Genomic DNA, 55,117 nt, shown 5'->3' with positions numbered 1-55,117 from the left:
TGGCCGGCGCCAGCGGCATCGATATCGCCCTGCTGGTGGTGGCGGTCGACGATGGCGTGATGCCGCAGACGCTGGAACATCTGGCGATCCTGGACCTGCTGCAGATCCGCCGCGGCGTGATCGCGCTGACCAAGGTCGACCTGGCGCCACCGGGAAGGCTGGCCGAAATAGGCGCGCAGATTCGCGCCGCCACCGCGGGCACGGCGCTCGGCGATGCCGACATGTTCCCGGTTTCTTCCGCCACCGGCCTTGGCATCGACGCGCTGCGCGAGCGCCTGGCCACCGAAGCGCGGACGCTGGGCGAACGCGCCGCCGACGGCCGCTTCCGCCTGGCGGTCGACCGCGTATTCACCCTGCCCGGCATCGGCCTGACGGTGACCGGCACGGTGCTGTCCGGCACGGTGCGCGTGAAAGACCGGGTGCTGCTCAGCCCTTCCGGCTTAAGCGCGCGCGTGCGCTCGCTGCACGCACAGAACCGTGCGGTGGAACTCGGGCGCGCCGGCGACCGCTGCGCGCTCAACCTCAGCGGCGAGGACATCGCCAAGGATGCGATCCGCCGCGGCGACATGGTGGTCGATCCGTTCCTGCATGCGCCGGTCGAACGCATCGACGCGCGCCTGCGCCTGCTGCCCGGCGAACCCAAGCCGATGAGCCAGTGGTTTCCCGCGCGCCTGCACCACGGCGCCAGCGAGGTGGGCGTGCGCGTGGTGCTGGTCGAAGGCGAGCAGCTGGCGCCCGGGGAGGCGGCCGACGTGCAACTGGTGCTGAGCCGTCCGATCGCTGCCGCCGCGCTGGACCGCTTCGTGCTGCGCGACGTCTCCGCACAGCGCACCATCGGCGGCGGCCAGTTCCTGGATCTGCGCGGGCCGCCGCGCCAGCGCCGCACCGCCGAGCGCCAGGCGCAGCGCGCCGCGCTGCTGATGAGCGATCCGCTGCAGGCGTTCGCGGCACTGCTCGATGCGCCGCCGTTCGCCTGGGACCTGGCGGCATTCGCAAGAGATCGCGCCTTATCTGCTGCCCGCGCGGACGATATTGCCGCCGCGCTGGCGCCCGTCATCTTCGCCGATGGCGGCGAACGCATCGCCATCGGCCAAGTGCATTGGCAACATTTCGTGGCGCGGCTGCTCGAGTTTCTCGGGGCCTTCCATACGGCCAATCCGGACCTGCAAGGCATCGGCCGCGAACGCCTGCGCCTGGCCCTGCAGCCGCGCCTGCCCGCGTCCGCCTTCGCGCAGGCGCTGCAGCATCCGGATCTGGCCGGGCGCATCGTCCGCGACGGCGCCTTCGTGCGCCTGCCCGGCCATACCCTGCGGCTGAGCCCCGAACGCGAAGCGCTGTGGCAGGCCATCGCCCCGCTGCTGGACGGCGAGGCCCGCTTCCGCCCGCCGCGGGTGCGCGACCTGGCCTGGGCGCTGGGGCGGCAGGAGCCTGAAGTGCGGCAGCTGCTGCGCTTCGCCGCGCGGCTGGGCCGGGTCGACGAGGTGGCGCACGATCATTTCTTCCTGCGCGCGACCATGCACGAGATGGCCCTGATCGCCGCCGCGCTCGCAGCCGAAGGCACGGACGGCCGCTTTACCGCCGCGCAGTTCCGCGACCGGCTGGACAATGGTCGTAAAGTGGCGATCCAGATCCTAGAATTCTTCGACCGGCAAGGCGTGACGCTCAATCGCGGCACCTTGCGCCGGGTGCAGGCGCGGTATCTGGACCTGTTCGCGCCGGCGGCAAGCGCAGCGCATGGAAGAGAATCGTCTCCGGTGGGGCGTCCGGACTTCAAATCCGGGTGAGGCAGATCAGACTGTCTCGGGTGGGTTCGACTCCCACTCTCTTCCGCCATCGTCGTTCGGCGTGGCGGTATCGCCAGCGTTGAATTGGCTCGTCATCCCGGCGCAGGCCGGGATCCAGTGGCGGCAATGCCCCGCCACTGCCGATACGCAACCCGGTGATGGGCTCTACGCAAAAACCTGGCCGCATCGTTACTGGATCCCGGCCTGCGCCGGGATGACGAGCATGGGACGACGGCGCACATACCAGCCGCCTCAAACCACGTCGATACCAGGCAGCCCTTTTTCCACTGTTCCGATGATGCTCGCCCGCGGATATCCCGCCGCCTCGATCGTTGCGCGTATTTCCTCGGCCCTGTCGGCCTTGCAAGCCACCAGCAAACCACCGGAAGTCTGTGGATCGGTCAGCAGCGCACGCCGCCATTCCGGTACATCGGCAGGCAGCACCACACCGTCGCCATAGCTGCTCCAGTTGCGTTTCGATGCACCCGTTACGTAACCCGCTTCGGCCAGGGCTTCCGCGCGCGCGAACAGCGGCAGGCTTGCCAGCTCGATGCGGATCCGCGCACCGCTGCCGCGCGCCATCTCCAGCGCATGCCCGAGCAGGCCGAAGCCGGTGACATCGGTGAGCGCGTGCACGTCCTCGTCCTGCGCCAGCTCGTGGCCCACGCGATTGAGCAAGGTGGTGGAAGCGAGCATCTCGTCATACGCATCCATCGGCAGCATCTGCTTCTTGAATGCCGCCGAATAAATGCCGACGCCGATGCCCTTGGTGAGAATCAGCGCATCGCCCGGCCGCGCCCCCGCGTTGCGGCGCACCTGCGCCGGCGTGCACAGGCCGATCGCCGCCAGGCCATAGATCGGCTCGGCCGAATCGATGGAATGGCCACCCGCCACCGGGATGCCGGCCTGCGCGCAGATCGACTCGCCGCCGGCGAGAATGGCGCACACCGTGTCCACCTCCAGCTTGCCCAGCGGCATGCCCAGGATGGCCAGGGCCATGATCGGCTTGCCGCCCATGGCGTACACGTCGGACAGCGCATTGGCCGCGGCGATGCGGCCGAAATCGTAAGGGTCGTCCACCACCGGCATGAAGAAATCAGTGGTGGCGATCACGCAGGTGCGTTCGTCCACCTGCCATACCGCCGCGTCGTCGCTGGATTCGGTGCCCACCAGCAGTTGCGCGAACGGCTGCAGCGCAGGCTTGCCGGCCAGCAATTCCTGCAGCACCGCGGGCGCCAGCTTGCAGCCGCAACCGCCACCGTGGGCCAGATCGGTCAAACGTTCAGAGGCCATGCCGGATCCCTTGAAGAGCCGCTGGCCCGAGGCCGGGCCGCGGCCAGCATAACGGAACGATTACCCACTTTCCGTCACACGGCGGGGCTATAGTCGGACGTCCATTCCACCAAGCGCTTACGTCCATGCCGAACTTTTCCCGCCTCGCCTTCGCCCTGGCCCTCGCCGCCTCCGCCCTGTCCGCCTCCGCGGCGGAGCTGAAAGTGATGAGCTTCAATGTCCGCACCCTCGCCGCCCAGGACGGACCCAATGCCTGGGACAAGCGCCGCGAACTGTTCGCCGAAACCATCCGCCAGGTGCATCCGGACGTGATCGGCACGCAGGAACTGTTCAAGCAGCAGGGCGACGACACCGTGCAGCGCCTGCCGGAATACACCTGGTTCGGCCGCGACCGCTTCGGCAAGCATGCCGAGGAGCACATGGGCATCTTCTATCGCAAGGATCGGCTGAAGCTGGTGAAGTCCGGCGACTTCTGGCTGTCGGACACGCCCGACAAGGTGGCCAGCATCACCTGGGGCAATGTCTTTCCGCGCATGGTCAACTGGGCGCTGTTCGAACGCCTGGACGACCACAAGCGCTTCTATCTGCTCGACACCCATTTCCCCTACCGCGACCAGGACGAGGACGCCCGCACCAAGGGCGCGCGCGAAATGGCCGCCTGGATTGCCAAGCTGCCGGCCGACGTGCCGGTGATCGTCACCGGCGACTTCAATACCGAGCCGAGCAGTGAAGCGCACAAGGTGCTGACCGCGGAACTGAAAGACGCCTGGGACACCGCGCCCAAGCGCGAAGGCCCGGCCAAGACCTTCCACGACTTCACCGGCCAGCCGACCGTGCAGATCGACTGGATCCTCTATCGCGGCGTGAAGGCCAACGCGGTACGCGTGCTGACCACCTCGAAGGACGGACGCTATCCGTCGGACCACTTCCCGATCGCGGCCGATTTCACCTTGTAAGCCGCGCATCGCAACCATTCGCCGCCGCGGGGCGACTCAGTAGTGATCCAGGGCATCCGGCCCTGGCGAGCGACCGTCGCCCCGCCCATGAACGCACCGCAGCTTCGTCCCGCCGCCGGCCCGGGCCTCCTGGGCGATACCGTCGCCCGCGATTACTCGCACAAGCTGCGGCTGTTCAATGCCTACGCCGAACCGGAACTGCGCCAGGCCATCGCCGCCCTGGACCTGCAGCCGGGCATGCGCGTGCTGGATGCGGGCTGCGGCACCGGCGAAGCGCTGGGCTGGCTGGCCGCCAGGGTCGGCCACGCGGGCATGGTGGTGGGACTGGACCTGGCCTCGGCGCATACCTCGGCGGCGCGCACCTGTGCGCCGCGCGATGCCTGGATCATGCAGGCCAACCTGCTGATGGCGCCGCTGGCGCGCGAGACCTTCGACCTGGTGTGGTCGGTCAATACGGTCAACCACCTGCGCGATCCCGAACAAGGCGTACGCGCCCTCGCCGCCCTGCTGCGCCCGGGCGGCCGCATCGCGCTGGGCCAGAGTTCGCTGCTGCCGGACATGTATTTCGCCTGGGACTCGCGCCTCGAGCGCGTGACCAACGAAGCCGTGCGCCAGTACTACCGCGACCGCTACGGCCTGCACGAGCGCGATCTCGCCGCGGTGCGCTCGCTGGTCGGACTGCTGCGCCACAGCGGCCTACGCAACGTGGCCGTGCGCACCTGCCTGATCGAGCGGGTGGCGCCGGTGAGCGCGGCGGACGAGGCGTATCTGGTCGAAGCGATCTTTCGCGGCAGCTGGGGTGAGCGGCTGCGGCCTTATCTGTCGGATGGGGATTACGCCGCCCTGGTGCGGCTGTGCGACCCCGAACATCCGGACTTCGCCCTGCGCCGTCCGGATTTCCATTTCCTGCAGAGCTTCACCCTCGCCGTCGGCGCGATCTGATCGACAGAATCGGCGGCGGCACCCCATGCCGCCCGCAGGCCATGTGTTAAGGTCGGCCGCCTAACGGGTACAGGACATTTATATGGCTATCAATCTGAAGTCGCTTTCCGCCGACCAGCTGGCAACCCTTATCTCCAATGCCCGCTCGCAACTGGAACAGTCGCGCAGCCAGCAGATCGGCGAAGTGCGCGGCAAGATCGAAGCGCTGCTGAAGTCCTCCGGACTGACCCTGGCCGAGGTGTTTCCGCGCCAGGTCGGCAAGGGCAAGGCCAAGGGCACGGTGGCGGCCAAGTACCGCAACCCGGAAGACCCGAGCCAGACCTGGTCGGGCCGCGGCAAGCGCCCGCTGTGGCTGGTGGCCCAGCTGAAGAAGCGCGGCGTCACGCTGGACAGCCTGCTGATCGACGGCACGGCCGCACCGGCCCGCAAGAACGTCGCCGCCAAGCGGGTGGCCAAGAAGGCCGCCGGCAAGAAGACCGGCAAGCGCGCACCGGCGCGTGCCGCGAAGAAGGCCACGAAGAAGACCGTGCGCCGCGCCCGCAAGGGCTGAGATCCTGCCGCATGGCGTGGCGCTTGCCGCGCCGTGCACTGCCGCTCGATGGCTTTCCCTGCTGATTCGGCATGAATCCCCCTTCGACCGGACGGCGCCCCCGCACCGCACCCGATCTCAGCGCACGAGATCACCGGTTTCCGTGACATAACCCGCAGTGGCCGCAACCACGCAGGTTCCGTAACGCAAAGTGCCCCGCAAAGGCGGGGCACTGGATGCTGCATCGAAGCCGCCGGTGGCGCTTACTGGTGCACCTGCACCGGATTGCAGCTGGGCGAGCTCAGGGTCGGCGGCGAGGCCAGCAGGCCCGGGGTCTGCACCGACGAGCAGTTGAACACGCGACCCTTGGTGGTGGTGGCGGTGTAGGTCAGCTGCTGGGCGCCGAGCTTGTCCGGCTCGCCCGCCTTGACGTTGGAGATGGTCAGCTCGTCCGACGAGGCCAGGCCGATCATCTTCGCCGTCTCGGTCTGCAGCGGCACGATCGCCTCATTGACGCTCATGGTGGAGCAGCCGGCGAGCGCCAGCATGGACAACAGGCTCAAAGTCTTCCTCATGATTCCCTTTCCTTTTCCATGGTCGGTGTGGTCCCGCCGCCGTCGCGGACAAACGGAGGAACGCCAGAAGCGCGTGGGGTGGATGGTCTTGCCGGTATCCCCTGAGCAGCGTGGAATCTCCCTTTCGACGCCGTAGCGCTTCGCGGCAAGATCCCTTTTCCGCCGACCGAGACACCGGCAATGCGACCGATCCGACAGGGTGTTCCTGGATCGGACGCATGACCGGCGCGCCTCGCCGCCGAGGATAGCACGCAGGTATTTGCGCACCAGACGCGGATCTCGGCCAGCGGAAATCCGTCACGTAATGCGCCCGTACCGGCAATGCAGGACAGTGGCGCATGCACCGGCACGGAGCACCATCGGCGCATCGGTCACGTCACGCAAAGCCGATGACGCGGCACCGCCACGCTCGCCGCGGCAACAACACCCTAGGTATCGAGAGCGTCTTCCTCGCGCCGGCTTGCCGTCGCCGCGACCAGCGACTCCAGCTCGTAGCGAGCCATCCCCGTATCGCCCTGCTCCAGATAACCGAGCGCCTTCTGCAGGCGCTCGCGCAGCACCTGTGCCTGCGCTTCGCGGCGGGCACGGAAACGCGCCTGGCGCTGGGCACCGGTGAGCGGACTTTCCTTGCGCGGACGACCGCGGCTGCGCTTGAACGCCAAGGGCAGCTGCAGGGTGCCGGGATCGCGTGCATCGACCATGTTCGTGCTCCTGGTGAGATGGCGGGTATTTTAAGTTACGTAACTATAAATAGCAAGCGAAAATCCGTCATTTCTGGAAGAAATTTCCAGATAAATAAGTTCTTTAAGAAATTTTCTTAGAGTGATTTGTCTTGCCGTGGCGCGGTCTTTTGACCAGCCGAGGACACCGGGCAGGCGTCACGTAACGTCGCCTCGCATCGCCAGGAAAAAGGAGCACCCGCCCTTCGGGCAGCCCGCATCAGGCCGGCCCGTCTGATTTTGCAAACGCCGGTCGCGGATACCGTAAGCGCGACTTTGTTATACAAACTCCCCCGATCACCTCCAGGCAAAGGATCCGGCATGCACCGTCACCTCCTGCAGTTTTTCCTGGCCGGCGCACTGTGCGCCCTGCTCGCCCCGGCCGTCGCCGCCCCCGCAAAAGACGCGCATTGGGTGGCCGCCTGGAGTGCATCCATGGATTCGCCGGGGCCGCGGCTGTCGGACCAGACCGTGCGGCAGATCGCCCGCGTCAGCATCGGCGGCAGCGCGGTGCGCGTGCGGCTATCCAATCTCTATGGCGACGGGCCAGTGACGCTGGGGCCGGTGCATGTCGCCGTGCGCGCCGAGGGTTCTTCAACCGTGGCCGGTTCCGATCGCGAACTTCGCTTCGGCGGCAAATCCACCGTCACCATTGCAAAGGGCGGCAGCGCCCTGAGCGACGCCGTAACGATGGAAGTGAAGCCGCTGCAGGAACTGGCGGTAAGCCTCCATGTTCCCGCCGGCGCCGCGCCGGGCCCGTCGACGTTACATAACGCCGGCCTCGCCACCGCGTATCTGACCGAGCACGGCGACGCCACCGCAGCCACCTCATATCCCGGCACCGAAGTGCACGGCAGCCGCTTCTTTCTCAGCGACATCCAGGTCGCCGGCCCTGCCGAACGCCACGCCGTAGTGGCCTTCGGCGACTCCATCACCGACGGCGTCGGCGGCCAGCAGAACACCTACGAGCGCTGGCCCGACCAGCTCGCCGCACGCCTGCGCGCCGACCCGGCGCTGGCCACGGTGGCGGTGGCGAATGCCGGCATCGGCGGCAATCGTGTCTTGAACGACAACTTCGGCCCCAGCGCGCAGAAGCGCTTCGACCGCGACGCGCTGGACCAGCCCGGCGTGCGCTGGATCGTGCTGCTGGAGGGCATCAACGACATCGGCGGCTCCGGCCAGCCGGCCACGCCGAAGGACGACGTCACCGCCGAGCAGATCATCGAAGGCATGAAGGCATTGATCGCCCGCGCGCACGCCAGGGGCGTGAAGATCTACGGCGCCACGCTCACCCCGTTCGGCGGCGCGGGCTGGCCGTATCACTCGTCACGTAACGAGCAGAAACGGCAGGCGGTGAATGCGTGGATCCGCAGCGGCGGCGCCTTCGATGGCGTGGCGGATTTCGACCAGGCCACCCAGGACCCGGCCCACCCCGACCGCATGCTGCCGGCCTACGACAGCGGTGATCACCTGCATCCGAACGGGGCGGGGTTCGAGGCGATGGCGAAGGCGGTCGACCTGAAGTGGTTTGCGCACTGATCTGACATCCATCCGATAGCCACCTCTCCATCAAACGTCATCCCGGCGCAGGCCGGGATGACGTAGCGGGCCCTGGTCGATTTCCGGAAACTCCATTCGTCGTTCCCGTACAAGCCGGATGCACCGGCCCGACCTGGAGACCCGATCATGCGACGCCTTATCCTGAAAATGTCCATCTCGCTCGACGGCTTCGTCGCCGGCCCCAACGGCGAAGGCGACTGGATGGTGCCCAGCCGCGACGAAGGCGGCCGCGAGTGGGTCGGGGAGACGCTCGCGCAGGCCGGCCTGCATCTGATGGGGCGCAAGTCGTTTTTCAGCATGGCCGCTTACTGGCCGACCGCCGGCGATGCCCTCGCCGTGCCTATGAATGAGATTCCCAAGGCGGTCTTTACCCGGCAGGAGGCGCTGGATGTGAGCTCGGCCGGCTCGGGCAACTGGCCACAGGCCGAAGTGATCCGCGGCGACCTGGTGGCCGAGGTCAACCGGCTCAAGCAGCAGCCGGGCAAATACATCCTGGCCCAGGGCGGCGTCGAATTCGCGCAGCACCTGGCGGCGGCCGGGCTGATCGACGAATACCGGCTGGTGGTGCACCCGGTGGCGCTGGGCTCGGGCCAGGCGCTGTTCGCCCGGTTGCCCAAGCCGCTGCATCTGCAGCTGCGCTCGTCGACGGTGTTCCGCTCCGGCGCCATGGCGCAGGTTTTCCGGCCCGCCTGATGCCGCTCAGCCGGGCGGCGCGAGCTTCCCGGCGGCCGCTTCCAGCGCAAGGCACAGCTCCGCGGCGGCCTGGGTGGTGCTCAAGCCGGATGCTGTTTCCCGCACCCCATGCAACGCCGGTAGCGCCCCCAGCGCCCTTCGCCCACGCCGCCGAGCAGGCAGCCGCAGACATAGCAGACCGCGCCGCGCCCGCGCCGCCAGCGCAGCAGCCGCCCGGCCTGCACCGCATACAAGGCCACGCTCGCCGCGCCGCCGGCGACGATCAGATACGAAGGAAGATCCAGCGCCGACACGCCATGCGCCACGCGCGGAAGGCCGAGCAGGCTTTCCGTGCCCCATGCGAACAGTGCGCCGCACAGGGCCGGCAACAGGCAGGGCGCCATCAGGCGCAGGCACATCCGGTCGACGTACGACATGGCGGGCTTTCCGGGGACGAGTCGGAAAGCGTCGCCCAGGCACATCTCAGGGATTGAGACCGGCCGGCCGGGCGGCCCGGCCAGGCGGTCGGCTAGACGGCATGAATCAGCGGCCGCCCCTCGCCATCGCGCGCGCAGGCGAGGGCCACGCCATAGATCTTCGACAACACCTGCGCATCCAGCACCTGATCGCGGCCGCCATGGCGCACCAGCCGCCCCTGCGCCAGCAGGGCGACATCGTCGGCGTAGCGCGCGGCAAGATTGAGCTCGTGCAGCACGGCGATCACGCCGAAGCCCTGCCCCGCCAGCTGCCGCGCGTGTCCAAGCAAGTCGTGCTGGTGGGCGATATCCAGCCCGGCCTCCGGCTCGTCCAGCAACAGCCAGCCCGGCGCCTCGCGGCAATCCCAGATCTGCGCCAGCACGCGCGCCAGCTGCACGCGCTGCTGCTCGCCGCCGGACAGCTCCAGGTAATTGCGCTGGCGCAGCTCCCAGGTACCGGTGGCCCGCAACGCCGCCTCGACGATGCGGCGATCGGATGCCTGCGGCGACGCGGCGCCATGCGGACTGCGCCCCAGCATCGCCACTTCCTCCGCGCGAAAACCGAAACCCAGCTGCACGCGCTGCGACAGCATGGCGCGCCGCCGGGCCAGTTCCGGTGCCGGCCAGCGCGCCAGCGACACGCCATCCAGCATGGCCACACCCAGCGAAGGCCGCAGCAGGCCGGCCAGCACCCCGAGCAGGCTGCTCTTGCCGGCGCCGTTCGGGCCGATCAGCGCCAGCACACGCCCCGGTTGCGCACGCAGGTTGACCGCTTGCAGCACGCGGCGCGAGCCATAGTGCAGATGCACGTCGCGCGCTTCGAGCACGCGTTCGTCCGCGCCGGATGCGGCGCGCCAATCCACCGCGAGGTTCATCCCGCCTCTCCCGCGCGCAGCCGCGACAGCAGCCATAAGAAGAACGGCCCGCCCAGCAGCGCGGTGATCACGCCCACCGGCAATTCCGCCGGCGCCACCGCGACACGCGCCACTGCATCCGCGCCAATCATCAGACCGGCCCCGGCCAGCGCCGAACCCGGCAGCAGCAGGCGATGGTCCGGCCCCCACACCAGCCGCAACACATGCGGCACCAGCAGGCCGACGAAGCCGATCACGCCGCACATCGCCACCGCCGCACCCGTCGCCAAGGCCACTACCGTTACCAGCCGGCGGCGCAGCTTTCGCGGTTCGAAACCGAGCAGGCTGGCCTCGCGCTCGCCGAGCAGCAGCGCGTTTAGTGCGCGCGCCTGGGTCGGCAACCACAGCAGCGGCAGCAGCATCAGCGGCGCGACCGCGCCGAGCCGCGCCCAGCTGCTGCCGCCGAGGCTGCCCAGGGTCCAGAAAGTGAGATCGCGCAGCTGGTGCTCGTTCGCCAGATAAGTAAGCACACCCACCCCAGCCATCGCGATCGCATTGATCGCCACACCGGCGAGCAGCAAGGTGGCGACGCCTGGACGGCGACTGCCGAACCGATAGACCAGGAAGGTCGCCAGCAAGCCGCCACCGAACGCGGCACCGGCGATGGCGAACGAACCGAACAAGGGCGACAGCGCCGCGGTCACCGCACCGCCGAGCACGATCATCCCGATCGCACCCAGCGCCGCGCCAGCCGACACGCCCACCAGTCCCGGTTCCACCAGCGGATTGCGGAACAGGCCCTGCATGGTGGCGCCGCTGCACGCCAGGGCTGCGCCGACCAGGCTGGCCATCAGCACGCGCGGCAGGCGCAGCGTCAGCACCACCGCGTCCTGGCCCTGCATCGGCAGGCCATCCAGCCAGCGCAGCAAGGCGCCGAGCACTTGCGTGGCCGACAACGGCATCGCACCGACCGCCATGCCGCCGATCGCCGCAACCGCCAGCAGCGCCGACAGTCCGCCCAGCGCCCAGCCGCGAGCGTTCAGGGCATGGCGGCGAGGCAAGGCAATGCTGTTCACGGCTGCGCGCCGGCGAAGACGCGCTGCAGCTCCAGTTCGTGTTCGGCGTTGCGCGGGCCGAAACCGAGCAAGGCCTGGCCGTCGACGAAGACGATGCGGCGCGCCTTGCCGGCGGGCGTCAATGCCACGCCGGGGAGTTGCAATACGCCACTCACGCCGCCCACCTCATCCGCGCGCTCGCGCATCAGCAGGATCACGTCCGGCGCCAGATCGACGAGCGCTTCGGCGGAGACCGGCTTGTAGCCGGTGAAGCCGTCCGCGATCTGCGTGCCGCCGGCCAGCACGATGGCGCTGGCGGCGGCGGTCTCGCGGCCGCCGGCCTTGGGACTGCCTTCGGTGACCATCAGGAACAGCACGCGCGGGTGGCTTTTCATGCCGGCGACGGCTTTCGACAGTTCGGCGTATTGCGTTTCGATCCGGTGCGCGATGGCGTCGGCTGCCGCCTCGCGCCCCAGCGCGCGGCCGATCGCCCGTACTTTCGCCACCACACCTTCGGGCGTGCGAGTGGTCGGCATCAGCTCGATGCGCACGCCCGCCTCGCGCAACTGCGCCATCACCGGCGGCGGACCCGCATCGTGCGTGGCGAGAATCAGGTTCGGCCGCAAGGCCAGCACGCCCTCGGCAGCCAGTTGCCGCACATACCCCACGTTCGGCAACTCGCGCATCGCCGCCGGCCACAGGCTGGTGCTGTCGACGCCGACCAGGCTCTGTTGCGCGTCCAGCGCATACACGGTTTCGGTGATGTCGCCACCGAGTGCAACCACGCGCGGCGCGTCAGCAGCCGCCACCTGCGTGCACAACGCGAGCGCCACCGCGCCCAACCAGCAACGGCTGCGCTCAAACATGCGGCACCTCCGCATCGGCCAGGCCTTCGGCCAGTTCGCGCCAGGCCGCCAGTTCCGGCGTACCGGGCTTGCGCTTGCCGAAGAACTGCACGATCTGGCCACCGCCGCCGTCGTACAGCTCCAGCGAAGTGACCTGCCCTTCCGGGCTGGGCTTGCGCACCATCCAGCTCTCGGCGATGCGGTCCTCGCGCAGATGCAAGTTGAAATCCTCGTCCAGCACGTTGAGCCAGGGTCCGACGGTTTTGATGTTACGTACCGGACCGGTGTGGATCTGCACGACACCGGGCGAACCGACGAACACCATGACCGGCAGGCCGCTGGCCGCGGCACTGTCCAGCACCGTGCGCACCGCGCCGCCATCGACGCGCCGCGCGAATTCGGCACCGGCCAGGCGCAAGGCCTGGGTGCGCGTCACCTCGTGCTTCTTCAGCAGCGCGAAGAAATCGTGCGGATCGCGCATGCGGCGCCATTGTTCGCGCAGCGAGGCGACGTCCACCGCCTCGTCGTCGCGGCGCAGCGGCAGCGGGTCTTCCACCGCCGCCAGCTCCAGCAAGGGCGACTGCACCGGCGCCGCGAAACGCGCCACCAGGCCGGACCAGGCATCCTGCAGGCTCTGTTCGGTGAGATACACCTTGTGCACCGCGCGCCCGTCGCCATCGAAGAACTGCAGGCTGCGCAGCCAGCGCCCGCGCGATTCCTCGCGCACCGCAAAGCCGAACACCCAGTGGCGCAGGAACAGGCGCAGGTCGATCGCCTCATCCAGCACCACGCCCATGCTGCCGCCGATCTCGATGTTGGCGAACGCGCCCTTCTTCTCGTGCACGCAATGCTCGTTGCGGGTCAGCACCATCACCGGGCCCAGTTCCGGCAAGGCGCGTATCAGTCCGGCCCACGGACCTTGCAGGCGGGTGACGCCGTCGCCGCAGCGGCTGGCGACCAGCTCGGCCTCGCTCACGCCCAGCCGTTCGGCCAGGTCGCGGGCGCGCAGTTGCGGTTGTTCCTCGCGCAGGCGGCGCCAGGCCTCGAGCAGCTCCGGCAGCGAGGGCGCGGCGGAAGCGGAAGTGATTTCGTTCAACATGTGCGGCACTCCTTTCAGAACGCGATACGCGCGGCCACGCTGAAGCTGCGGCCAGGCATGGAGAGGCGGTCGGCCGGGATGCCGCCGGTGCCGGCGTCGTTGATCCCGTTGCCGGTGACGAGGTTGCCGAGCGCGCCGCTGTTCAAGCTGCCCCAGTCCCAGTACTTGCGGTCGGCCAGGTTGCTGATGCCGGCATACAACTCGACGTTGGCGAGCGGCGAGTAATGCGCGTACAGATCCAGCGTGGCGTAGCCGCCGGGGCGGAAGGCCCCGGGATCGCCCAGCCGGCTGTGCCTGCGCACGCCGGTGCCGATCAGTTCCGCGCCCCACCGGTTGGCGTCGTAGGCGATGCCCAGCACCAGCTTGGCCGGGTCCACCGTATTGAGCGGGCTGTAGCCGCTCGCACCGGGTTCGATCAGGCGCCCGCTGGCCACCGCCGCGCTGCCGCGCACGGACCAGCCCTGCAAGGCTTCGTTGAAATAAGCCAGCCGCAGCGCGCCGCTGGCTTCGGCACCCTTGATATAGGCCTTGCGCGCATTCACCGCCTGATAGAACAGGTTCATGCCGGGGTTGACCTGCACCCAGTCCGGCACCTGGCTGACCTTGAGCTGGTAGCCCGACCAGATGAAATCGCGATAGCGGTTGTAGTAAGCGGCGACGTTGAACCAGCCCGCCTCGCCCTTGCCGCGCAGGCCCAGCTCCAGCCCGTGGCTGGTCTCGGCCTTGAGCTTTTCGTTCGGCAGGAAGGCGATATTGAAGCCGGGGAACGGCTGCTCGTTCCAGGCGCCGGCGATCTCGCTGTACAGCGGTGGGCGAAAGCCCTGCGCGTAGTTGGCATACGCACTGAGCACGCCGTTGAAATGCCACAGCACGCCCAGCTTGGGTGAGGCGTGGGTCTTGCTGTAGTCCTGCCGCACGTAGCCGGGGTTGTAGGCGGCGTAGAGCGCGTCGTCCTGCGGCTTGTACGAGTAGCGGTCCACGCGCACGGCCGGCGTGAGTTCCAGCCTGCCGCCGAGCAGGCCGATCTCGTCCTGCGCGAAGGCGGAGTAGCGATCGGTTTCGCTGTCCGGAATCAGATGCAAGGGATAGTTGCCCGGCATGAACGGCTTGCCGCTGCCGCTCGCGCCGGTGCGCTTGTTGACGCCATAGCCGCCGGCGTACGACTGCGCATCGGTGCGCGACAGCTCCACGCCATAGCTGATCGCCTGCGTGACCGGCCCGCCCTCGCCCAGCTGCTTCACCGCCACCAGCTTGCCGCCGAACACCTTCTCCTGCAGCGGCAGGCTCTGGTAGTAGCGCGTAAGCGTGGCGGTTTCGGTCTGCGTGCTGGTGCGGGTGCGGCTCTTCTGCCAGTAAACGTTCCAGTCCAGCGTGTCGGCCAGCGCGCTGCCCAGTTGGGGGAACCATTGGCCGGCGGTGGCGCGCACGCGCATGTTCTCGTCCTGCGAGCGGTAATAGCCGGCGGCCGGCGTCACGTTCGAGAGCGAATTGGTGCGCGTGCGCGTCTGCGAGCCATCCACGCCGATGCGGTCGGCGCGGCCGCTGTCGGCGGTGTGCACGTATTTGCCGAGGAAACTGTCCAGGCTGTAGCTGCGCGGATCCGGCCGCGTGCGCGCGGCGCCGGTACCGCCGGCCTCGCCCTGGTTGGCAAGCTCGCTGCCCTCGCGGTGGTTGCCGACAAACAGGATGCCGTTGCGCTTGTCGCCACCGGCCAAGGTCACCGTGGAGGTGAGGCTGCGGTCGCTGCTGTCGTACAGCTCTTTCAGCGAGACATAGGTATCGCGCCCGTCGCGCAGATAGTCCGCCGGATCCTTGGTGCGCAGGCTGACCACGCCGCCCAAGGCGTCGGAGGGATACAGCACCGAGGCCGGGCCGCGCACGATCTCCACGGATTTCAGCTGATCCAGGTCGACGAAGTTGCGTCCCGCGCGGAAACTGCCGCCGGCCACGTCGGCGCCGAACGATGCCGGCATCGATACACCGTCGATCTCGATGCGCGTGCGGTTGCCGGACAGGCCGCGGATATTGAAGCTGTCCAGCCCGAAGCGGCCGCCGCTGCCGATCGCCGACACGCCGGGCTCGTAGCGCACCAGGTCGCGGATGGACACATTCAGATGCCGGTCCATCTGCGCGCGGTCGATGGTCGACACCGTGCCGGGCACATTGAGCTGGATCGACGGCGCCAGCGCGGTGACCTGCACGCGCGGCAGATCGGTGGCGTCGGCGGGCGCGGCCGACTCGGCGGCCACGGCGGGAACAGCAAGCAGCGCGCCGATCACGGCGGCCAATGGGGCGATGCGAAGCATGGGCGAACCAGTCCTTTGCCTGAGCGTGGAATCACGCGGCGGGCTGGCAAAGGAAACGGAACTGCGGTCCCTGAGGCTGGCGGCCGATCGATGGAAAGCGGCGGGGCGCTGAGGCCGCCGCCAACAAATGAGAATCTATCTCATTTGGAAAACGGATGTCCAGATGAGTCCGCTGGAACGCGGCGAATGGGGACGCCGTGGCTGCAATCTGCCGCCCAACGTCACCTGGAACGAGACAAATGCCATGCCGTTTTCCGCTGACGAGGCATCCGATAAGCCACGAATGCCGGCCCATGGAGGATGCGCATCTCCATACAAACGCGTTTCGACGCAGCCATCAGGCCACTGCAGTTACCCGGAAGAGCGAAATTCACACCGCAACCACATCGCTGAATTTGCCGAGCCAGAAAAACGTGATGCAACTCACACGTGATCTGCGCATCTGGCCCAGCCCCTGCTTACCTGCCATCGAGGCCAGAAGCCTCGGCTTTGCAGGGGAAATCAATATGGAACAGATCGTCGAATGCCTGATCGCCGGAGGTCCGCAGCATGGACTGGTGCGCCGGCAACTGTGGGATCCGGACTACCCGGTAGCGCCGGTGCTGGCCTCCGCCGACGGCGAACTCTGCACCGCCGCGGCACGCCGCCCCGCCGGCCCGTGCAGCAACCGCTATCTGCTGCTGCATCCGCGCGCGACCGGTTCGGAAATCCTGTCCATGATGGCGGTGCTCGCCGGGCAGGCCGACAGCGCCTATATCTGCATCAAGCACTGAGCCGGCGATGCAGCGGCCTCAGGCCAGCATCTGCATCAGCACGGCCTTGTCGATCGCCTGCATCAGTTCGGCGCGGCCATACGGCTTGGCCAGGCGCACCACGTTTCCAGGCAGATCCTTCGGCGTTTCCGAATAGCCCGACGCCAGGATCGCCGGCAGCTGCGGCCACTGCGCACGCACCTGCAGCAGCAATTGATGGCCCTGCACGCCCGGCATCATCTGGTCGGTGATCAAAAGGTCCAGCTCCACGCCGCCGAACAGCGCTTCCAATGCTTCGTTCGCCGAGGACTTCTCATAGGTGAGATGGCCCATGTCCTCCAGCACCGCCGCGGTGGTGGCGAGAATCAGCGGGTCGTCGTCCACCAGCATCACGCGCAGCTGGCCGTTGCGCGAAGGCTCGTCCATCGGCGAGGGCGGCGTCTCCATCTGCGTCTCCGTCGGCGCCACCGGCAGCCACACTTCCGCGCGCGTACCCTGCTCCGCTTCGCTGTGCAGCACCAGCCGGCCGCCGGACTGCTCGGCCAGGCCATGCACCATCGACAAGCCCAGTCCGGTGCCCTTGCCCACACCCTTGGTGGTGAAGAACGGCTCGGTGGCACGTTCCAGCGTGGCCGCATCCATGCCCTGCCCCTCGTCGGTCACCGACAGGCAGACATAGCGGCCGGGCGCCAGGCCCACCGCATGGCCTTCGTCCACCTGCACCGACTGCGCGCCCAGCGTGATGCGTCCGCCTTCCGGCATCGCATCGCGCGCATTCATCACCAGGTTGAGAATGGCCAGCTCCAGCTGGTTGGCGTCCACCAGCACGCGTTCCAGCGAGATCGGAAACGCCAGGTCGACGCCGATGCGCGGCCCCAGCGAACGCTCCATCAGCCCGACCAGGTTGCGCGCCAGCGGACGCAGGTCCAGCGCCGCGGGTTTCAGCTCCTGCCGCCGCGCGAAAGCCAGCATGCGCTTGGTCAGCGTGGCGCCGCGCTCGGCGCCGGACAACGCGTTGTTGAGCAGGGCGAGGCTGGAAGGATCGTGCTGCAGGCGGCGGGTCAGCAGTTCCAGATTGCCGATGATCGCCATCAGCAGATTGTTGAAATCGTGTGCGACGCCGCCGGTAAGCTGGCCCACGGCTTCCATCTTCTGCGCGTGGAACAGCGCCTCGCGCGTGTTCGCCAGCTCCTGCTCGGCCTCGCGCCGGGCGGTGATGTCGCGGGTGATCTTGGCGTAGCCCACGTGCCGTCCGTGGTCGTCCAGGATGCGGTCGATCACGATATGCGCCCAGAAGCGGCTGCCGTCCTTGCGCACGCGCCAGCCTTCGTTCTCGAAGCGGCCGATCCGCGCGGCGGTGGCCAGGCCCTTGGCCGGCAGCCCGCGTTCGCGGTCCTCGTCGGTATAGAAAGTGGAGAAATGCTTGCCGATGATTTCGCGCGGCGCATAGCCCTTGATGCGCTGCGCGCCGGCATTCCAGCTGGACACCTTGCCTTCCGGGTCCAGCAGATAGATGGCGTAGTCGGTCACGCCCTGCACCAGGATGCGGAACTGCTCCTCGCTGCGCCGCAGGGTTTCCTGCGCCTGCTTCGCGGCGGTGAGGTCGCGCGCCAGGATGGCGTAGCCGGCCTGCTCGCCGTCGTCGCCGCAGGCCGGATCCACCGTTACCTGCGCCCAGAAGCGGCTGCCGTCCTTGCGCAGCTGCCAGCATTCCAGGTCGTGGCGTCCTTGTTCCCGCGCCTTGGCGAGAATCTCCGCGGGCAAGCCCAGCGCGCGGTCTTCGGGCACGAAGAAGGTCTCGAAGGGCGCGCCGAGGATCTCCTGCGCACCGTAGCCTTCGCAGCGTTCCGCCCCCCGGTTCCAGCTGCGCACCGCTCCGTCGGTGTCCAGCATGTAGATGGCGTGATCGATGGTGGCGTCCACTAGCAGTCTGTACTTGTTCTCTTCGGTGAGGGGCATAGATCGGCCTCTGTCGCATCGGCAGCGCACCGCGGCAGCACCGCGGCGTCGCATGCCAGAGGTTGGCATCGGACCGATAGTGAAACCTTTGACCGCCCCTTCGCAAGCTTTCGCAAAGCTCGCCCCTGCAATCTGCATGGAACGCGTCAGGCGATTTCGCGCGGCAGCGTAGACAGCGCGAAGTGATGGGGGCGTGACCCGGATTCGCTGCTTGCACTCACTCCTGCGCGGCATCGTCAACGATCTGGTCCATGCGTGTTTCACGGCATGCGTGGCGTGCGCCTGCCGATACTGCGAAGACGAGCCCGACAGCGCGCGATGCACTGCGCGGCACGCGATCGCAGCGCCACGGAGAGTCCATGAGCAGCACTCGTCTTCACGCCATGCAGGGTCGCGCTATACGCGTGCTTGATCGAGGCATGCATAGCCTGTGCCTGCCGGATGCTCCCTCATCCGCGCTCCCCGACCGGCTTCTGCCGCTGCCTGGCCGCACGCATCCCGCGGCCGCGGTGTCCTACGCGAGATAAGTGCCCATGCCCTTCCAGCACAAGGATCCCCTGCCTTCCCACCGCCACGGCGAATCGCTGGCCCGCCGCGTGCTGACGGACCGCCATCGCCATGCGCGCCCCACGCGCATCGCGCCGACGCCGCCCTCGCGCGTACTGTTCATCACCACCGAGATGACCGACTTCGTCAAGACCGGCGGCCTCGGCGACGTCGCCGCCGCGCTGCCGCGCGCGCTGCGCTCGATGCTCGACGTCCGCGTGCTGCTGCCGGCTTACCCGAGCGTGCTCGACAAGGCGCGCTCGGTGGTATGGGAAGGACGCACGCAAGCGCGCGCGGGCCTGCCCGCCTGCGAGATCGGCCGCATGCAGACCGAAGACGGCCTCACCATCTACGTGCTGAAGCAGCCGGAACTGTTCGAGCGTCCCGGCTCGCCGTACGTCAGCCCCGTCGGCGCCGACTGGAGCGACAACGCGCTGCGCTTCGCCACGCTGTCCATGGCCGCGGCGCAGATCGCCGCGGGCCGGGCGCACCTGCCCTGGCAGCCGGAACTGCTGCATCTCAACGACTGGCCCACCGCGATGGCCGCCGCCTATGCGCGCTGGGACGGCTGCCGGATACCCACGGTGCTCACCCTGCACAACCTCGCCTATCAAGGCTATTTCCCGCTGGCGCTGCGCAGCCTGCTGGACATTCCGCCGCATGCGGCGGAGGCGGAAGCGCACGGCCAGCTGTGCTTCCTGCGCGCCGGCATGGCGCATGCGGACCACCTCACCACGGTCAGCCCCAGCTACGCCCGCGAGATCACCGAAGGCGCGCACGGCATGGGCCTGCACCAGCTGCTGCGGAAGAAGGCCGCGCTGGGGCAGCTGGCCGGCATTCTCAACGGCATCGACGACAGCTGGGACCCGGCGGTCGATCCGGCCCTGCCGGCGCCGTTCACCGCCCATCGCAGCGAGGCCCGCGCGGAAACCGCCCAGCGCGTGCGGGTGGAACTGGGCCTGCGCGACAGCCGCGGGCCGCTGTTTGCGATGGTCGCGCGGCTGGTGCACCAGAAAGGCATCGACATGGTGTGCGAGGCCGCGCCGCAGATCGTTGCCGCGGGCGGCCAGCTGGCACTGATCGGCTGCGGCGATCCGGGCATGGAGCGCGAAGTCGCGCGGCTGGCGCGGCGCTTTCCCGGCCAGGTGGCCGCGCATGTCGGCTTCCGCGAAGCGCTGGCGCGGCGCATGTTCGCCGGTTCCGATTTCCTGCTGATGCCCTCGCGCTTCGAACCCTGCGGCCTCAGCCAGATGTACGCGCAGGCCTATGGCAGCCTGCCGATCGCCTATGCCACCGGCGGCCTGCTCGACACCGTGGAAGACGGCGTCACCGGCCTGCTGTTCCGCGAGCCGAGCGTGGCCGGCCTGCGCCGCGCGCTGCAGCGCGCGTTCCGCATCCACGAGGAACCGCGCCTGCTGGCCGCGATGCGCCGCGCGGCGATGCTGCAGCGGCACGACTGGAGCCGCTCGGCGCACGCCTATGCCGCGCTGTACGCGTCGCTGCTGCCGCGCCGCTCCGCGGCGGCCTGAACCGATGGAACACCGGCGCTCCAGCACCGCCGCGCCCGCGCAGGAGGAACACACCCGGAGCGAGCCGCGCGAACACGCGCACGCCAGCGGCCTGCTGGCGGCAGGCCGCCACCACGATCCGTTCGCCTGGCTGGGCCCGCATCGCGACGGCGCGGACGACGTGGTGCGCATCTGCGCCCCCGGCGCACTCGGCGTGGACGTGCTGCATGCGGACGGCCGGATCTGGGCCGCTGCGCAGCCGGCCGATGCACACGGCATCTTCGCCGCGCGCGGCCGTTCCCTGCCGCCCGGCTACCTGCTGCGCCTGCGCTGGCCCGGCAGCGTCGAGGTGGTGGCCGACGCCTATGCGTTCGGCCCCTTGCTGGACGAATCGGCGCTCGATCAGTTCCACCGCGGCAAGCTGCTGCGTCCGGGCGAGGTGTTCGGCGCGCATCCGGTCACGCTGAACGGCGTCGGCGGCGTGCGCTTCGCGGTGTGGGCGCCGAATGCGCGGCGCGTGTCGGTGGTGGGCGACTTCAATGGCTGGGACGGCCGCCGCCACCCCATGCGCTGCCGCCACGCCGCCGGCGTGTGGGAAATCTTCCTGCCCGGCGTCGTGCCCGGCGCGCGCTACAAGTACGAACTGCTGGACCGCCATGGCCGCCTGCTGCCGCTGAAGGCCGATCCGTATGCGCGCCAGATGGAACACCCGCCCGCCTCCGCCTCGGTGGTGGCCGCGCCGCTGCAGGTCAAATGGCACGACGCGCACTGGATGGAACGCCGCACGCGGCATGCGCGGCGCGACGCGCCGCTGTCGATCTACGAAGTGCACGCCGGCTCCTGGCGCCGCGCCGAGGACGGCTCCGGCTACGACTGGCCGCGCCTGGCGCGCGAACTGATTCCCTACGTGCAGGAGCTGGGCTTCACCCACATCGAGCTGCTGCCGGTGAGCGAGCATCCGTTCGGCGGCTCCTGGGGCTATCAGCCGGTGGGCCTGTATGCGCCCACCGCGCGCCTGGGCAGTCCGGACGACTTCGCGCGCTTCGTCGACTCCTGCCACGTCGCCGGCATCGGCGTGATCGTGGACTGGGTCGCCGCGCACTTCCCCGACGACGCCCACGGCCTGCAGCGCTTCGACGGCACCGCGCTGTACGAGCATGCCGATCCGCGCGAAGGCTTCCATCACGACTGGCACACGCTGATCTACAACTACGGCCGCCGCGAGGTCAGCCAGTTCCTGCTCGGCAATGCGCTGGAATGGCTGGAGCGTTTCCACGTCGACGGCCTGCGCGTGGATGCGGTGGCCAGCATGCTCTACCGCGACTACAGCCGCCGCGAGGGCGAATGGATTCCCAATCATCAAGGCGGCCGCGAAAACCTGGAAGCGATCGGCTTCCTGCGCCATCTCAACCGGCGCGTGGCCGAGCACTGCCCCGGCGCGATGCTGATCGCGGAAGAGTCCACCGCCTGGCCCGGCGTGACCGGCAGCGCCAGCGACGGCGGCCTGGGCTTCGCCTACAAATGGAACATGGGCTGGATGCACGACACGCTCGGCTACATGAAGCGCGATCCGATCCATCGCCGGCATCACCATCACGAGCTCACCTTCGGCATGACCTACGCGTTCGCCGAGCGCTTCATCCTGGCCCTCTCGCACGACGAAGTGGTGCATGGCAAAGGCTCGCTGCTGCAGCGCATGCCCGGCGACGAATGGCAGCGCTTCGCCAACCTGCGCGCGTATTACGGCTTCATGTGGGCGCATCCCGGCAAGAAACTGCTGTTCATGGGCGGCGAATTCGCCAGCCCCTGGGAATGGAGCCACGATGGCGCGCTCGACTGGAGCCTGCTGCGGTATCCGCTGCACGAAGGCGTGCGCCGCCTGCTCGCCGACCTCAACCGCCTGCTGGTGGTGGAACCGGCGCTGCACGAGAACGACGATCATCCGCGCGGCTTCTCGTGGGTGGTTGCCGACGATACGGCGCAGTCGGTCTACGCCTTCCTGCGCTTCGGCCAGCACCAGGCGCCGCCGCTGCTGGCGGTATGCAACTTCACCCCGGTGCCGCGCCACGGCTACCGCGTCGGCGTGCCGCATGCCGGCACCTGGCGCGAGCTGTGTAATACCGACAGCGCCGCCTATGGCGGCAGCAACCTGGGCAACGGCGGCATGCTGGCGAGCGAGCCGGTGCCCAGCCACGGCCACGCCCATTCGCTGTCGCTGCTGCTGCCGCCGCTGGCCACGGTGATCCTGCGCGCCGAAGGCGAGTGAGATGGCGGCGCAGGCCTGCCGCTACGGCGCCATCCTCACCGGGCGCGGCGTGCGCTTTCGCCTGTGGGCGCCGGCGGCGCGGCACGTGGAGCTGATAATCGGGGCGCAAGCGCACGCGATGCGCGCAAAGCCGCATGGCGAGTTCGAACTGCTGCTCGACGTGCCCGCGGGTACCGCGTACCGCTATCGCATCGATGGCGCCAGCGAAGTGCCGGATCCGGCTTCGCGCCGCCAGCAAGGCGATGTGGACGGCTATAGCGTGGTGGTCGATCCGCACTATCCATGGCGCCATCCCGATTGGGCCGGCCGGCCGTGGAAAGAAGCCGTCATCTGCGAACTGCACGTGGGCTGCCTCGGCGGCTACGACGGCGTGCGCGAGCGCCTGGCGTCGATCCGCGCCGCCGGCTATACCGCGATCGAACTGATGCCGGTGGGCGAATTTCCCGGCCAGCGCAACTGGGGCTACGACGGCGTGCTGCCGTATGCGCCGGAGTCCTCGTACGGCACGCCGGACGCGCTCAAGGCCCTGGTCGACGCCGCGCACGGACTGGGCCTGATGGTGCTGCTCGACGTGGTCTACAACCACTTCGGCCCGCACGGCAACTATCTGCACGCCTATGCACCCGCATTCTTCCGCGGCGACCAGGCCACGCCCTGGGGCGCGGCCATCGATTTCCGCCGCGCACAGGTGCGCCGCTTCTTTATCGACAACGCGCTGATGTGGCTGGAGGAGTTCCGCCTGGACGGCTTGCGCCTGGATGCGGTGCATGCGATCGCCTCGCCCACCTTCGTGCCGCGGCTGGCACAGGCCGTGCGCGAGCGCCTGCCGCGCGGCCGCCACGTGCATCTCGTGCTGGAAAACGAGCGCAACGACGCCGGCCTGCTGCGCGGCGCGGCCCGCGCGCAATGGAACGACGACGGCCACAACGCGCTGCACGTGCTGCTGACCGGCGAACACGAGGGCTACTACGCCGACTACGCACGCGATCCGCTGGGCCGGCTCGCCCGGGTGCTGTCCGAAGGCTTCGCCTTCCAGGGCCAGCGCGACCGCCACGGCCGCCGCCGCGGCCAGCCCAGCGGTGACCTGGCGCCGACGTCGTTCGTGCTGTTCCTGCAGAACCACGACCAGATCGGCAACCGCGCGCTGGGCGAACGGCTGAGCGCGCTGGTGCCGCCGGCGCGCTGGCGGGTGGCGATGGCGCTGGTGGCGCTGAGCCCGATGGTGCCGCTGTTCTTCATGGGCGACGAATGGGGCTGCGCCACGCCGTTCCTGTACTTCACCAGCCATCCGGCGGAGCTGGGCGCGAAAGTGCGCGAGGGCCGGCGCGCGGAGTTCGCCGCGTTCAGCGCGTATGCGTCGGCGCAGCAGCGGGCGCGGATTCCCGACCCGAATGCGCGGGCGACGTTCGAGGCTTCGGTGCCGCGCGTGGACGATGCCGGTGCTGCGGCGGCCGCGCGTGCATGGTTCCGCGGCCTGCTGGAGCTGCGCCTGCGCGTACTGGTGCCACGGCTGGAACCTTGCCGCGCGCTCGGCTGCGAACGCCTGGGCGAAGCCGCGTTGGCGGCACGCTGGGAGCTCGCCGATGGTTCGCTGTGGACGCTGGCGTTCAATCTCGGCGAGCGCGCGGTCGCTTTCGCCGCGCCCGATGGCAGCCGCCGCGTGCATGGGGAAGACGCGCATGGCGCCGCATCCGGCGATGGCCTGCCGCCCGGCAGTTTCGGTGCCTGGCATGGACCCGGCCATGCCGCGTGATGGCCTGCAGGCACGGGCGGCGGCGGCCGGCATCCGGGTGCGCTGGACCGATGCGCAGGGCAAGCCATGCCGTCTCTCCGACCGCACGCTGGAAGGACTGCTGCATGCACTGCCTCCGATCGACGCGCATGAAGAGCCTTGTCTCGTGCTTCCCATCGGCGGCGAACTGCCTGGCGGCGGCGCGCGGCATGCCGTGGACGAAACAGGCCGCCGCATGGCATTGAAGAACGGCCGCGCACCGTCGACGCCCGGCTATTACAGCTGGCGGCACGGTGCCCGCACGCTGACGCTCGCGGTGGCGCCGCCGCGCTGCTTCGGCCCGGCCGATCTCGCCAGCACCTCGCCGCGCCTGTGGGGTCTGGCGTCGCAGGTGTACAGCCTGCGGCGCAGCGGCGATGGCGGCCTGGGCGACAGCCGCGCCGTCGGCGAACTGGGCACCCGGGTCGGCGCGGCCGGCGGCGATGCGCTGGCTTTGAGTCCGCTGCACGCGGCCGCTCCGGTGACCGGGCTGCACAGTCCTTATGCGCCGTCGCATCGCGCGTGGCTGGACTGGCTGCAGATCGATCCGGCCACCGTCTTCGGCGAAAGCGCCTTGCACGATGCCATCCGGCACGCCGGCGCCGCCGAAGCCTGGACGCGCGCCGAACGGGCGCGCCTTATCGACTGGCCCGCGCAGTACGCGCTGCGCCATCGCGTGTGGTGGCAGTTGTTCGAACGCCATGGCGAACGCGAACCGGCGCTGGCCGGGCTGCGCCGGTTCGTGCGCCAGGGCGGCGCCGCGCTGCGCGCCTACGCCGGCTTCGCCGCCTATCAACGCTGGCAGCTCGAACGGGACGGCACCCCCGATGGGCGCAGCGGGCGCGACCCGCGCGGCCTCGATGCCGCCGTGCGGGCCTTCGCCCGCGCGCATCCGCCGCGCATCGCCTTCGAGTGCTTCCTGCAATGGCTGGCCGCCACCTGCTGGGCGCATGCACACGCGCAGGCGCGGCAGGCGGGGCAGCGCCTGGGGCTGGTGTGGGATATCGCGGCAGGTTTCCAGCCGGGCGGCGGCGAAGCCTGGCAATCCCGCGACCTGCTGATGCAAGGCGCGCAACTCGGCGCGCCACCGGACGCCTTCAATGCGCAGGGCCAGGCCTGGGGCCTCGCCGCCTACGCGCCGCAAGGCCTGCGCGCCAGCGGCTACCGCCCGCTGATCGACCTGCTGCGCGCGGCGATGTCGCGCGGCGGCGGCGTGCGCATCGACCATATCCTCGGCTGGTCGCGCGCCTGGCTCATTCCTGCCGGCCTCGACGCGAACGAAGGCGGCTACGTGCGCTATCCGCTGCGCGAGCTGCTCGGCCTGCTGGCGCTGGAATCGTGGCGCCACCGCTGCGTGGTGATCGGCGAAGACCTCGGCACCGTGCCCGCCGGCCTGCGCGCCACGCTGGCCCGGCACGGCGTGCTGGGCCTGGACGTGCTGCTGTTCACCCGCGATGCGCGCGGCCGCTTTATCGACCCCGCGCAATGGCGCCGCGGCGCGGTGGCGATGAGCACCACCCACGACTTGCCGCCGCTGGCCGGCTGGCGCGACGGCGTGGATCTCGACGTGCTGGCGCGTGCACAGCAATGGCCCGCCGGCGCGCAGCGCCGTGCCCACGCCGCGCGGCGGCGCGAGGCCGCCGCGCTCGATCGCGCCGCCGCGCGGCGCGGCCTTTCACCGGCGCGCGCGGCCATCGCCATGACGCTGCGTGCGGCCTCGCCCCTGGCGCTGATTCCCCTCGAAGACCTGCTCGAACGCCGTGAGCAGGTCAACGTGCCGGGCACCGTGGCCGAACACCCCAACTGGCGCCGCCGCCTGCGCTGGCAAGGCGTGCGCCTGCGCGAGGCGCTGGACTGGCTGTCGCGCGAACGGAGTCCCGCATGAAACCCTGGACCGCCACCGCGCGCCTGCAGCTGCGCCCGGAATTCGACCTGCGCGCCGCCGCCGCGCAGGTGCCCTACTACGCGGCGCTGGGCATCAGCCATCTGTATCTGTCGCCGATCGCGCAGGCCCGCACCGGTTCCACGCACGGCTACGACGCGGTCGATCCCACCCGCGTCAGCGCGGCGCTCGGCGGGGAGGAGGCCCTGGCCGCGCTGGTCGAGGCGCTGCATGCGCACGGCATGGGCCTGCTGCTGGACATCGTGCCGAACCATATGGCCGCGTCCGTCGAGAACCCCTGGTGGCGCGACGTGCTGCAGCACGGACGTGAAAGCCGCTACGCCGGATGGTTCGACATCGACTGGAGCTCGCCCGAAGCCGAGGGGCGCGTATGGCTGCCGGTGCTGGCCAAGCCGCTGGCCGAGGTGCTGGACGAAGGCGGCCTCACGCTCACGCACGCGGGCGAAGCGGACAGCGAGCTGGCCTATGGCGAACTGCGCCTGCCGCTGGCGCAGGGTTCGTTCGAACATCTGCGCAGCCTGGGCCTGCCGCTGGACCTGCCCCTGCCGCCCGCGGCGATGCGCCGCCTGCTGGAGCTGCAGCACTACCGTCCGGCGTGGTGGCGCAGCGGACCGGACGTGATCAATTACCGGCGCTTCTTCGATATCGACGCGCTGGTGGCGCTGGACATGGACCACGGCGAGGCCTTCGACGCCGTGCATGCGCTGCCGCTGGCGCTGATCGCGCGCGGCTGGGTCGATGGCCTGCGCGTGGATCACGTGGACGGCATCGCCTGCCCGCGCCTGTATCTGCGGCGCCTGCGCACCGCGATGGACGAGGCCGCCGCACAGTCCGGCCGTCCGGCGCAGGCGGTGCGCCTGTATGTGGAAAAGATCCTCGCCCCCGGCGAAACATTGCCGCGCGACTGGCCGGTGGAAGGCAGCACCGGCTACGACGCGATGGACCTGATCGGCGCCGTGCAGCACGATCCGCGCGGCCACGCCGCGCTCGCACGCCTGTGGCAGGCCTGCACCGGCCACGCGCCGGACTTCCGCCGCGAGGAACGCCGCGCGCGCCGGCTATGGTTGCGCTACGGCCTGCGCAGCGATTTCATCCGCTGCCTGCGCCAGTGGGAAACCTATCTGGCCACCCAGCCGGAAGACGGCGACCTCAGCGCCGCCGCGCTGGCGCGCGCCTTGTACGGCGTGCTCGCGCGCCTGCCGGTCTACCGCAGCTATCTCGGCCCCGCGATCGCCACCGCGGCGGACAGCGAGGCGCTGGTCATCGCCTTCGAACGCGCCGCGCGCGACGGCCGCAGCGACGATCGCCCCGCCCGCGAATGGCTGCGCCGGCAGCTGCTGGAACGCGTGCCGTCGGCGATGCCCGGCCTGGCCGGCGTGGCGCTGAAGCGCGCGCGGCAGCGCTTCGAGCAGCTGGCTGCGCCGCTGTGCGCCAAGGCGGTGGAAGACACCGCGGGCTATCGCTATGGCGTGCTGCTTTCGCGCAACGAAGTGGGCAGCGATCCGGCCATCTTCGCGCTGGCGCCGGAGGCTTTCCATGCGGCCATGCAGCGCCGCGCCGGGCAATGGCCGCACAGCCTCAACGCCACCGCCACGCACGACCACAAGCGCGGCGAGGACACCCGCGCGCGGCTGGCCGTGCTGAGCGAGCTGGCCGGCGACTGGAGCGTGCGCGCCGATGCGTGGATACGTGCGCTGCAGGCGCGTTGCAGCATCGATGCCGGCGATCTGTCGATGCTGCTGCAGACCATCGTCGCCGCCTGGCCGCTGGAGCTGCAGCCGCGGCAAGCCGCGGCGCTGGCCGCCTATCGCGAGCGCATCCATGCCTGGTGGATGAAAGCCTTGCGCGAAGCGCGCCTGCGCACCAGCTGGACCGCGCCGGACGAAGCCTGCGAAGGCGCGGCGCAGGCGCTGCTGCAGGAGCTGTTCGTACCCGACGGCAGGTTGCTGCACGAGATCGCCGCCGCGGCCCATGAGCTGGACGTGCCGGGCGCGGCGAAAGGTCTGGCGACGGTGGTCCTGCGCAACACCCTGCCCGGCCTGCCGGATCTCTACCAGGGCACCGACTACTGGGATCAGTCGCTGGTCGATCCCGACAACCGGCGCGCGGTCGACTACGCGGCGCGCAGCGCCACGGCGGTCGCGGAAACACCGGTGGCCGAACTGCTCGAACGCTTCCGCGATGGCGCGATCAAGCAATGGCTGCTCGCGCGCCTGCTGCATCTGCGCCGCCGCGTGCCCGTCGTGTTCGATGCCGGCGGCTATCGCCCCGTACCGGTGGAAGGCGCCGCGCGCGAACGCGTGCTGGCCTTCGAGCGGCGCTGCCATGGCCATCGCCTCGTCGTCGCCGTGCCGCATCTGTGCGCGGACTGGCTGCGCGGCGCGTGCACGCCGCGCATACCGCAAGAACACTGGGGCGACGGCAGACTGCGCCTGGAAGACCCGCCGCCCGGCGGCTTCATCGACGCGCTGGACGGGCGTCGCGCGATGCCCGGCGGCGCGGCGGCAGGATTCTGTTCCGCCCTGTTCGCGCAGCTGCCGCTGGCGGTGCTGTACGCGCAGGATCAGGAGGCCACATGAGCGACACAGCGAGCGGCGACGAGGAGCGCGAGCAGCGCATCCGCGAACTCGCCCACCATATCTGGGAAGCGGAAGGCTGTCCGGCCGGACAGGAGCTGCGCCACTGGTACGCGGCCACGCGGCTGGTGGAAGCGGAGGAAAGCAGCGGTGGCGACGACGATGCCCCCTGAAGAGCGCCGCGCCAAGCCGGTGGATCCGCACGACGCCGCGCCGCACCCGGCGCGCCGCCAGTCGCGCGTGCGCGAAGGCCTGCCCTACCCGCTGGGCGCGACCTGGGACGGGCTGGGCGTCAACTTCGCCTTGTTCTCCGCGTATGCCACGCGCGTCGAGCTGTGCATGTTCGATCGGGACGGCAAGGAAACCGAACGCATCGTGCTGCCCGAGTACACCGACGAGGTATGGCACGGCTATCTGCCCGATGCGCGCCCCGGCCAGATCTACGGCTACCGCGTGCACGGCCCCTACGAACCGGACGAAGGCCATCGCTTCAATCCGAACAAGCTGCTGCTGGACCCTTATGCCAAGCACATCGTCGGCGAACTGCAATGGCACGACGCCGTGTTCGGCTACACGCTGGGCCATCGCGACCGCGACCTGTCGTTCGACACACGCGACAGCGCGCCCTACGTACCCAAGGCCCGCGTGATCGACCCGGCCTTTACCTGGGGCCGCCACCGCGCGCCGCGGGTGGCGTGGGAAAACACGGTGATCTACGAGGCCCACGTGCGCGGCTACACCATGCGCCACCCCGGCATCGCGCCGGAACTGCGCGGCAGCTTCGCCGGCATGGCGGCGCAGGAGGTCACCGACTACATCCGCTCGCTCGGCGTCACCTCGGTGGAGCTGCTGCCGGTGCATGCCTTCGTCGACGACAAGCACCTGCTGGAGAAGGGCCTGCGCAATTACTGGGGCTACAACACGCTGGCGTTCTTCGCGCCGCACCCCGGCTATATGAGCGTGCACAGCATCGACGAGTTCAAGTCGATGGTCTCGCATTTCCACGACGCCGGACTGGAGGTGCTGCTGGACGTGGTCTACAACCACACCGCCGAAGGCAACGAACTCGGACCCACACTGTCGCTGCGCGGCATCGACAACCGCAGCTACTACCGGCTGGCCGACGATCCGCGCCGCTACATCAACGACACCGGCACCGGCAACACGCTCAATCTCAGCCATCCGCGCACCCTGCAGCTGGTGACCGATTCGCTGCGCTACTGGGCGCGCGACATGCGCGTGGACGGCTTCCGCTTCGACCTGGCCACCATCCTTGGGCGCGAATCGCACGGCTTCGACCAGGACGGCGGCTTTTTCGACACCTGTGGGCAGGATCCCATCCTCAGCCGCGTGAAACTGATCGCCGAGCCCTGGGACCTGGGCCCCGGCGGCTACCAGAGCGGCGGCTTCCCGCCCGGCTGGGCCGAATGGAACGACCGCTTCCGCGATACCTTGCGCGCGTTCTGGCGCGGCGACGAAGGCATGATCGGCGAACTGGCCACGCGCCTTACCGGTTCGGCCGACCTGTTCGACCGGCGCGGGCGCCGGCCGTATGCCTCGGTCAACCTGGTCACCGCGCACGACGGCTTCACCCTGGCCGACCTGGTCAGCTACGAGCAGAAGCACAACGAAGCCAACGGCGAAGACAACCGCGACGGCAACGACCACAACCTCAGCTGCAACTACGGCGTGGAAGGTCCGAGCGGCGACGAAGCGATCGAGAGCGTGCGCCGCAAGCAATGCCGCAACCTGCTCGCCTCCCTGCTGCTGGCGCGCGGCACGCCCATGCTGGTGGCGGGCGATGAATTCGCGCGCACCCAGCAGGGCAACAACAATGCTTATTGCCAGGATAACGAACTGGCCTGGCTGGACTGGCGCGGACCGCGCGCCAACGAGGAGCTGGTGCGCTTCGTGCGCAAGCTCACCTCATTGCGCAAGCGCCACACGCTGCTGCGCCGCAACCGCTTCCTGACCGGCGAGCCGGACGACGTGTTCGGCGTGCGCGATGTCACCTGGCTCACCGCCGCCGGCACACCCATGCAGGAGGCCGACTGGCACGAAGCTTCCAGCCGCAGCCTGGGCATGCTGCTCGACGGCCGCGCCAGCCCCACCGGCATCCGCCGCATGGGCGAGGACCTCAGCCTGCTGCTGATCGTCCATGCCGGCGAAGAGCCGCTGCGCTTCCAGCTGCCGGCGGTGGAAGACGTGCAGGAATGGCGGCTGCTGCTGTCGACCGACGCCTCGCTGCAGGAAAACAACCGCTACGACAGCCCGGGGATGCTGACGGTGCCGGGGCGCACCCTGTGCCTGCTCAGGGCGCGCAGCCGGCGCGACGCATAAGAAGGGTTTCCCTCTCGCGGCGTTCGGCGCGAACATAGCCCGATTCCCGGAGCCCACCATGCCCATCGCCACCCTGGTCCACGCCCCCCAGATCGCCTTCGACCTGGGCGAACTCGACGCCCTGCTCACCGGCCTGCCCGGCGATTTCCCGCCTCCGCTCTACCGCACCCTCGAGGAACTGCACACCCGCCTCAGCGACTACCACCGCCTGGCCGGCACCATCGTCCCGCGCGACGAACTGGCCGCCCTGTACGAAGCCATCGTGGCCCCGCTGGACGAAGTGGAAGCGCAGTCGCGCGCCCGCGTGCTCAGCGAATCGATGGAACACTGGTGCCACGAAGTGAATCGCCAGATGACCCCGCTGCGCGAGGCGATCACCGGCGAAGCCACCGATATCGCGGCGTTCGACGACGAAGGCTGGGACGCCTGAGCGGGCTGACGCAGGTTTTTTCGGCGAAACTGACTGGCGGCGAAACCATCGCGTGATGTATCGCGGCTTTTTTGACAGCCTCTTCACCGCGCATTTCAAAAATTCCGACATCGGCCGTCTTGGCTTCCGTTCAAGCGGCTTGGACCGGAATCCTCATGAAGGCAGCAGTACACGAAGAGTGGCTGGACGCAGCCCCTGCGGCGCTAGCGCCGCGAGCGGGAGCGCTCTTGCTGCTGCGGTCGTTCCAGGGGCGCTGGGACCTGGGCTACACCCCCGCACCGCGCCAGATCCACGGCTATCTGAGCCACGCCCGCCATAGCCTCGCCTATCTGCCGCGCCAGTTGGACTGGCTGCGTTTTCTCGACGGTTCCGAAGAAATGCGCCAGGCCGTGCGCAGCGACCCCGGCCTCTACAGCCGCTGGCATGCGCCCTTTATTTCGCGCGAACTCGATGCCCCGGCACGCCTGCGCATCCTGCAGGCGCATTACCGGTTCCTGCTCGAACGTTTTCCGCCGCGCCTGCGCGACAAGCTGCTGCGCGGCCACGACGTGCGCATCGGCACCCTGCGGCTGCGCAACGGCGAAGCCGTCCATCTGCATCTGCGCAAGCCCGCCGTGCGTGCGATGGGCGAACTGGGGCTCTATCTGGTCACCGGCAGCAAGGAAGTGCTGTCCTCGTGCATCTTCACCTTCGGCGGCGAGGACGGCCTGCTGATCGGCGCGATGCAGGGCTCGTGGTCGTTCCTGGGCCGCGCGCCGATCCGCGAGTTCACCCGCGGCAGCCACGGCGTGCGGCCGAAGAACCTGCTGCTCACCTTGATGCGCGTGCTTGCGCGCCTCTACGGCATCGAGCGCCTGCGCGGCGTGGCGCAAGCGGCGCATCCCTTCGCCGCGCGCATCCACGCCGACTACGACAGCTTCTGGCAGGAAAACGGCGGCATCCCCGGCGAGCACGGCTTCCACGAACTCCCGCGCTTCGGCGCCCGCCGCCCGGTACGCCTGCTGCCCAGCAAGCGCCGCGCCGCACGCCGGCAGCGCGAACAGTTCCTGGATGAAGCGCGTGCCGTGTTCCTGCGCGCGCTGGACTGGCGCCGCCCTTCGCAACCCTCGCCCGACGATCAGCGCGATGCTTCGCGGCTGCCGCCAGCAGCACTGCACCCGCGCGCCTGGGCCTGAGGTTCAGCGCAAGGCGTGCAGCGCCTCGCGCAGCACGGCCTGCAGGCGCGGATCGCGCAACATCGCCTCGTTGACCGCGCTGACCACGCCTGTAAAGGCCGGATCGCTCTCCACGTCCTTACCCCACTCATGCTGCAGGATGCAGCGCAGCAGCTGGGGCTGGATCGCGCGTAAGGCTTCCTCGCTGTCGATATCTACGCCCGCCGCAAGGCTGCGCAGTTCGCCACGCAGATCCGGTGGCGCGGTATCGCCCGCCGCAGCGCCCGTTTCTGTGTCCGCCGCGCCCGCTTTCGACCTGGAAAGCTTGCGCAGCGCATCGATCAGGGCCGAAGTCTGGGTAGGGCGTATGCGATCCATCGGGAGACCTGGTTGGGCCGGGCATGCCGGCAGCTAAAGCACGAATTGCCAGGCGTCCGCCTGCATCAGCGATCTTAACCGTTCGAGTCCCTGTCGATGCAGCTGGGAAATCCTGCCCTTGGTCAGCGCCAGCGCCAGGGCGATCTCCACGAAGGCCATATGCTGCAGATAATGCAGCTGCAGCACCAGGCGCTCCCGCTCAGGCAGGCGGGCCAGATGGCGATGGACGCGATCGCTCAGCTGGTGGCGCACCGCCTCGTCGTAGGGTGTGGGCACGCTGCTGTGTTCCGGTTCGACCGGCACCGACAAGGCATAGCCCGCACCCAGCGACGCCACCAGCCGCACCAGGCGCTCGACCGGATCGTCCTCGGTTTCTTCCAGCAGGGAATCGATGCCATCGGCGCGCACCTGCTGGCGCACCTCGTGCGTGCCCGCCAGCGCGCGCAATCCGTTGAACACCGCGCCGCGCACGCGCTGCCTGGCATAGGCCTCGAACGGCACGCCGCGCCGGTGGTCGAAAGCGTCGATGGCTTCGATCAGGCCGATCGAGGCGTTCTGCACGTAATCCGGCCAGTCGGCGCTGCGTCCGCGCACGCGCATGAACACGGCGCGCGCCAGCTTGCGCGCCCAGCCCACGTAGTGTCCGAGCAAGGCCTCGCGCGCCTGCATGTCCCCGGCCACGCGCCAGCGCGTCCACAGCTCGGCGCCGGGTTCGGCGGCGTGCTCCTGCGCTGGATACGGCATGGCGGCCATTTCAGTGCCTGTAGCTTCCCAGCAGGGCCTGCGCCACGAGCACCCAGCCGTTGATCAGCAGGAACAGCAGCACCTTCAGCGGCAGGCTCACGGTGGCCGGCGGCACCATGATCATGCCCAGCGCCATCAGGATCGCCGCCACCACCAGGTCGATCAGCAGAAACGGCAGGAAGATCACGAAGCCGATCTGGAAGGCTGTGCGCAACTCACTCAGCATGAAGGCCGGAATCAGGTGCAGTGCCTGTACGTCGGCCAGCGACTTGGGCTGCGCCGCGCCGGCCATGTCCACCACCGCGCGCAGATCGCCTTCGCGGGTCTGCCGGATCATGAACTCCTTGAACGGTTGAAAGCCCTGCGTCACCGCCGTTTCCGTGCTGATGCCGTTGACCAGCCACGGATCCAGCGCATGGTCCTTGGCCGACTGCAGCACCGGCATCATCGAAAACAAGGTAAGGAACAGCGACAGCGTGATCACCACCGCGTTCGGCGGTGTCTGCTGCAGGCCCAGCGCCGTGCGCAGCATGGACAGCACGATCACGATGCGGGTGAACGAGGTCATCGCGATCAGCAGCGCCGGCAGCAACGACAGCGCCGTGAGCACCGCCACCTGCCGCAGCGCCGGCGCGAGATCCGCACTGTTCTGGTTCACCGCATCGCGCAGCGGATCGATCGCCGCGGCCGCGGGCAGGCAGAACGCCACGCCGAACACTGCCGCGAAAGCCAGCCACACATAGCGCCGCAAGCGCGCCTTCATGGCGCGGCTCCATCGTTGGCCGTTGACGCAAGCGGACGCAGCGCAGCTACCTGCACACCGCTGCGCGCCTCCACCACCAGCAGCCGCTCGTCGCCATCATGCAGCACATAGGCCGAACAACCGGGCCCCAGGCGCAGCCGTTGCGCAACGCTGACGCCGGGCGCTTGTGTGCGCGGCCCATTGATCAGTGCGCCACCTTTCCAGCCGCTGCGCTTGAGCAACCATAAAGCGGCAAACGCTGCGCCCAGCAATAAAGCGGCAACCAGCAGGCTGCCACCTCCCGAAGCGGCAGGCGCGCTCTCATGGCTGAAAGGAATCGGCGCGGCCGGCGCGACCGAAGCCGCGACCGCTGGCATGGCAACATCCACACGCATGGGCTTACAGCACCTGCACGATCTGCACGCCGAAGTGATCGCCCACCGCCATCAACTGCGCGGTGGCCACGGGCTTGCCGTTGAGCTGCAGAGTCACCGGCTCTTCCAGTCCTTGTCCCAAGGTAAGCACCTTGCCTGCCTTCAGCTCGAACAGTTCGGCGAGGCTTACTTCGGTTTCGCCGAGCACGGCGGTCAGGCGCACTTTGACGTGGCCCACCAGGCTCAGATCGGGCGCCGCGGCACGAGCGGATGCGCCTTCGTCCGCTTCGGCATCGGCGAGAGGCGGCAAGGCGAGCGGTTCAACCAGTACGGAATTCATGGTGCGGACTCCAGATGTTCGGTGGACGCCAGGCGCAGGGCGCGGCGTCCGCCGCGCTCGCCCAGCAGTCCTTGAAAGAGCGGCCGGTCGACGCCGGCCACGGTGATATCCAGCGGGCGCGACAGCGGCGCCAGCGTGGCAATCACATCGCCGGGCGCCAGGCCTTGCAGTTCGTCGAGCGAGATCTCGCCCAGATCGAGCGACGCGCGCAGTTGCGCGGACGCCGGCGCAATCGCTTCGATCCGCGGTACCAGCGCAGCCACGCGCGGCGCGGAAGCCGGCGCCCAATGCGCCGCCGCACGCCGGTCCAGCCACAGGCGCAAGCGCAATCCGCCGATGCCAAGCACCAGCGCACAGCCGCCCCAGCGCGGATCGGCCAGCGTGTCCGGCACGGCTTCGATCGCGCCGAGGCTCGCATCGTCCAGCGTCTCGACGCCGGTCATGCGGCGCGCCAGATCCAGCAGCGCGGAACGCTCCAGATGCGCGGCAAGTTCACCGCCCTGACTGGCCGCGAGGCCGGTCAGCGAACCGACCAGATCGCCATCGACGCAGAACGCCACGCCGCGGCTTTCGACCTGCCGGCACACGCCATCCGGCACCACGTCGGCGCCGCCGTCGGCAAGCACCTGCGCCGCGCTCATGGCCCAGGCATTCCACCACGCCTGCACCACGGCGCCCGCCTTCGCCATGACCGCGTGGCGGCGCGTTTCGCCCATCCAACCAAACGCCTTAGCCGCCACCGCCGCCTCCCGTGCTGGAATACAGCTGCTGCAGCATGCTGTCGGTCACGGTGAGCACGCGCGAGCTGGCCTGGTAGCCGCGCTGCACGATGATCATCTCGGTCAGCTCGCGGGTCAGGTCGACGTTCGACTGTTCCAGGCTGCCGCCCAGGATCTTGCCCAGATGGCCGGAGGTGGCCTTGCCGTAATTGAGCTTCACATCCGGCCCGGCGGTATATAGCGCACCCGGGCCGAGCTGCAGCAGCTGTTCGTCCGCCACTTCGGCGAGCGCCAGCTGCGGGCCGGTCTTCTTCTCGTTGTCCGAGTAGGTGATCTGCAGCAGGCCAGCACTATCGAAGCTCACCTGCGACATGCCCACCACGGCGTGGCCGTCGACCGCATGCGCACCGATATTGGAGCTCGCGCCGGTAATCTGCGTCGCGCCGGAGAACCCGCCCGGCGTACCCGCATTGAAGGTCACCTGCTGGCTCGCGCCGTTGCCGCTGATGGTGACGTTGAAGCTGTTGAAACCCGGCGTCGGCGTACCGCTGGTATCGAAACGCAGCTCGCCGCTGCCAACCACGTTGCTGCCCTCCTTCACGGAGACCAGCCAGTCGTTGGCGGTAACGGCCTTGTTGTTGGTCAGCGTCACCGTCAGCGTGTGCAGGCCGCCGGAAGCGTCGTACACCTGCAGCCCGGTGACCTGCTGGGTGGTGTCGTTCGGCGAAAGATTGCCGCTGAAATTCACCGAGGTGGTGGCCTGCGGCGGCAGCGTCTGCAGATCGGCAATGCTGAAATCCGCCAGCCCGCCAGCGTCGTTGAGCGCGGCCACGCGGTAGCCGGTGACGTCGTCGATCAGCTGGCCGCTGTCGTCGAAACGGAAATGGCCGCCGCGCGTATAGAACAAATTGCCGTTGTCGTCGCGCAGCACGAACAGGCCCTTGCCCTGGATCGCCGCGTCGGTGCTGGTGCCGGTCTGCTGCGTATCGCCCTGGCCCAGGTCGGTCACGTCCTGCGACAGCGTGGTGCCGATGCCGTCGCCGGCGTTCTCGAAGAACGCAGTCTGGCCGCGGAAGCCCGGCGTATTCATATTGGAAATGTTGTTGCCGATCTTCTCCAGGTCGCGCGAGAAGCCCAGCAGGCCCGACAGGCCGTTGAACAGTGCTTGCATCATGGGCATGGCGCTATTCCTCAGGGCTGCACAAGGGTGATCTGCGACAGGCGCACGCCGGTCATCACGTTGCCGCCGCTGCTGGCGGTCACCGACAGCTGCACGCCGCCAGTGGTGAAGGACACGGCCGTGATCTTGCCGGCGGTGGTCGAACCATCCACGCCGGTGACCTGCACCGGATGGTTGAGCAGGCTGATCGACTGGTCGGTGGACTTCATGCTGAGCAAGTCCTGGATGCCCTGGTTCATCTCGCCATTGAGCTCGATGCCCTCGAACTGCGACAGCTGCAGCAGGAACTGGCTGTTATCCAGCGGCTGCATCGGGTCCTGGAACTGCAGCTCGCTGACGAACAGCCGGATGAAGTCCTCCTGGTTGATCGCCTTGTTGCTGACGCCCGAGGCGGTGGCAGGCGCGCCGAGGACGGCGCCGATCGAATCAACGGCCATGCGGTTCTCCCTTGCCGATATCCTGGTTAACGGCGCCTGCGCGCCAGATGTCCTGCCCGTTGAGCACGATGCGCTGCAACGGCTGGCCCGCACCGCGGGCGAATGAGTGCAATTGTTCGACCAGCGCGCGCTGCTGCGGCGCGTCCAGGCGGTAGTCGCGGATCCACAGCGTGGCGGTGCCGTCGCTGAGGCGCACCATGCGGCGCGCCCATTCAGCAAAGTCGCCGCTGGTGCCGGTGCGCAGTGCGGTGGCTTCAACGGTAGCGCTGCTGTCTCGCTCGATCGGAATAGCCATTCCATCGGTGCGGATGGCAACCGCGTCGGCATCGCTGCCAACCGCCATAGCATCGGCTGATACGTGTGGCACGGGCATGGCATCGGGTGTCGACGCCAACGCCAACTCCGGCGAAACGCTGCCGGCCGCATGGCCGTCCGCGCCGTCACGGTTGCTGTCGAGCATCGACAGATAACCGGTCGCATGCAGCCCCTGCGGGTAGATCCTTCCCGACATGCCCGCCATCGCCAGACGCACGTCGAGCGGTGCGGCGGCATCGTCGGCGTGAGGCTGAGCATGCTGGCGGCTTTGCGACAAACCATCGGCGCCGCTTTGCTCCGATGCGTGCGACGAACGCACATGCGCCTCGAAATCCTTGCGCGGATTCGGCTTGGGCGGAGCCGGCTTGGCAGGCAATACATCCGGCGTATTGAGCGGCAACAAAGGATTCACTTAGCCGCCCCCCTGCCTAGCCACAGATCCATCAGATCGGCGGCCACCTTGGCTTCGACCGCCTGTTCTGCCTGCTCTCGTGCTTCGGTGGCGCGCTCGCCGGCCATATCTCGCCGTGCGCGGGCCAAGGTCCAGTCCTCCGAAGCTTGCCGGAGCGCCGTTTTGCTCTGCGCCAGCGTGTCGGTGCTGCGCGCAAGGACGGTTTCGGCGGCCATGGCCGCATCCGCATACAGCGCATAGCGCGCCATATCCGCCGCAGGATGATGCAGGGCCGATTCGCGTGCGCGCTCGAAGGTCTCCAGCGTGGCTTCGTCGCGCTCCTTGATCTCGCGCGCGGCCTGCGCATCCGCATGCGCAGTGGCCAACTGCTGCCGCGCGCGTTCTTCGCGGAAGCGCTCCAGCGCGGCAAGACGGACCAGGGTCGCGGCGCGATCGCTCATCGGGCGAGGTTCCCCTGGCCATTAAGAATCGACGCCAGCGCCGCATAACCTTCGTGGCGATCCAGGCTGACGTCGGGCGTCTGCCGCAGGCTCTGCTCCAATGCCGGAGCCAGCTCGACGGCGCGGTCCAGCCGCGGATTGGCGCCGCGCTGATACGCACCCATGTCGATCAGGTCGCGCGAGGCTTCATAGGTGGCCAGCAGCGCCTGCGCTTCGGCCACATGCCGGCGCTCTTCCGCCGTGGCCAACCGCCCCAGCCAGCGGCTGACGCTGCGCAGGGGATCCACCGCCGGCAGCTGCCCGCGATGGGACAGATCGCGCGACAGCTCGATATGCCCGTCCAGCAGCGCACGCATATGGTCGGCCACCGGCTCATTCATATCGTCGCCCTCGACCAGCACGCTGTAGACGCAGCTGATCGATCCCGAACCCTTGAGCGCACCGCCGCGCTCGGTCAGGCGCGGCAATGCATTGAAGACGGAAGGCGGATAGCCGCGCGACGTCGGCGGCTCGCCCGCGGCCAGGCCGATCTCGCGCTGCGCCATGGCGAAGCGCGTCACCGAGTCCACCATCAGCAGCACGTCCTTGCCCTGGTCGCGGAAGTATTCCGCCACCGCATGCACGGCATGGGTGGCATGCGCGCGCACCAGCGGCGGCTGGTCCGAGGTGGCTGCCACCACCACCGCATGGCGCATGCCCTGTTCACCCAGCGCCTGGGTGACGAAATCGCCAACCTCGCGCCCGCGCTCGCCGATCAGGCCGACCACCACCACGTCCGCGCGCACGTGCCGCGCCAGCATGCCCAGCAGCGTGGTCTTGCCTACTCCGGAGCCGGCGAACACGCCCATGCGCTGGCCTTTGCCCATCGGCAGCAGCGTGTCGACCACGCGCACGCCGGTTTCCAGCACCGTATCTTCCTCGCGGCGCGACAAGGGATCGATCGGCGCGCGGTAGACCTCGTAATGCGCTTCCGCGGCCAGAGCACCCTTGCCGTCCAGCGGTGCACCGAACGCATCCACCACGCGCCCGAGCATGCCCATGCCCACCGGAATGCGCAGGCTATGGCCCAGCGCACGCAGGCGATCGCCCACGCGCAAGCCCGCGGCCTGACCCATCGGCATCAGCAGCACACGGCCATCGCGGAAGCCGATCACCTGCGCCAGCAAGGCCTCGGTGCTGCCGGACTTCCGCAACTCGCACAGCTCACCCAGCTGCGCATCGGGGCCGATCGCTTCCACCACCAGGCCATTGCTCGCCACCACCTCGCCTTCGCGCACGAACGCGGGCAGCTGGCGCAATTGCTCGTGGAAACGGGCGACCAGGGCGCTCATGCGTGGGCGTCGCCGTCATGGAGTGCGGCGAGCAAGGCATGGCGCAGTTGCTGCGTGCGCGCGTCGAGGCCCGCATCGAAGCGGCCTCGGCGGCTTTCCAGCACGCAGCTGCCCGCCTGCAGGCTGGCATCGGCGACAACGGGGATACCTGGCACCAGCGCCTGCAGCGCCGCCGCATCGGCTTCCGCTACGCGGACGCTGACCACCTCGCTGCCCAGCTCGCGGCGCGCTTGTTCGCACAAGGCCGCGACCAGGCTACGGTCCGAGGCCTTGTCGCCAAGCACGCGCAGCATCGCGGCATAAGCCATCTCGACGGCAGCCGACTCCGCCCAGCGGCGGTCTTCTTCCAGCGCGGCAGTCAATGCATCCGACACCGTGGCGAGGCGTTCGTGCTCGACGCGCAACGTCTGCTGCGCTTCATCCAACGCTGTCTTCGCCTGCTGTTCAAATTCAGTGCGCGCCTGCGCCGCGGCGGCCTCGAACTCCGTCCTCGCCTGGCGCAAGCCATCGCGATAACCCTGTTCGAAACCGAAGCGATGTTCCTCCGCGTCGGCCTCCTCCGGCATGATGCTGGCGAGCGTTTCGCCACGCTCCCCGAACGCGCGCGACTGTCCCTGCACGATATCGTGCCGCGACAGCCGGCGGGCGCCTTTGGTCAAATCCTGGCTCATAGCCACTCCGCGAAGCTACCGGCCTTGCCGGGCCATTGCGCCAGCGCTGCACGCAGCGAAGGCGACAACGGCTGTATCAGGCGCGCGGCTTCTTCGCGCACCTTGCGGGCGCGCGTCACGCCGAGGCTGTCGAGGTCGACATCCCGATCTTCCGGCTGATGCGCAGCCAGCCAAAGCGCGATCCAGGCGGGATCGACCTGCTTCAAGGCGGCAGGCAGCGCAGCCTGCGTCACCGTCGCTTCCGTTTCCGCGGCCGCGATAGCGGGAGCCGGAATCTCCAGCTCGCCCAACTGTCCGCTCCAGCGCTTCAGTTCCGGCGAACGCAGCACCCTCTGCAACGCGCGTGCGTGCTCCACGGGCAGCTGCTTCAGCAGCCAGGCGCGGTCACCGGGATGCAGCGCCGCGAGCCGCGCGGCGGCTATGCGCAGGCCCTGGGTGTTCATGGACGCTCCGGTGCGTCGATCCAGCGGCGCACGTCCTGCAGCAAGCGCTCGCGTTCCGCGGCGGGCAGCCGCTTCGGCGAACGCAGGCGCGCCATGCCGACACCGGTGCCGAAACACAGCAGGCCCAGCAGGCCGGCCATCGCCCAAGGTGCGCCGGGCGGCAGTTTCGAAGACGCCGCAACCATCTCCGCCGGGCGTGCGCCGCGCTGGCTGGCCACGGGAGGCAGCACGATGGCGGTCTTCGGCGCGGCAGCTACCGCCGCGATATCCAGGCGGTCGCCGCGCTGCGCATCCAGACCGACCGCGGCACCGATCACCGAGGCCAGCTTGGCGCTGGTTACCTCGTCCACCGACGAAGGCAACATGATGCCCAGACTGATCCGCTGCACCTGCCCCGGCGCCACTTCGATCTCTTCCTGCTGACGGCCGTGCGCGTATTCCAGTTCCGACTCGCCCGCGCTGCTCGCCGCACGGGCGGTGTCGCCCTCCGGACCCGGTGCGCCATGCGTGTTCGACGTCTTCTGCCGCACCAGCAGTCCGTTGCCATCCTTGCCCTGCGCCAGCAGCGTGTCCTTCACCTGCTTGATGCGGTCGTAGTTGAGCTGCACGTTCACCGACACCGCGAACGAAGCCGATTCGCCCAGCGCCTCGCGCAACAGCGCTTCGACGCGCTGGCGCAGGCGCGTTTCCACGCGCGCCTGCTCCTCGCCGCTGTCGCCGGCCGTGCCACCCGACAAGATGGCACCGCCCTGCCCCAGCACCGTGACGGCATCCGGCGACAGACCATCCACCGCTGATGCAACGAGGCGCTGGATGCCGGTCACCTGCTTGGGCGCCAGCGAGCGCCCAGGCTGCAACGCCAGGCTGACCGAGGCCTTCGAAGGCGAATCCTGGCTTTCGAACATACCCGCGCGGCGCAAGGTGAGATGCACGCGCGCGGCCTGCACGTCCGGAATGGTGGCAATGGTGCGTTCCAGTTCGCCCTGCAGCGCGCGCTGGTAATTCACCCGCTGGGCGAACTCGGTCACGCCGAAATCCGAATCCTTGAACACCTCGAAGCCCACGCTGCCGCCGTGCGGCACGCCTTGCGCGACCAGCTTCATGCGCGCGTCGTAGACCGACTCCTCCGGCACCAGCACAGTGGCGCCGTCGTCGGCGAAGCGGTGCGGCACTTGCAGGCCATCCAGCGCGCCGGCGATTTCCGCGGCGTCGACCTGTTTCAACTCGGTGAACAGCACGCCGTAGCGCGTGCGCGTCGACCACCAGGTCAGGCCGGCGGCCAGCACCACGATCAGCAGCAGGCCGATGCCGAATGCGAGGCGGCGCCCATGCGACCAGATGCCCCAGAGCGAACGAAGGAATTCCATGGACGGCTCAGACCTGCATGCTGGTGATGTCGCGGTACGCCGCCAGCACGCGGTTGCGCACCTGCACCACGAACTGGAGATCGATGCGCGCCTTTTCCAGCGCGATCATCACGTCGTGCACCGGCAGGTCCGCGCCGGCGGCCAGCGCACGCGTCGCCTGGTCGGCGGCGTTGAGCTGCTGGTTGACGCCTTCGACGCCTTGGGCCACCAGACTGTCGAAGCCCGGCGCGGTCTGCACCGGCGTGGCGCGCGCGGAAGGAGCGATATCGCCGAGCGCGGCAAGGGGAGCAATGGGTTCGATCATCTCAGCGGCCTCCGATGCTCAACGATTTCAGCAACATGCCATGCAGCGTATTGAAGGCGCGGATATCGGCCTGGTACGCGCGCTGCGCGGACATCAGCGTGGCCATCTCCTGCGCCAGGTCGACGTCCGGGTACTGCACCGTGCCGTCCGGCCCGGCCAGCGGATTGGACGGATCGAGCACGGTCTGCCCGGCGCCATCCGCGCTGGACGCGCCGGCGGCAATGGCCGGCCCATCCACTTCGCGGGTGAACGCAGCCGCCTGCGCCGCGGCGCGCTGCTGCACCGGCATGTCGGCGGTGGCGATGCGCTGGCTGGCCGCCTCCATGCGCATGCGCTCGTAATCCAGGCCGGAACGCGTCACGGCGAACATGGCATCAAGACTCATGACTGCAGACTCATGACTGGTCTCCGCTGAGCGCCAGGCTCATGAGGGCGAACTGGCGCGTAGCCGCTTCCGACAAGGCCTGGTAGTGCGCGCTGGCCAGGGCCAGTTCGGTCACTTCGTGATCCAGGCTGAGCGAGCCGTCGGCGCTGTCGATGCGCTGCGAGGTAGTGCTGCCCAGACGCGCCGAAGCGAGCGCGCCGGCATCGACGTCGCCGCCGTCGGCAACCCGCTGCAGCAGGTCCAGCGCGTCGCCGAAGTCGGCGCGCTGCACGGTGCCGTCGGGCCGGTTGGCAAAGGCCACGTTGTGGCTGGCGATCTCCGCCCGCCGCTGGGCCATGTCCAGCGCAAGGCCGATGGCGCCGAGAGTGACATTGTGATCGGACATCCGTATTCCCCTTACTGGATGAGCAATTCGCCGCGCAACGCACCGGCCGCCTTGATCGACTGCAGCACGGTGATGACGTCGCGGGTGGAAAGATGGATCGCGCGCAGCGCGGAAATCAGGTCGCCCACGGTGGCGCCGGTGGGCAGCTGCACCATGCGGGCATCGTCTTCGTTCACCTTGATTTTGGTCTGCGGCACGATGGCGGTGCGGATATTGCGCGAGGGGTCGACAAACACGCCGTCGCCCGGCTGCGAAACCAGGTAGTCGGTCTTGATCGACACGCGCAGGTCGCCCTGCGAAATGGTCACGCTGGCCAGCTGCACGTCGCCGCCGGACACCACCGTGCCGGTGCGCTCGTTGACCACCACGCGCGCGACCTGGTCGGGCTGCACCATCACGTTTTCCAGCGCGGCGATGTTCTGCACCGCACTGCCCGCCTGGCTGAAATGCACCACCACCTTGCCGGCGTGCGCGGCGCTGGCCTCGACGCCGGGCAGCGTGCGCTGCACCGCCTGCGCCACGCGCGAGGCGGTGGTGAAATCGGGCTGGTACAGAATCAGGTTGATGGTGCCGCCCGGCCCCAGCGCACCCAGCGGCGCGGAACGCTGCACGGTGGCGCCTTCCGGTACCAGGCCGGCGGTGGGATGGTTCTTCTGTTCCAGGTTGCCGTGCGACTGTACCTTGTAGCCGCCGACCGAAATCGCGCCCTGGGCCAGCGCATAGACCTGGCCATCAGGGCCATCGAGCGGCGTCAGCAGCAAGGTGCCGCCGCCGAGGCTGCGCGCATCGCCGACCGAGGCCACCGACACGTCCAGCTTCTGGCCGGATTCCGCAAACGCCGGCAGCGTCGCGGTCACCATCACGGCCGCCACGTTGCGGCTGTTCAGATCGTCGGTGGACACGTTGACGCCAAAGTGGCTGAGCGTGTTCGCCACCGACTGCAAAGTGGCGTGGTTGCGGTTGGTATCGCCGGAGCCGGCCAGGCCGACCACCAGGCCATAGCCGATCAGCGCGTTGTCCTGCACGCCTTCGGCGCGTGCGATTTCCTTCAGGCGCACGCCCACGAAGGTCTGCGTCTGCGCCGAAGCCGCGAACGCAGCCACGGCCAGCAGCACGGCACAGAGCCCGCGCCTCATAGCAACCCCAGCCATTTGCTGACCCTGTAGATGATGCTGCGCTTCTGCGGCTCGCTGACGTCGCCGCGGCCGGTGAATTCGATGTTCGCTTCGCTGATGCGGTTGGACAGGATGGTATTGGAGGAGGAGATGTCCTCCGGCCGCACCGCGCCGCTCAGCGCAATGCGCTGCTTCTCGCCGTTGACCACCACCGATTGCTCGCCGCGGATGCGCAGGGTGCCGACGTCGTCGATGCCGGTGACCCTCACCGCGATCTGCGCCTGCACCGCGCCCGAGCGCGTGGTCTGCCCCGCGCCGCTGTCGCTGCCGGAAAGACCGAGATTGCCGTTGTAATCGTGATGCGTGGTGCGCAGGCTGCCGCCCAGACTCACGTTATTGGCCGAGTCGGTGTTCGCGGCGGCTGACGCGCGCGAAGTCTCCACCACCAGGATGGTGAGCGTGTCGCCCACGCGGTGCGCGCGGCGATCCTCGGCCAGGCCGCGGTAGGTGCGCGGGTCGATCATGCCGCCGCCGTCCTGCGCGCATGCGGCAGGCAGGCCGAGCAGCAGCAGGGTTGCGAATGTGTATTCACGGAACAACTTGCGCCACTCCCCGGTCCGTCACCGTCGCCTTTACGGGTTCGCTGGTACCGGCCACCTGCACCGGCACCGTCTCGCCCTTGTTCGCAGCGCGCATGGCCACGCCCGCGCGCTCCACCGTGATCCCGCCGTAGCTCGCCATCAGGCGTACCTGCTGGCGATTGTCGACGTCGGGCACGTCCTCGAAATCTTCGATGCTGGCCACCTGCCCCGCGCGCACCGGATGGCGCAGGCGCTTGCCTTTGAGCGCATCCGGCGAGGCCAGCGGCGCGGACGAGCCGAGCGCCACGTCCACATTGCGTTCTTCCAGCTGCAGTTGATCGGCCGGCAGCCGCTCGGCCACGTCGTCGCGATAAACCCAGGCCTGCCCCGTCGCCGACAGCGCAAAACCCACCGGCAGCGTGCGCAGCACGCGGCCGCCGCTGCGCACTTCCACCATCGCGGTGAAGCGTGCGCGCGGCCAGCGGCCGGCGATCGGCAGCGCGCGAAATTCCAGCGCGCCCTTGGCGGCCGGCAGGTGCTCCGGACGCGTCGTCACGTCCAGCTGCACATGCTCGTAGCCATGGCCGAGGCGCTGCTCCACCGCCGCACGCGCAGCCGCCACCGCGCCATCCGCGGCGGCATCGCTGGCGCACGCGGCGGCCGGCGCCAGGCACGCCAGTGCGAACAAGCTGGCAAGGCGAAGGCTCATCGATTGAGATTGTTGATGGTGTCCAGGATCTGGTCGGTCGCCTGCAGCACGCGCGCATTGAGCTGGTACGCGCGCTGCGCCAGCACCAGCGCGGACATCTCGCCTACCAGGTCGACGTTGGAACCCTCGACATAACCCTGCGACAGCGTGCCGAAGCCTGCATCGCCCGGCTTGCCCACCACCGGGTCGCCCGAATCCGGCGTCACCGCGAAATTGTTGCCGCCGACCGAGCGCAGCGCTTCCGGCGCGGCGAACGTCACCAGCTGCAGGTTGCCGACCACGCTGTCCTTGGCGTCGCTGCCGAGCTGCGCGTGCACATCGCCATTGCTACTGACCGTGATATGGGTGGCGTCGGCGGGAATCTGGATGCCCTGCGCCAGGCGATGGCCTGCGGCGGTGGCCAGATAGCCGTCGTTGTCCACCTTGAGCTGGCCGGCGCGCGTGTACAGGCGGCCGCCGTCTTCGCCGCTTTCGATTTCGAAGAAGCCCGCGCCCTGGATCGCCAGGTCCCAGGTGTTGCCGGTCTGCTGCAGGGCGCCGTCGATCATCACCGGCGCGGTCTCGCTGATGCGCGTGCCGGCGCCGAGCTGGTTGGCCGCAAGGCCTTGCTGCGCCTGCGCCGGCGTCAGCGCCGACACGTCGGTGAAGGCCACGCGCGAGCGCTTGTAGCCCGGCGTCTGCATATTGGCCAGGTTGTTGGAGATCACGTCGATCTGCTGCTGCTGCGAGTTGAGCCCGCTGGCGGCGATATGGAGTGCTTCGATCATGGCGTCCTCAGGAGTCCTTGCCGATCTGGTCGATACCGGCCACGAGAGCCGTGTGATAGGTGGAAATCGCGTGCTGGATGGAACTGGCGTGGCGCGACAGCTGCATCAGCCGCACCATTTCCTCGCCGGGGTCGACGTTGGAACCTTCGAGCGCGCCCTGGTGCACGCGCACATCGGCGTCCGCGGTGGCGCTGGCGGCGTACATGCCGCCACCCAGCGGCTGCAGCGTGGCGCCGTCGGCCACGTCGACCAGGGCCAGCTGCGCCACCACGTCCTTGCCGTCGTGGATGGCGCCGTCTTCGCCGATGGTTACGGCAGAACTCGAGAGCACGATGGGGCCGTCGGCGCCGAGCACCGCGCGGCCCTGCGCGTCCACCAGGCGTCCGCTGGCATCCAGCGAGAACTGGCCGGCGCGCGTCAGGAACACCTGCTCGTCGCCGGCGCTCACCTGGAAAAAGCCTTGCCCTTGCAGGGCAAGATCCAGCGGGCGACCGGTCTGGATCAGGGCGCCATCGCGCTGGTCCACGCGCGTGGGCGCCGCGCCCAACGTATCTTCGAAACCTTCGGCGCGCTGTACCGCGCGATAGCCCGGCGTGGTCAGGTTGGCCACGTTCTGGCTGAGCGTGCCTAACGCGCGCACGTCGGCGCTCAAGTAACGGGCAATCGAGCTGATGGGGTCGCTCACTGGGTCTCCTTATGCCGCGGCCGGCGCCGCCGCGGTGGGCGTCACGCTGCCGAAGGCCCGCACCACGATGGTGCCGGGCAGTTCGTTGATGCCGATCACCGCCACATGCGGCAGCGAGCGCTGGATCAGGGCGCGCACGTGCCGGCGCAGCAGCGACGGGCACAGCAGCACCGGTGAAAGGTTCTTGGCCAGCATCGCGTCGGACTGCCGGGCCAGGCTGCCCAGGAAGCCGTCGAGCATGTTCGGATCGGTCAACAGCATCGAATGCCCCTCGCGCTGGCGCGCCGCCTGCAGCATCGAACGCTCGAATTCCGGTGCAAGGGTCAGCACGTGCAGTTCGCCCTGTTCGTTGCTGGCTTTCTGGCAGATGCCCGCGCCCAGGCGCTCGCGCACCTTCTCGGCAAGGTCCTCGGCCTGCTTGCTCACCTTGCCGGCGTCCACCAGCACTTCGAAGATGGTTTCCAGCTGACGGATGCTGACCAGTTCGCGCAGCAGGATCTGCAGCACCTTCTGCACGTCCGTATAGCTCAGGACGGTGGGCACCAGTTCGTCGACCAGACCGGCCTGGCGTTCCTTCAGGCGCAGCGCAAGGCGCTCGACTTCGGCGCGCGTGAGCAGGTCCGCCGCGTGGCGCTTGGCCAGTTCGTTGAGGTGAGTGACCAGCACCGTATCCGGATCGACCAGGGTGTAGCCCGCGCCGCGCGCGTACTGGCGCGCATCCGGCGAAATCCATTGCGCCGGCAGTCCGTAGGCCGGATCGCGCGTTTCGCGGCCTTCCAGCTTGGGCCGCTTGCCGCCCGGGTTGATCGCCAGCACCGCGTCGAAATGCAGCTCGCCCTGCCCGATGCGGTTGCCGTTGAGCAGCACCTGATACTGATGTTCGCCCAGCGTGCCCGCGGTGGCTTCGCGCGTCATCACCGGCGGCAGCACGAAGCCGAAGTCCAGCGCGAACTGCTTGCGCAGGCTCTGCATGCGTTCGTTTAGTTCCGCCGCGCGGTGCTGGAAGACTTCCTTCACGGCCGCGCCCAGGCGCAGTTCGAGCGGGTCGATCTGCAGGCTGCGGTAGAAATCCTCTTCGCCCTTGGGCTTCGCTTCGGGCGTGTCCGCTTCGGTTTCCGCCGCGGATTCGGTGGATGCGCTACGCCTTGCCAGCCAGATCATCGCCGCGATGCCGGCCAGCACGAAGGCCACCGGCAAGACCGGCAGGCCGGGCAGCAGCATCACGATAAACAGCGTGATGCCCACCACCATCAAGGTGCGCGGGTTGGACAGCACCTGCTTGGCGATCTCGCCGCCCAGCTCCGCATCCGACGCGGCGCGCGTGATGATGATGCCGGTCGCCACCGCGATCACCAGCGAGGGAATCTGCGTGACGATGCCGTCGCCCACCGTCAGCAGGGTGTAGCGGTGCACGGCCTCGGTCCACGGCATCCCATGCTGGAGCATGCCGATGGACAGGCCGCCGATGATGTCGATCAGCAGAATGACGATGCCGGCGATGGCGTCGCCCTTGACGAACTTGGTGGCGCCGTCCATCGCGCCGTAGAAGTTCGCCTCGCGCTCGATCAGGGAGCGGCGGCGGCGGGCCTCGGCCTCGTCGATCAGCCCCATGTTCATGTCAGCGTCGATGCTCATCTGCTTGCCGGGCATGCTGTCCAGGGTGAAGCGCGCGGCCACTTCCGCCACGCGCTGCGCGCCGCTGGTCACCACCACGTACTGCACCACCACCAGGATCAGGAACACCACCAGGCCGATCACATAGTTGCCGCCCACCACATAACTGCCCACCGCACCGATCACATGGCCGGCGCTGCCGCCGTTGAGGATCAGCCGCGTGGCCGACACGTTCAGCGCCAGCCGGAACAGCGTGGTGATCAGCAGCAGCGACGGAAAGGTGGAAAAGCTCAGCGGCGAGTCGGTCAGGAAGGTGATCAGCAGCACCAGCAAGGCGATGCTGAAGTTCACGATCAGCAGGAAATCCAGCAGCCCCGGCGAGACCGGCACGAACAGGATGGTGAGGATGAAGATCATCGCGCCGACCAGCGCGAGATCCCGCCTGCCATCCAGCAGCTGGCGCAGCAGCCCCTTCATGTATGCACCTTGTGGCCCGGGCGCGACATCACCCAGCGGTAGACGGCGCCGACCTCGCCATAGCGTTCGGCCGGCACGCTCTCGTCCAGCGCGCATTCGCGGAACAGCGCACGGGCCAGCGCCGGCAAGCGCACGATCGGCACGCCATGCCGCGCCGCCACCTGGCGGATGCGCGCGCTGAGCCAGCCACTGCCCTTGGACAGCACCACCGGCGCGAGCATGCGCGAGCGGCGGTATTGCAAGGCCACCGCCACGTGCGTGGGGTTGGTCACCACCACGTCGGCGGACGGCACGCGCGCCACCGACTGGATGCGCTTGAGCATGTCGCGCGCAAGGCGGCGGCGCTTGGAACGGATGGCCGGGTCGCCTTCGCGGCGCTTGTGTTCGTCCTTCAGTTCGCGGCGGCTCATGCGCAGCTTGCGGATGAATTCGCGGCGCGAGAACAGCAGGTCCAGCACCGCGATCAGGCCGAATACGAACAGCAGCCACTTGGCCAGATGGCCGAACAGATCCGCCAGCTCCGCCGGAATCGCCGACGGCGCCGCGCCCGCGGTAGCCATCAGCGGCTGCCACAGCGCATGCGCCATCCACGCCAGCACGGCGGCCAGGATGCCCAGCTTCAGCAGCAGGCGGCCCAGGTCCCACAGCGTGCGCAGCGAGACGATGCGCTTGAAACCCTTGACGGGATTCAGTCGCGAAGCGTCGGGCTTCAATGGCTGCGTCGAGAACATCGGCCCGGTCTGCAGCAGATTGGCGGCGATGGCGGCGATGACCAATGCAAAGATCGACGGCGCCAGTGCATGCCACACCGGCGCGAACGCACCGCCCAGCCAATGCCACAGTCCGGCGCCGGGTGCCGGCGCTGCGCCGGCCATCGCCAGCGAAGCGCGCACCGCATCGGCCATGGCGCGGCCGATGCCGGCCAGCCCCGCGATCAAGGCGAAGCAGAACACCGCCAGGCAGATCACCGCCGTCAGCTCGGTGCTGCGCGCGGCCTGCCCTTTCTCGCGCGCTTCCTGCAGGCGGAACGGCGATGGCTGTTCGGTCTTGTCCTGATCTTCGGCCATCTCAGCCCCGGACCATGGATTGCGCGCCGGCCAGGCCGTCCGCGAACAGCCGCCCCAGCAGCGCCGGCGCCAGGCGCAAGGAACCGGCCAGCAGCACCAGCACCGTCGCCACCTTCAGCGGCAAGGCAAGGAAATAGATATTCGCCTGCGGCATCGAGCGGCTGGCGAAGGCCACCGCGATATCCACCGCGAACAGGCCCAGCACGACAGGTAGCGTCACCATCAGGCCGAGCAGAAATTGCGAGCCGAGCAGGTTCAGCAGTGCCGTGAGCGACGGCGCATGCGCTGCAGCGCCCAGCGGCACCCAGCGCACCGAGGCGACCAGGTGGCGCAGCAGCAGCAGATGGAAACCGAGCGCGAAGAAGGTGAGCGTGCCGGCCAGCGACAGCACCGTGCCGAGCAGCGAATCGGTGCCCTGCAAGGCCGGATTGAACAGGTTCGCCGAGGCCAGACCCGCCTGCACGTCGAGCATGCGCGCGGAGAAACCCAGCGACGCCATCGGCAGCGTCACCGCCAGCCCATAGCAGGCGCCGACCAGCAATTCGGAACAGGCCGCCAGCACCAGATCCGCCGGCAGCGCCGACGGCGCGGCAACGCCGGTGAGCAGCCAAGACAGCGCCAGCAGCAGGATCGCGCGCACGTGCAGCGGCGCCCACGCGAACGGCGTAAACGCCGGCATCAGCAAGACGGGGACGAAACGCAGCGTGGCCAGCATCCAGGCCACCACGGCAAGCTGCAGGCCGATCATGCCGATCCCATGCCTCCGGCCATGCCTATCACCTGCCGGGCGAATTCCACCACCACGGCCATCATCCACGAGCCCAGCAACAGGAACAGCGCCACCACCAGGATCAGCTTGGGGATGAAGGTGAGCGTCATCTCCTGGATCTGCGTGACCACCTGGAACACCGACACCAGCAGGCCCACCAGCAAGGTGCCGAGCAGGATCGGCGCGGACACCTTCGCCGCAGTCAACAGCATCTGGGCCAGCAGGTGCATGCCGGTATCGGCGTCCATGCTCAGGCGCGTCCGGCCGGGCGCAGGCGCGCCTGCAGCTGCTGGATGAAATCGACCGGGCGGCGCGTGGTGTCCATGCCCGCTTCGGCCAGGATGCCGTCGACCATCGCCGCCGCCTCGCGGTCGCGCCCTTCCGCGCTCCACAGCAGGCTTTGCGCGTAGCGGGCGTTGCGGCTTTGCGGGTCCAGGCGGAGTGCGCGCTTGATGTCGCTGCGCGCTTCGTCGGCATGGCCGTTCAGCGCATGCACCAGGGCGATGCCGCCATGGGATTCGCCGAAGTTGCGGTCCAGATCGAGCGCCTTGCTGAAATGCGCGTGCGCCTGGGCCGGGTTGCCGAGCAGAAGATCGCACCAGGCCAGCGCGTGCCAGGTGCCGATGTGCTGGCTCATGCGGTCCGTGGCGCGGCTGAGAAACGCGTGCGCGGCAGGCACGTCGCCGTTGAGCATCAACGCTTCGCCGGCACCGGCAAGCGCACGGCCGGCTTCCGGCTGGGCGGCCAATACCTGGGCGAAGGACTGGTAGGCGGACTGGGCATCGTGCGACCACAAACCGAGCGTGCCCAGCGTGGTGAGTGCGTCCGATTGCGCGGCGTCGATGCTGAGCGCGTGCTGCGCGGCATCGCATGCATCGGCCACCTGCGCCAGGTCGAGGTAAAGCATCGCCAGCAGGCCCCAGGCCTCGGCATGCCGTGGATGGTTCTGCACCACCGCGCCGGCGACGGCCGCCGCGGCTTCGTACTGCTGGCGGTGCTGCAGCAGGCGGGCGTGCAAAAGGGCGATTGCCGGCTCATCGGGCGAGCGCGGCAAGACGGAGGCGAGCACGCGTTCGGCAGCATCGAGCCGGTCCGCGCCCAGCAGCGCGAACGCAAGATCGTGGCGAACGGCGACGCTGTCGGCGCCGGCTTCGAGGCAGGCCACCAGCGCATCCGCGGCCACCGCGAAGCGGCCACGCGCGAGCGCGCATCGTCCTGTGCGGAAGAGGAAATCCGGGCGTTCGCGCAATGCGGTCGGCACGCTGTCGAGCATGCTTTCGGCCTCGTCGAGCAGACCATGGGCCAGCAAGGCATCGACCAGATCGATCACGATCAGGTCATTGCCCGGGTCCTGGCGATGGAAATCCCGCAGTTGGATCAGCCTGTCCATGGCGACCTCCCGTTTGACCACTCCCTGTCACGAACGGCGGCGCCCGCAGGCACCACGACGAACCGGTACGACACTTCCCCTCCAACGACCCTTTCCAAGGCCGGCACTGCGTCCCCTGAACAACCGCCAGATCCCTATCCATGCGGCACGCCAAATCAGCATAGGGGTGAAGGAAATGGCATAGCAAGATCAACTTTGTGGCGTTTTTGGTTCACAAATGACCGAAAGAAAATGTGATTTATATCGTGAAGGAAATGTCTAAGAAGCTCCGTTTATCGAGTGATTGATTCGGCAACTTCTTTTGCCTGTTATAAATTTTTGTGTCGTTATTTCTTGCGCCCGCATGAGGGCGCGACGCCGCAGATGAATGATTTCTTGCACCAGGCTTTCCTGTTTTAGCGACTTTGGGTCATTTGGGTATGGGCAGGGATTTCAGCACTTGTATGCAGTGCAGCAATCGACGGAACATCGCGCACGCGTACAAAGCGCCCTTCCCAAACAACACCTGTCGACTGGAATATCAAGCCATGTCGCGGGGTTTCGCGGCCTCGAATTGGGCTGACATTACGCGGCGATAATCGGCAGAATTAATCCAGTCGAAAATCCAGATATCCCTTGAAATGACGCAAAAAAATTTTCCCCAACGCCAGATTCGCGCGCTTTACAACGAACGCACGCTCCGCGTTTATCAGGCCTATTCCCACGCCATCGCCGACAGCGCCCTCACCCACCAGACCTTCGTCTCGCCACCGTTCAAGCGCGAGCGCATGACGTGGATCAAGCCGTCTTTCCTATGGATGATGTATCGCGCCGGATGGGGTGAGAAAGACGATGGACAGCGGCGGATTCTCGCCATCGACATTACTCACGAAGGCTTTGCATGGGCGCTTGCGCACAGCTGCCCGAGCCATCCGGAGCCAGGCATGAGTGCGGATGAGTGGGAGGAACTCAAGCGGAGATCGCCAGTGCGGATTCAGTGGGATCCGGAGCGGGATCTGCATCTGAATCCGCTGGATTATCGGGCGATTCAGATGGGGCTGAGTGGGGAGGCGGTGGAGCGGTATGTGGGGGAGTGGATTCGGGGGATTGAGGATGTTACGTCGGAGGCGCACGGGATTCATGGGCTTGTGCGCGAAAACCGGTTGCTTGAGGCGAGGAGTGCTTTGCCAAATGAACAGCCTTATCCAGACATCCATTGATGATCAGCACCTCATATCGATCCCTCACGACTCCAGGAGCCTGATTAAATATTAGAGAGCGATAGCATTTAACGCGGCGCGCCCTACTACCGCTTCTCCAGAACGGCCACTAATTTTCGCACGAACTCAGTTTTGTCCACCTTGCCCACATTCGAATAAGAAAATAAATAACCATCCTTCTTATAAGCCTCAATCATTACATTTATCAAAGAATATATATGCAAAGGAACTCTACCAAGCACCCGGAGCCCCCCCCATACTTAATGATGCCGCAACACAAAATGCCACCGCATCAACGGGAAACAGGCCCTGTTCTGAGCTGGCAATCAGCCCCTGAATTTCCAAGAACTCACTTTCTGGCGTATTCATACTTCCTGCGTTTAACTGACTCCAGCCACTTATTCCTTCCGGCCCTTTATTCGTCGGGGGATACCATCGCTCCGCCCCCCCTATTGGCTCGCAACTCAGGAGCGAGGACATTTGACGCCCCGCGCCCCTTGATTGCCATTTTCTATGTTGGACTACGCCTGAATAGCGATCTCTAGTAATACTTCGGCGAAATTCACCCCACCATCTTTGGCTGGCTGTTTCTTAAGCCTATTTAGGGCGTAAGCCAGTGCAACATTTGCCCCTAAGCGATATTAGACAAAGGGGCCGGAGGTAGTTAAGCGCTTACTCGAAACGATGGCGCCATCTGACATGCGGGAGACAAAGGGGCCGGGGGTAGTTAAGCGCTTACCCGACTCGCCGGAAGCGCTCGATATGAGGCAGCCGAAGTTGAGATTCTGGCCACCGCACTTAACTACCTCCGGCCCTGAGGTATCCCCACGTTCTTCACGCCACCACCCGCATCTGATCCAGCACAGCTGGCGGTAGTGAGCGTAGCCGTTCAATCCATCGAGATGTT

The 55,117-nt window shown here is 68.3% G+C and carries 55 protein-coding genes and 1 tRNA gene (1 of these 56 cut by a window edge); 19 read left to right on the top strand and 37 right to left on the bottom strand.

Annotation, left to right across the window (positions count from 1 at the left end):
- Positions 1 to 1,784, top strand: the 3' portion of a protein-coding gene (gene selB, locus FHW84_RS17530; protein ID WP_167257277.1) for a selenocysteine-specific translation elongation factor. Its footprint begins 205 nt before the window's first position; only the last 1,784 of its 1,989 coding nucleotides appear in the window; the start codon falls outside the window, past its left edge; it ends in the stop codon at positions 1,782 to 1,784.
- Positions 1,737 to 1,833: transfer RNA gene (locus tag FHW84_RS17525), tRNA-Sec, on the top strand. Before selB ends, FHW84_RS17525 begins: the two co-directional genes overlap by 48 nt.
- Before the next feature lie 203 nt (positions 1,834 to 2,036).
- Here the strand turns inward: FHW84_RS17525 and selD are convergent.
- Positions 2,037 to 3,077, bottom strand: a complete 1,041-nt coding sequence (gene selD, locus FHW84_RS17520) for a selenide, water dikinase SelD (RefSeq protein ID WP_167257276.1) — start codon at positions 3,075 to 3,077, stop codon at positions 2,037 to 2,039.
- A gap of 125 nt (positions 3,078 to 3,202) precedes the next feature.
- Between selD and FHW84_RS17515 the strand changes: the two genes are divergently transcribed.
- The 3 genes from FHW84_RS17515 (at position 3,203) to FHW84_RS17505 (ending at position 5,525) form a co-directional block, all read left to right on the top strand.
- Entirely contained in the window at positions 3,203 to 4,033 is an 831-nt protein-coding gene (locus tag FHW84_RS17515; protein ID WP_167257275.1) for an endonuclease/exonuclease/phosphatase family protein, read from the top strand.
- 87 nt (positions 4,034 to 4,120) lie between these two features.
- Positions 4,121 to 4,975: a methyltransferase domain-containing protein gene (locus FHW84_RS17510; RefSeq protein WP_167257274.1), complete on the top strand. Its 855-nt coding sequence runs from the start codon at positions 4,121 to 4,123 to the stop codon at positions 4,973 to 4,975.
- An 82-nt stretch (positions 4,976 to 5,057) separates the two neighbouring features.
- Entirely contained in the window at positions 5,058 to 5,525 is a 468-nt protein-coding gene (locus FHW84_RS17505; RefSeq protein ID WP_167257273.1) for an H-NS histone family protein, read from the top strand.
- A gap of 242 nt (positions 5,526 to 5,767) precedes the next feature.
- Here FHW84_RS17505 and FHW84_RS17500 read toward each other — a convergent pair whose 3' ends face one another.
- Both FHW84_RS17500 and FHW84_RS17495 read right to left on the bottom strand, forming a co-directional pair.
- Positions 5,768 to 6,079, bottom strand: a complete 312-nt coding sequence (locus FHW84_RS17500; RefSeq protein WP_167257272.1) for a hypothetical protein — start codon at positions 6,077 to 6,079, stop codon at positions 5,768 to 5,770.
- Positions 6,080 to 6,507: 428 nt separating this feature from the next.
- On the bottom strand, positions 6,508 to 6,780 hold the full coding sequence (locus FHW84_RS17495; protein WP_167257225.1) for a hypothetical protein: 273 nt from the start codon (positions 6,778 to 6,780) through the stop codon (positions 6,508 to 6,510).
- A 339-nt stretch (positions 6,781 to 7,119) separates the two neighbouring features.
- Between FHW84_RS17495 and FHW84_RS17490 the strand changes: the two genes are divergently transcribed.
- A complete protein-coding gene (locus FHW84_RS17490; protein ID WP_167257271.1) occupies positions 7,120 to 8,337 on the top strand; it encodes an SGNH/GDSL hydrolase family protein in 1,218 nt (405 codons plus the stop codon).
- A gap of 147 nt (positions 8,338 to 8,484) precedes the next feature.
- Positions 8,485 to 9,051 (top strand): dihydrofolate reductase family protein, encoded by a 567-nt coding sequence (locus FHW84_RS17485; RefSeq protein ID WP_167257270.1) that lies wholly within the window; start codon positions 8,485 to 8,487, stop codon positions 9,049 to 9,051.
- Positions 9,052 to 9,131: 80 nt separating this feature from the next.
- Here FHW84_RS17485 and FHW84_RS17480 read toward each other — a convergent pair whose 3' ends face one another.
- From FHW84_RS17480 to FHW84_RS17455, 6 genes are all read right to left on the bottom strand, one after another.
- Positions 9,132 to 9,467 carry a hypothetical protein gene (locus FHW84_RS17480; RefSeq protein ID WP_167257269.1) on the bottom strand — a complete coding sequence of 112 codons (336 nt, stop codon included), beginning with the start codon at positions 9,465 to 9,467 and terminating at the stop codon, positions 9,132 to 9,134.
- A gap of 92 nt (positions 9,468 to 9,559) precedes the next feature.
- Positions 9,560 to 10,381 (bottom strand): heme ABC transporter ATP-binding protein, encoded by an 822-nt coding sequence (locus tag FHW84_RS17475; protein ID WP_167257268.1) that lies wholly within the window; start codon positions 10,379 to 10,381, stop codon positions 9,560 to 9,562.
- Positions 10,378 to 11,436 (bottom strand): iron ABC transporter permease, encoded by a 1,059-nt coding sequence (locus FHW84_RS17470; RefSeq protein ID WP_343203619.1) that lies wholly within the window; start codon positions 11,434 to 11,436, stop codon positions 10,378 to 10,380. The genes FHW84_RS17475 and FHW84_RS17470 overlap by 4 nt, the downstream gene beginning before the upstream one ends.
- A complete protein-coding gene (locus FHW84_RS17465; RefSeq protein ID WP_167257267.1) occupies positions 11,433 to 12,281 on the bottom strand; it encodes an ABC transporter substrate-binding protein in 849 nt (282 codons plus the stop codon). Before FHW84_RS17465 ends, FHW84_RS17470 begins: the two co-directional genes overlap by 4 nt.
- Entirely contained in the window at positions 12,274 to 13,359 is a 1,086-nt protein-coding gene (locus tag FHW84_RS17460; protein WP_167257266.1) for a ChuX/HutX family heme-like substrate-binding protein, read from the bottom strand. The genes FHW84_RS17465 and FHW84_RS17460 overlap by 8 nt, the downstream gene beginning before the upstream one ends.
- Before the next feature lie 14 nt (positions 13,360 to 13,373).
- Positions 13,374 to 15,665 carry a TonB-dependent hemoglobin/transferrin/lactoferrin family receptor gene (locus tag FHW84_RS17455; RefSeq protein WP_167257265.1) on the bottom strand — a complete coding sequence of 764 codons (2,292 nt, stop codon included), beginning with the start codon at positions 15,663 to 15,665 and terminating at the stop codon, positions 13,374 to 13,376.
- Positions 15,666 to 15,828: 163 nt separating this feature from the next.
- Between FHW84_RS17455 and FHW84_RS17450 the strand changes: the two genes are divergently transcribed.
- The gene (locus tag FHW84_RS17450; RefSeq protein ID WP_167257264.1) at positions 15,829 to 16,098 is read left to right on the top strand and encodes a hypothetical protein; all 270 of its coding nucleotides are present in this window, start codon (positions 15,829 to 15,831) and stop codon (positions 16,096 to 16,098) included.
- A gap of 73 nt (positions 16,099 to 16,171) precedes the next feature.
- Positions 16,172 to 16,438 (top strand): hypothetical protein, encoded by a 267-nt coding sequence (locus FHW84_RS17445; RefSeq protein ID WP_167257263.1) that lies wholly within the window; start codon positions 16,172 to 16,174, stop codon positions 16,436 to 16,438.
- Between the two features lie 18 nt (positions 16,439 to 16,456).
- On the opposite strand, the gene FHW84_RS17440 is transcribed toward FHW84_RS17445, so the two are convergent.
- Positions 16,457 to 18,376 (bottom strand): PAS domain-containing sensor histidine kinase, encoded by a 1,920-nt coding sequence (locus FHW84_RS17440; RefSeq protein ID WP_167257262.1) that lies wholly within the window; start codon positions 18,374 to 18,376, stop codon positions 16,457 to 16,459.
- A 533-nt stretch (positions 18,377 to 18,909) separates the two neighbouring features.
- On the opposite strand from FHW84_RS17440, the gene glgA reads away from it, so the two are divergent.
- From glgA to FHW84_RS17395, 9 genes are all read left to right on the top strand, one after another.
- A complete protein-coding gene (gene glgA, locus FHW84_RS17435; RefSeq protein ID WP_167257261.1) occupies positions 18,910 to 20,451 on the top strand; it encodes a glycogen synthase GlgA in 1,542 nt (513 codons plus the stop codon).
- A 4-nt stretch (positions 20,452 to 20,455) separates the two neighbouring features.
- Positions 20,456 to 22,696, top strand: coding sequence for a 1,4-alpha-glucan branching protein GlgB (gene glgB, locus FHW84_RS17430; RefSeq protein WP_167257260.1), 2,241 nt, complete (start codon positions 20,456 to 20,458; stop codon positions 22,694 to 22,696).
- Position 22,697: 1 nt separating this feature from the next.
- The gene (gene treZ / locus FHW84_RS17425; RefSeq protein WP_167257259.1) at positions 22,698 to 24,449 is read left to right on the top strand and encodes a malto-oligosyltrehalose trehalohydrolase; all 1,752 of its coding nucleotides are present in this window, start codon (positions 22,698 to 22,700) and stop codon (positions 24,447 to 24,449) included.
- On the top strand, positions 24,439 to 26,352 hold the full coding sequence (gene malQ / locus FHW84_RS17420; protein WP_167257258.1) for a 4-alpha-glucanotransferase: 1,914 nt from the start codon (positions 24,439 to 24,441) through the stop codon (positions 26,350 to 26,352). Before treZ ends, malQ begins: the two co-directional genes overlap by 11 nt.
- Positions 26,349 to 28,949, top strand: a complete 2,601-nt coding sequence (treY, locus tag FHW84_RS17415) for a malto-oligosyltrehalose synthase (RefSeq protein ID WP_167257257.1) — start codon at positions 26,349 to 26,351, stop codon at positions 28,947 to 28,949. The genes malQ and treY overlap by 4 nt, the downstream gene beginning before the upstream one ends.
- Positions 28,946 to 29,119 carry a DUF2934 domain-containing protein gene (locus FHW84_RS17410; protein ID WP_167257256.1) on the top strand — a complete coding sequence of 58 codons (174 nt, stop codon included), beginning with the start codon at positions 28,946 to 28,948 and terminating at the stop codon, positions 29,117 to 29,119. Before treY ends, FHW84_RS17410 begins: the two co-directional genes overlap by 4 nt.
- Entirely contained in the window at positions 29,109 to 31,286 is a 2,178-nt protein-coding gene (gene glgX / locus FHW84_RS17405; RefSeq protein WP_167257255.1) for a glycogen debranching protein GlgX, read from the top strand. Before FHW84_RS17410 ends, glgX begins: the two co-directional genes overlap by 11 nt.
- Positions 31,287 to 31,344: 58 nt before the next feature.
- A complete protein-coding gene (locus FHW84_RS17400) occupies positions 31,345 to 31,716 on the top strand; it encodes a hypothetical protein (RefSeq protein ID WP_167257254.1) in 372 nt (123 codons plus the stop codon).
- Positions 31,717 to 31,943: 227 nt separating this feature from the next.
- Entirely contained in the window at positions 31,944 to 32,891 is a 948-nt protein-coding gene (locus FHW84_RS17395) for a DUF535 family protein (RefSeq protein ID WP_167257253.1), read from the top strand.
- 3 nt (positions 32,892 to 32,894) lie between these two features.
- Here the strand turns inward: FHW84_RS17395 and FHW84_RS17390 are convergent, their stop codons facing one another.
- The 27 genes from FHW84_RS17390 to FHW84_RS17260 are packed head-to-tail and all read right to left on the bottom strand — an operon-like array spanning position 32,895 to position 53,011.
- A complete protein-coding gene (locus FHW84_RS17390) occupies positions 32,895 to 33,248 on the bottom strand; it encodes a hypothetical protein (RefSeq protein ID WP_167257252.1) in 354 nt (117 codons plus the stop codon).
- 33 nt (positions 33,249 to 33,281) lie between these two features.
- The gene (locus FHW84_RS17385; protein ID WP_167257251.1) at positions 33,282 to 33,992 is read right to left on the bottom strand and encodes a sigma-70 family RNA polymerase sigma factor; all 711 of its coding nucleotides are present in this window, start codon (positions 33,990 to 33,992) and stop codon (positions 33,282 to 33,284) included.
- A gap of 10 nt (positions 33,993 to 34,002) precedes the next feature.
- A complete protein-coding gene (gene fliP / locus FHW84_RS17380) occupies positions 34,003 to 34,755 on the bottom strand; it encodes a flagellar type III secretion system pore protein FliP (RefSeq protein WP_167257250.1) in 753 nt (250 codons plus the stop codon).
- Positions 34,752 to 35,111 carry a hypothetical protein gene (locus FHW84_RS17375; protein WP_208399849.1) on the bottom strand — a complete coding sequence of 120 codons (360 nt, stop codon included), beginning with the start codon at positions 35,109 to 35,111 and terminating at the stop codon, positions 34,752 to 34,754. The genes fliP and FHW84_RS17375 overlap by 4 nt, the downstream gene beginning before the upstream one ends.
- A 22-nt stretch (positions 35,112 to 35,133) precedes the next feature.
- Entirely contained in the window at positions 35,134 to 35,448 is a 315-nt protein-coding gene (locus tag FHW84_RS17370) for a FliM/FliN family flagellar motor C-terminal domain-containing protein (protein ID WP_167257248.1), read from the bottom strand.
- Positions 35,445 to 36,164 carry a FliM/FliN family flagellar motor C-terminal domain-containing protein gene (locus tag FHW84_RS17365; protein ID WP_167257247.1) on the bottom strand — a complete coding sequence of 240 codons (720 nt, stop codon included), beginning with the start codon at positions 36,162 to 36,164 and terminating at the stop codon, positions 35,445 to 35,447. Before FHW84_RS17365 ends, FHW84_RS17370 begins: the two co-directional genes overlap by 4 nt.
- 13 nt (positions 36,165 to 36,177) lie before the next feature.
- Complete coding sequence (locus tag FHW84_RS17360) at positions 36,178 to 37,347, bottom strand: flagellar hook-basal body complex protein (protein WP_243868172.1); 1,170 nt, start codon at positions 37,345 to 37,347, stop codon at positions 36,178 to 36,180.
- Positions 37,348 to 37,358: 11 nt separating this feature from the next.
- The gene (locus FHW84_RS17355) at positions 37,359 to 37,784 is read right to left on the bottom strand and encodes a flagellar hook capping FlgD N-terminal domain-containing protein (protein WP_167257246.1); all 426 of its coding nucleotides are present in this window, start codon (positions 37,782 to 37,784) and stop codon (positions 37,359 to 37,361) included.
- Positions 37,774 to 38,511, bottom strand: a complete 738-nt coding sequence (locus FHW84_RS17350; RefSeq protein WP_167257245.1) for a hypothetical protein — start codon at positions 38,509 to 38,511, stop codon at positions 37,774 to 37,776. The genes FHW84_RS17355 and FHW84_RS17350 overlap by 11 nt, the downstream gene beginning before the upstream one ends.
- On the bottom strand, positions 38,508 to 38,951 hold the full coding sequence (locus FHW84_RS17345; protein ID WP_167257244.1) for a hypothetical protein: 444 nt from the start codon (positions 38,949 to 38,951) through the stop codon (positions 38,508 to 38,510). Before FHW84_RS17345 ends, FHW84_RS17350 begins: the two co-directional genes overlap by 4 nt.
- Positions 38,948 to 40,282, bottom strand: coding sequence for a FliI/YscN family ATPase (locus FHW84_RS17340; protein WP_167257243.1), 1,335 nt, complete (start codon positions 40,280 to 40,282; stop codon positions 38,948 to 38,950). Before FHW84_RS17340 ends, FHW84_RS17345 begins: the two co-directional genes overlap by 4 nt.
- Positions 40,279 to 40,953, bottom strand: coding sequence for a FliH/SctL family protein (locus FHW84_RS17335; RefSeq protein WP_167257242.1), 675 nt, complete (start codon positions 40,951 to 40,953; stop codon positions 40,279 to 40,281). Before FHW84_RS17335 ends, FHW84_RS17340 begins: the two co-directional genes overlap by 4 nt.
- Entirely contained in the window at positions 40,950 to 41,396 is a 447-nt protein-coding gene (locus FHW84_RS17330) for a hypothetical protein (RefSeq protein ID WP_167257241.1), read from the bottom strand. Before FHW84_RS17330 ends, FHW84_RS17335 begins: the two co-directional genes overlap by 4 nt.
- The gene (gene fliF / locus FHW84_RS17325) at positions 41,393 to 42,763 is read right to left on the bottom strand and encodes a flagellar basal-body MS-ring/collar protein FliF (RefSeq protein WP_167257240.1); all 1,371 of its coding nucleotides are present in this window, start codon (positions 42,761 to 42,763) and stop codon (positions 41,393 to 41,395) included. The genes FHW84_RS17330 and fliF overlap by 4 nt, the downstream gene beginning before the upstream one ends.
- Positions 42,764 to 42,770: 7 nt before the next feature.
- Positions 42,771 to 43,067, bottom strand: a complete 297-nt coding sequence (fliE, locus tag FHW84_RS17320; protein ID WP_167257239.1) for a flagellar hook-basal body complex protein FliE — start codon at positions 43,065 to 43,067, stop codon at positions 42,771 to 42,773.
- A gap of 1 nt (position 43,068) precedes the next feature.
- Positions 43,069 to 43,452 carry a flagellar basal body rod C-terminal domain-containing protein gene (locus FHW84_RS17315; RefSeq protein ID WP_167257238.1) on the bottom strand — a complete coding sequence of 128 codons (384 nt, stop codon included), beginning with the start codon at positions 43,450 to 43,452 and terminating at the stop codon, positions 43,069 to 43,071.
- A gap of 10 nt (positions 43,453 to 43,462) precedes the next feature.
- Positions 43,463 to 43,837: a hypothetical protein gene (locus FHW84_RS17310; RefSeq protein ID WP_167257237.1), complete on the bottom strand. Its 375-nt coding sequence runs from the start codon at positions 43,835 to 43,837 to the stop codon at positions 43,463 to 43,465.
- An 11-nt stretch (positions 43,838 to 43,848) separates the two neighbouring features.
- Positions 43,849 to 44,973: a flagellar basal body P-ring protein FlgI gene (locus FHW84_RS17305; protein WP_167257236.1), complete on the bottom strand. Its 1,125-nt coding sequence runs from the start codon at positions 44,971 to 44,973 to the stop codon at positions 43,849 to 43,851.
- The gene (locus tag FHW84_RS17300) at positions 44,970 to 45,551 is read right to left on the bottom strand and encodes a flagellar basal body L-ring protein FlgH (protein WP_167257235.1); all 582 of its coding nucleotides are present in this window, start codon (positions 45,549 to 45,551) and stop codon (positions 44,970 to 44,972) included. The genes FHW84_RS17305 and FHW84_RS17300 overlap by 4 nt, the downstream gene beginning before the upstream one ends.
- The gene (flgA, locus tag FHW84_RS17295; RefSeq protein WP_167257234.1) at positions 45,541 to 46,242 is read right to left on the bottom strand and encodes a flagellar basal body P-ring formation chaperone FlgA; all 702 of its coding nucleotides are present in this window, start codon (positions 46,240 to 46,242) and stop codon (positions 45,541 to 45,543) included. Before flgA ends, FHW84_RS17300 begins: the two co-directional genes overlap by 11 nt.
- Positions 46,239 to 47,009 (bottom strand): flagellar hook-basal body complex protein, encoded by a 771-nt coding sequence (locus FHW84_RS17290; protein WP_167257233.1) that lies wholly within the window; start codon positions 47,007 to 47,009, stop codon positions 46,239 to 46,241. Before FHW84_RS17290 ends, flgA begins: the two co-directional genes overlap by 4 nt.
- A 7-nt stretch (positions 47,010 to 47,016) precedes the next feature.
- Complete coding sequence (locus FHW84_RS17285) at positions 47,017 to 47,694, bottom strand: flagellar hook basal-body protein (protein ID WP_167257232.1); 678 nt, start codon at positions 47,692 to 47,694, stop codon at positions 47,017 to 47,019.
- Between the two features lie 9 nt (positions 47,695 to 47,703).
- A complete protein-coding gene (locus tag FHW84_RS17280; protein ID WP_167257231.1) occupies positions 47,704 to 49,785 on the bottom strand; it encodes a flagellar biosynthesis protein FlhA in 2,082 nt (693 codons plus the stop codon).
- Positions 49,782 to 50,852, bottom strand: a complete 1,071-nt coding sequence (locus tag FHW84_RS17275) for an EscU/YscU/HrcU family type III secretion system export apparatus switch protein (RefSeq protein ID WP_167257230.1) — start codon at positions 50,850 to 50,852, stop codon at positions 49,782 to 49,784. The genes FHW84_RS17280 and FHW84_RS17275 overlap by 4 nt, the downstream gene beginning before the upstream one ends.
- A 1-nt stretch (position 50,853) precedes the next feature.
- Positions 50,854 to 51,600: a flagellar biosynthetic protein FliR gene (locus FHW84_RS17270; RefSeq protein ID WP_167257229.1), complete on the bottom strand. Its 747-nt coding sequence runs from the start codon at positions 51,598 to 51,600 to the stop codon at positions 50,854 to 50,856.
- Positions 51,597 to 51,869 carry a flagellar biosynthetic protein FliQ gene (locus FHW84_RS17265; protein WP_167257228.1) on the bottom strand — a complete coding sequence of 91 codons (273 nt, stop codon included), beginning with the start codon at positions 51,867 to 51,869 and terminating at the stop codon, positions 51,597 to 51,599. The genes FHW84_RS17270 and FHW84_RS17265 overlap by 4 nt, the downstream gene beginning before the upstream one ends.
- 2 nt (positions 51,870 to 51,871) lie before the next feature.
- A complete protein-coding gene (locus FHW84_RS17260; RefSeq protein WP_167257227.1) occupies positions 51,872 to 53,011 on the bottom strand; it encodes a tetratricopeptide repeat protein in 1,140 nt (379 codons plus the stop codon).
- A gap of 620 nt (positions 53,012 to 53,631) precedes the next feature.
- Between FHW84_RS17260 and FHW84_RS17255 the strand changes: the two genes are divergently transcribed.
- Positions 53,632 to 54,210, top strand: a complete 579-nt coding sequence (locus tag FHW84_RS17255) for a DUF4291 domain-containing protein (protein WP_167257226.1) — start codon at positions 53,632 to 53,634, stop codon at positions 54,208 to 54,210.
- The last annotated feature ends 907 nt before the right edge of the window (positions 54,211 to 55,117 follow it).

Origin of the sequence: Dyella sp. SG562 (assembly GCF_011759495.1) — a bacterium.
GTDB classification, from domain to species: domain Bacteria; phylum Pseudomonadota; class Gammaproteobacteria; order Xanthomonadales; family Rhodanobacteraceae; genus Dyella_D; species Dyella_D marensis.
The sequence above is the reverse complement of the archived record's forward strand: the minus strand, read 5'-3'. Positions and strand labels throughout refer to the sequence as shown.

Excerpts from the sequence above, each read along its gene's own strand:
- selD (WP_167257276.1), bottom strand. The coding sequence starts at position 3,077 with ATGGCCTCTGAACGTTTGACCGATCTGGCCCACGGTGGCGGTTGCGGC.
- FHW84_RS17515 (WP_167257275.1), top strand. The coding sequence starts at position 3,203 with ATGCCGAACTTTTCCCGCCTCGCCTTCGCCCTGGCCCTCGCCGCCTCC.
- FHW84_RS17510 (WP_167257274.1), top strand. The coding sequence starts at position 4,121 with ATGAACGCACCGCAGCTTCGTCCCGCCGCCGGCCCGGGCCTCCTGGGC.
- FHW84_RS17505 (WP_167257273.1), top strand. The coding sequence starts at position 5,058 with ATGGCTATCAATCTGAAGTCGCTTTCCGCCGACCAGCTGGCAACCCTT.
- FHW84_RS17500 (WP_167257272.1), bottom strand. The coding sequence starts at position 6,079 with ATGAGGAAGACTTTGAGCCTGTTGTCCATGCTGGCGCTCGCCGGCTGC.
- FHW84_RS17495 (WP_167257225.1), bottom strand. The coding sequence starts at position 6,780 with ATGGTCGATGCACGCGATCCCGGCACCCTGCAGCTGCCCTTGGCGTTC.
- FHW84_RS17490 (WP_167257271.1), top strand. The coding sequence starts at position 7,120 with ATGCACCGTCACCTCCTGCAGTTTTTCCTGGCCGGCGCACTGTGCGCC.
- FHW84_RS17485 (WP_167257270.1), top strand. The coding sequence starts at position 8,485 with ATGCGACGCCTTATCCTGAAAATGTCCATCTCGCTCGACGGCTTCGTC.
- FHW84_RS17480 (WP_167257269.1), bottom strand. The coding sequence starts at position 9,467 with ATGTCGTACGTCGACCGGATGTGCCTGCGCCTGATGGCGCCCTGCCTG.
- FHW84_RS17475 (WP_167257268.1), bottom strand. The coding sequence starts at position 10,381 with ATGAACCTCGCGGTGGATTGGCGCGCCGCATCCGGCGCGGACGAACGC.
- FHW84_RS17465 (WP_167257267.1), bottom strand. The coding sequence starts at position 12,281 with ATGTTTGAGCGCAGCCGTTGCTGGTTGGGCGCGGTGGCGCTCGCGTTG.
- FHW84_RS17460 (WP_167257266.1), bottom strand. The coding sequence starts at position 13,359 with ATGTTGAACGAAATCACTTCCGCTTCCGCCGCGCCCTCGCTGCCGGAG.
- FHW84_RS17455 (WP_167257265.1), bottom strand. The coding sequence starts at position 15,665 with ATGCTTCGCATCGCCCCATTGGCCGCCGTGATCGGCGCGCTGCTTGCT.
- FHW84_RS17450 (WP_167257264.1), top strand. The coding sequence starts at position 15,829 with ATGAGTCCGCTGGAACGCGGCGAATGGGGACGCCGTGGCTGCAATCTG.
- FHW84_RS17445 (WP_167257263.1), top strand. The coding sequence starts at position 16,172 with ATGGAACAGATCGTCGAATGCCTGATCGCCGGAGGTCCGCAGCATGGA.
- FHW84_RS17440 (WP_167257262.1), bottom strand. The coding sequence starts at position 18,376 with ATGCCCCTCACCGAAGAGAACAAGTACAGACTGCTAGTGGACGCCACC.
- glgA (WP_167257261.1), top strand. The coding sequence starts at position 18,910 with ATGCCCTTCCAGCACAAGGATCCCCTGCCTTCCCACCGCCACGGCGAA.
- glgB (WP_167257260.1), top strand. The coding sequence starts at position 20,456 with ATGGAACACCGGCGCTCCAGCACCGCCGCGCCCGCGCAGGAGGAACAC.
- treZ (WP_167257259.1), top strand. The coding sequence starts at position 22,698 with ATGGCGGCGCAGGCCTGCCGCTACGGCGCCATCCTCACCGGGCGCGGC.
- malQ (WP_167257258.1), top strand. The coding sequence starts at position 24,439 with ATGCCGCGTGATGGCCTGCAGGCACGGGCGGCGGCGGCCGGCATCCGG.
- treY (WP_167257257.1), top strand. The coding sequence starts at position 26,349 with ATGAAACCCTGGACCGCCACCGCGCGCCTGCAGCTGCGCCCGGAATTC.
- FHW84_RS17410 (WP_167257256.1), top strand. The coding sequence starts at position 28,946 with ATGAGCGACACAGCGAGCGGCGACGAGGAGCGCGAGCAGCGCATCCGC.
- glgX (WP_167257255.1), top strand. The coding sequence starts at position 29,109 with ATGCCCCCTGAAGAGCGCCGCGCCAAGCCGGTGGATCCGCACGACGCC.
- FHW84_RS17400 (WP_167257254.1), top strand. The coding sequence starts at position 31,345 with ATGCCCATCGCCACCCTGGTCCACGCCCCCCAGATCGCCTTCGACCTG.
- FHW84_RS17390 (WP_167257252.1), bottom strand. The coding sequence starts at position 33,248 with ATGGATCGCATACGCCCTACCCAGACTTCGGCCCTGATCGATGCGCTG.
- FHW84_RS17385 (WP_167257251.1), bottom strand. The coding sequence starts at position 33,992 with ATGCCGTATCCAGCGCAGGAGCACGCCGCCGAACCCGGCGCCGAGCTG.
- fliP (WP_167257250.1), bottom strand. The coding sequence starts at position 34,755 with ATGAAGGCGCGCTTGCGGCGCTATGTGTGGCTGGCTTTCGCGGCAGTG.
- FHW84_RS17375 (WP_208399849.1), bottom strand. The coding sequence starts at position 35,111 with ATGCCAGCGGTCGCGGCTTCGGTCGCGCCGGCCGCGCCGATTCCTTTC.
- FHW84_RS17370 (WP_167257248.1), bottom strand. The coding sequence starts at position 35,448 with ATGAATTCCGTACTGGTTGAACCGCTCGCCTTGCCGCCTCTCGCCGAT.
- FHW84_RS17365 (WP_167257247.1), bottom strand. The coding sequence starts at position 36,164 with ATGGGCGAAACGCGCCGCCACGCGGTCATGGCGAAGGCGGGCGCCGTG.
- FHW84_RS17360 (WP_243868172.1), bottom strand. The coding sequence starts at position 37,347 with ATGCCCATGATGCAAGCACTGTTCAACGGCCTGTCGGGCCTGCTGGGC.
- FHW84_RS17355 (WP_167257246.1), bottom strand. The coding sequence starts at position 37,784 with ATGGCCGTTGATTCGATCGGCGCCGTCCTCGGCGCGCCTGCCACCGCC.
- FHW84_RS17345 (WP_167257244.1), bottom strand. The coding sequence starts at position 38,951 with ATGAGCGATCGCGCCGCGACCCTGGTCCGTCTTGCCGCGCTGGAGCGC.
- FHW84_RS17340 (WP_167257243.1), bottom strand. The coding sequence starts at position 40,282 with ATGAGCGCCCTGGTCGCCCGTTTCCACGAGCAATTGCGCCAGCTGCCC.
- FHW84_RS17335 (WP_167257242.1), bottom strand. The coding sequence starts at position 40,953 with ATGAGCCAGGATTTGACCAAAGGCGCCCGCCGGCTGTCGCGGCACGAT.
- FHW84_RS17330 (WP_167257241.1), bottom strand. The coding sequence starts at position 41,396 with ATGAACACCCAGGGCCTGCGCATAGCCGCCGCGCGGCTCGCGGCGCTG.
- fliF (WP_167257240.1), bottom strand. The coding sequence starts at position 42,763 with ATGGAATTCCTTCGTTCGCTCTGGGGCATCTGGTCGCATGGGCGCCGC.
- fliE (WP_167257239.1), bottom strand. The coding sequence starts at position 43,067 with ATGATCGAACCCATTGCTCCCCTTGCCGCGCTCGGCGATATCGCTCCT.
- FHW84_RS17315 (WP_167257238.1), bottom strand. The coding sequence starts at position 43,452 with ATGAGTCTTGATGCCATGTTCGCCGTGACGCGTTCCGGCCTGGATTAC.
- FHW84_RS17310 (WP_167257237.1), bottom strand. The coding sequence starts at position 43,837 with ATGTCCGATCACAATGTCACTCTCGGCGCCATCGGCCTTGCGCTGGAC.
- FHW84_RS17305 (WP_167257236.1), bottom strand. The coding sequence starts at position 44,973 with ATGAGGCGCGGGCTCTGTGCCGTGCTGCTGGCCGTGGCTGCGTTCGCG.
- flgA (WP_167257234.1), bottom strand. The coding sequence starts at position 46,242 with ATGAGCCTTCGCCTTGCCAGCTTGTTCGCACTGGCGTGCCTGGCGCCG.
- FHW84_RS17290 (WP_167257233.1), bottom strand. The coding sequence starts at position 47,009 with ATGATCGAAGCACTCCATATCGCCGCCAGCGGGCTCAACTCGCAGCAG.
- FHW84_RS17280 (WP_167257231.1), bottom strand. The coding sequence starts at position 49,785 with ATGAAGGGGCTGCTGCGCCAGCTGCTGGATGGCAGGCGGGATCTCGCG.
- FHW84_RS17275 (WP_167257230.1), bottom strand. The coding sequence starts at position 50,852 with ATGGCCGAAGATCAGGACAAGACCGAACAGCCATCGCCGTTCCGCCTG.
- FHW84_RS17270 (WP_167257229.1), bottom strand. The coding sequence starts at position 51,600 with ATGATCGGCCTGCAGCTTGCCGTGGTGGCCTGGATGCTGGCCACGCTG.
- FHW84_RS17265 (WP_167257228.1), bottom strand. The coding sequence starts at position 51,869 with ATGGACGCCGATACCGGCATGCACCTGCTGGCCCAGATGCTGTTGACT.
- FHW84_RS17260 (WP_167257227.1), bottom strand. The coding sequence starts at position 53,011 with ATGGACAGGCTGATCCAACTGCGGGATTTCCATCGCCAGGACCCGGGC.
- FHW84_RS17255 (WP_167257226.1), top strand. The coding sequence starts at position 53,632 with ATGACGCAAAAAAATTTTCCCCAACGCCAGATTCGCGCGCTTTACAAC.